We start from the raw sequence: 57286 nt of genomic DNA on the forward strand, positions 1-57286 counted from the left end.
GACGGCCGGACCGGCGCGGACAGCAACGCGGTCCGGGTGGAGCTCCAGGCGGACTGCTACGCCGGGGTCTGGGCGCACCACGCGACGAGTACGCCGGACGAGTCGACCGGGCGGCCGCTGATCACCTCGCTGACACAGGCGGACATCCGGGACGGGCTCGACGCGGCGGCCGCGGTCGGCGACGACCGGATCCAGGAGAAGTTCCAGGGCCGGGTCACACCGGAGTCCTGGACGCACGGCTCGGCCGCGCAGCGCCAGCAGTGGTTCACCACCGGGTTCCGCAGTGGCGACATGGCCGACTGCAACACCTTCCGCTGAGGCCGGCAGCCGTGCCGGGCCGTTGTCAGTGGCGGATGGAAGACTGAGACGCGGATCACAGAACCGGGTCACGGGAGTACGAAAGTCACCGGAGTACGAGAAGGGGTGAGCGTCATGGCAGGCGCACCGGCCGGCGTTCCGACGATCTATCCGACGATTCTGTACGACGACGCGAGGGCCGCGATCAGCACGCTGACGGAGGGCCTCGGCTTCACCGAGGAAGCGGTGTACGAGGGCGAGGGCGGCCAGGTGCTCCACGCCGAGCTGTCCTGCGGCAACGGCAGGGTGATGCTGGGCTCCAAGGGCCGCGAGGGCGTCTTCGCCAAGGCGATGCAGGGCGCGGGCCCCGCCGGTGTCTACGTCGTGGTGGACGAGGTCGACGAGCACCACGCCCGCGCGGTGGAGTACGGGGTGGAGATCCTGATGCCGCCCACCGATCAGGATTACGGCTCGCGCGACTACATGGCGCGGGACGCCGAGGGCAACGTGTGGAGCTTCGGTACGTACGCACCTGGGTCGGCGGACTAGGGCCTCTCGTCCGGATCAGGCCGGGACCGCGCGCCCCGATCCGCCGGACGGGCCCGGCGCGGGCCCGTCCGGCGCGGGGGTGTCAGGCGCCGCCGGTGTGGACCTGGAACGCGGCCCGGCGTACCGCCTTGGCCAGCGCCGGGTCCGGGTGCGCGGCGGCCAGGGCCACCAGCACCTGCACGGTGCGCGGGTGGCCGACGGCGCGTACCTCGTCCAGCAGGGCCGGCACCGTGCCCTGGACGGCCGAGTCGAGGTGGCGGACCAGCAGCCCGGTCTCGCCGTGGTCGGCGACGGCCGCCGCCGTGTCGACCCAGAGCCAGGTGGCCTCCTCCCGGCTGAGCACGTCCTGGGCGTCCTCGGGGTCGGTCCCGTCGTACTCGGCCAGCCAGAGCAGCGCGTAGGGGCGCAGCGAGGTGTCGGCGACGACGGAGCGGACCTCGGGCTCGGCCGGGGCGCCGACGACCCGGAGCGCCTCGAAGGCGAGCCCCCGCAGCAGCGCGTCCTCGCCGCGGGCGACGGCGAGCAGTTCCGCGACGGCGCTGCCGACGGGGCGGGCGGCCAGCCAGGCGCGGTATTCGTCGCGGGCCGGGCCGGGGGTGAGCCGGGCGCAGCCGAGCAGCATGTCGGCGGCGGACTGCTCGATGTTCCCGGCCGGGCTCTGGGCCGCGACGCAGATCTGTTCCAGCTTGACCCAGACCGCCCAGTTGCCGAGCGGGGTGAGGGTGGCGTGTCCGGCGCCGAGGGTGAGTGCCCCGACGGCGGCCAGGCCCTCCAGGGCCCAGTCCAGCAGGAGCGCCACCAGGGCGGCGGGGTGCGCGGCGGGCTCGGTCTCGGCCGGTGCGGGCAGCGGCTGGGGGCCGTAGGGCACCTCGCAGCGCTCCTCGCGCAGTTCCGCGACGCGCTGGCCGAGGAGGTCCAGCAGGGCGGGCACGGTGACCGGGCCGGCCGAGAGCTGGAGCAGGGAGAGGACTTGGGGCACGGCCTCGACGGCCTCGGCGACCGCGGTGGACTCGATGTCCGCGGGCGCCGGGTGGACGAGCGACCAGGCGTCGAAGAGCGCCACCCAGCCGCGGAGCACGGCGGAGTCGTCGCGGTCCCAGGCGCGCAGCCGCCAGCCGGGGCGTGCGGTGTCGCCGTGCAGTTCGACGAGTCCGGCGAGCCGGGCCCGGTCCCAGCCGGAGCTCACCTGGGCCGGGGACAATTCCAGGGCTGTCGCGGCCCGCTGGAGTGCCTGGGCGGCGAGCGGTGGTGCGCCGGGGATCGCGCCGTCGGCCGCCCAGCGGGCGATCCGTACGGCGTCGGCGAGGGCCGTCCTGGCCTGCCGGGCCAGTTCCGACCGGGGAGGGGTGCCCTCCGGTGGGCGGGGGGCCGGCCTGGTGCGCCGGGTGGTCACGGCCTTGCGAGCGGTGGCAAGGGGTCGCGGGCGGACAAGTCGCAGCCTGGAGTCGCGCGGGTTACGGGACGTCACGGGAGCAGTCTTGCTCCTGACGGCCCGAAAGCCCAAACGGAACCCGAATTCCCGGTGGGGACCAGTGGGACGTGGCCCGGGACCAACCGGCCGATCCCTCGCATCAGGTCACATCAGGGGCGTGAGGAAGCGGCGCAGGGTCTCTTCGTAGTGGGCCGGGTCGGCGTTCCACATCGCCGCATGCGGAGCCTGCTCCACGGTGTGCAGGGCGATCAGGTCCGGGCGTCGGGCGGCGAGGTCGCGGGAGGGCTGCCAGGGGGCGAGCCGGTCGTCTGGCCCGTGGAAGATCAGGGTCGGTACGTGCAGCGCCGGGGCGAGGGAGCCGTCCAGCAGCCGGGCGCCGTGCAGCCCTGTCTGCCCCTCGGCGGCGCGGACGGCGAGCGGCAGCAGGGCGGACGGGACGCCGCGGGCGACGGCCAGGGCGCGCAGCGTGGCGGCCCAGTCCAGCACCGGGGAGTCGAGGACGAGGCCGCAGATCCGGTCGCGCAGCGCGGAGTTGACGGTCGCGAGCAGCGCCATGGAGGCGCCGGTGGACCAGCCGTGCAGGACGACCTTCTCGGCTCCGTACCGCACGGCGAAGCGGATCGCGGCGTCCAGGTCGCGCCATTCGGATTCGCCGAGATGAGCGAGGCCGTCGGGGGAACGCGGGGCTCCGGCGTCGCCGCGGTAGGCCGGATCGAGCACGGGCAGCCGCAGGGCATGCAGGAACCTCATGATGTTCATGGGGTGTTCCCTGGTGGTGCCGAGGCCGTGCACGGTGATGACCCAGGTGTCGCGGGGGCCGGGCACGAACCAGGCGGGCAGGGAGCCGAGTTCGCCGGGGATCTCGACGTCCCGGTGGGCCAGGCCGAGGGCCGAGGACGGGTCGCCGCTGTGCAGTTGCGGGGTGACGCGGACCTTGGCGCCGGTCTCCAGGCTGCCGCGGTCGACGCGTTCCAGCCGGCGGACGACAGTGTCGGGGGCGTGGTGGGCGTGCTCGATCACCGGGCCGACCACGGCGTGGACGTCCTTGCCCGTCAGCCCGTACGTGCCGGGCCGCAGTGCGGTGAAGGAGCGGGTCAGGGTGACCTGCCCGGCCGCCGTGGCGTGCACGGTGAGTCTGCGGTCGGCGGGGAGGGGGCGGCCGGACGGCGCCCTGAGGGCGGCGTCGCTGGCGTACCGGCCGGCCGCGACCGCTGCCGCACCGACGCCGAGGATCGTGGTGACGGCTGCTGCCGTAACTGTTGCCGGGCGCACCGTTTCAGTGTCGTGGCGGGTGCGGAACCCTGCCAGCGGGCGGGGGCCGTCCGGCGGACCGGGGGCGGACAGCCCTGTGCCGTCCGGCGGACCGGGGGCGGACAGCCCTGTGCCATCCGGCGGACCGGCCGGGCTGACCGCCCCGTGGCGGACCGGCCGGGTCAGCCCGGCTGCCCGTACCCCTTGAGGGCCTCCCGCACATCGTCGAGCTGCTCCGGGGAGAGGAGGCTCGGGCTGCGTCCGGGGACGGAGCTCGCGGCGAGCCAGAGCCGGCAGAGCCATTCCAGCTGGGCGGTCCGGCCGTACGCCTGGTCCAGGGTGGCTCCGTAGGTGACGGTCCCGTGGTTCTGGAGCAGGCAGCCCGTGCGGTCGCGCAGCGCGGCGAGCATGTTCACGGCCAGTTCCTCGGTGCCGTAGCGCGCGTAGGCGGCGACGCGGACGGGGCCGCCCAGCATGGCGGCGGCGTAGTGGACCGACGGGATCTCGGGGACCAGGGTGGAGACGGCGGTGGCGTGCACCGCGTGGGTGTGCACGACGGCGGCCGCGTCGGTGTTCCGGTAGACGGCGAGGTGGAGCGGGAGTTCGCTGGTCGGGGCGAGTTCGCCGAGTACGCGGTTGCCCTCCGGATCGACGCCGACGACGTCCTTCGGGCCCAGCCGGTCGTACGGCACTCCGCTCGGCGTGACCAGGATGGTCGTGCCGACCCGGGCCGACACGTTTCCCGACGTCCCGACCACGAGGCCCTCGGCCGCCGTCCGCCGGGCGGTGGCGACGACACCGTCCCAGGCGCGTTCGATCGCGTCCCGCTGCTGATCGCTCATGCGCCGATCCTGTCAGCCGCGGAGGCGGACGGGTATGGGGTCGGCCACAGCCGCGCACCGCGGGAGAGCCGGGCCACGCCTGCCCCGAGGACAAGCGGAATGCAGGGGCTCCGCTTTGGAACACCACAACGCCCTGCTCAGTTCACCTTCCGTTCATTCAGGTTGCCTACGGTCCACATGCCAATGACGTCGAACGATTGCCTGGGTAAATGGAACACATCACGCTGCTACTCGCGATTGTGATCGTGACAGCTCTAGTGTTCGATTTCACGAACGGTTTCCATGACACCGCGAACGCGATGGCGACCACCATCTCGACCGGTGCACTCAGACCGAAGACCGCGGTGGCCATGTCCGCCGTTCTCAATCTCGTCGGCGCGTTCCTGTCGGTGGAGGTCGCCAAGACGATCTCCGGCGGGATCATCAACGAGGACGGGCTGCGGACAGAAGTCATCTTCGCGGCACTCGTCGGCGCCATTCTGTGGAATCTGCTGACCTGGCTGGTCGGACTGCCGTCCAGCTCGTCCCACGCCCTGTTCGGCGGCCTGATCGGCGCGGCCGTGATGTCGGCCGGCTGGTCCTCCGTCAACGGCGGCACCGTCGTCACCAAGGTGCTGCTCCCCGCGGTCGCCGCCCCGATCGTCGCCGGTCTGGCCGCGCTGCTGGCCACCCGGCTGACGTACCGGATCGGCGGCAAGGTCCGCGACGAAGCCCAGCAGAAGGCCACCGCCAAGGGCTACCGGGCCGGCCAGATCGCCTCGGCCGGACTGGTCTCGCTCGCCCACGGCACCAACGACGCGCAGAAGACCATGGGCATCATCACCCTGGCCCTGGTCACCGGCGGCGTCCTGCACCCGGGCTCCAACCCGCCGGTCTGGGTCATCGTCGCCGCCGGCACGGCCATAGCGCTCGGCACCTACCTGGGCGGCTGGCGCATCATCCGCACCATGGGCAGCGGCCTCACCGACCTCAAGCCGCCGCAGGGCTTCGCCGCCCAGACCAGTGCCGCCACGGTCATCCTGGCCTCCTCGCACCTCGGCTTCTCCCTCTCCACCACCCAGTCCTGCTCCGGCGCCGTGATGGGCGCGGGCCTCGGCCGGCAGGGCGGTGTGGTCCGCTGGTCCACCGCCACCCGGATGTTCGTCGCCTGGGGTCTGACCCTGCCGGCCGCCGGTCTGGTCGGCGCGGGCGCGGAGCTCCTCACCAAGCAGGGCACGTGGGGTGTCGTGGTCGTCGCGGCGCTGCTGATCGCGGGCTCCGGTGCCATCTGGCTGCTGTCGCGCCGCAAGCCGGTCGGCCACGGCGACGTCGCCCCGTCGGACGGCGACGCCGAGCCCGCGGGCGTCGTCACCCAGGCAATCGCCGCCGTCAGCCCGCCGCCCACCACGGCCGCGGCCCAGACGCCGGACCTGAACCTCATGACCACCATTCCGGCCCCGGCCGGAACCACCCAGGACCCGGCGCGACCCGCCACCGTCTGAGCCGGCCGACAGGCCGGCCGTCCAAGGCCGTCTAAGGATTCCGCATGAACATCGACTGGGCAGCCCTCGGCTCCGTATTCGGCGTCTCCCTCGTTGTCACCGTCGCGCTGGTGGGCCTCTTCACCCTGGGCATCGTCGGCCTCTCCAAGCAGCCCGAACCGGCGGCGCAGGGCGGCTCCGGCGGCTCGCTGCTGCTGGCCCGCGCCGGCGCGTACGTCTGCTTCGGGCTGTGCGCGGCGGCCGTCGCGTACGGGATCTATCTGATCGTCGCCTGAGACCGGCCGGTCCGGCCGACCGTCGCCCGAGACCGGCCGGTCCGAGCGAATCCCGCGCACGCTCCCCGGTCGGGCCGGACACCTCGGGTGTCCGGCCCGATGTGGGTATCAGCACACTGCGCCGCCGCAGGTCAACGGCAGGTTGACGGGCGTTCGCGGGGCGTGGTGGACTGCCGGAGCCAATTACGGCGACAGCAGAGGAAGCCGGTGCGAATCCGGCGCGGTCCCGCCACTGTCACCGGGGAGCGGTCCCCCAACACCGGAAGTCACGGCTCGCGCGAGCGGGCTGGAAGGCCGGGGGAACCGCGGATCCGGGAGCCAGGAGACTCTCGTCGCCGGTCACGTCGAACCAGGGCGCGGACCCTGAGTGAGGACATATCGCCATGCCTGGCTGCCGTGCGTCCGCTGTTTCGGCGCTCTCGACGAGAGCCGCCCGTCCGAAGGTCCGCCGAGGCGCGACGGCCGGCTGAACCGTGCGAGCCGACCGCATCTTCGCGTACGGCGCCACGGCCGGTCTGATCGGCGATCTGCTGCTCGGTGACCCCCGCCGGGGACACCCGGTCGCCGCGTTCGGGCGGGCCGCGGCGGACGTCGAGCGCCGGCTGTGGCGCGACCACCGCGGCTGGGGCGCGCTGCACACCCTCGTCTGCGCCGGAGGCGCCGCGGGTGGTGCCGCGCTGATCACCCGCGCCGTGCGCCGCAGCCCCGCCGCCTCCGTGGCACTGACCGCCGCCGCCACCTGGTCCGTCGTCGGCGGCACGTCCCTGGGGCGTGAGGCGCGGGCCATCGGCGGCGCCCTGGCCGCCGGTGACATCGAACTGGCCCGCGAGCGGCTGCCGCATCTGTGCGGCCGCGACCCGCACTCCCTGGACGGGCCGCAGATCGCCCGCGCCGTGGTGGAGTCCGTGGCGGAGAACACCTCGGACGCCGTGGTCGGCGCGCTGGTGTGGGGCGCGCTGGCGGGGGTTCCCGGGCTGGCCGGGTTCCGGGCCGTCAACACCCTGGACGCCATGGTCGGGCACCGTTCGCCCCGGCATCTGCGCTACGGCTGGGCCTCGGCCCGCCTCGACGACCTCGCCGGCTGGCCGGGGGCCCGGCTCACGGCCCTGCTCGCCGTCGCCGCCGGGGGGCGGCCGCGGGGAGCGGTCCGCGCCTGGCGGGCCGACGCCGCCAAGCACCCGAGCCCCAACGCGGGCCCGGTGGAGGCCTCGTTCGCGGGTGCGCTCGGCGTACGGCTCGGCGGAACCCTCGCGTACGGCGGCCGGGTCGAGCACCGCCCGGTGCTCAACGGGGAGACGGGCCGGGCCGTGGAGAGTGCGGACATCGAGCGCGCGGTGCGGCTGTCGCGCCGGGTGAGCGCGCTGGCGCTGGGCGTCTGCGTGGCGGGGCGGCTCGGCGCGGCCCTCGCCGCACGGCGGCTCACCGGGCGCCGGACCACCGGGACGGACGTGGCGGGGCCTCGCACCGCAGGACGGAGAAACGCATGAGCGGCGGGCTGCTGGTCGCCGGTACCACTTCCGACGCGGGCAAGAGCGTCGTCACGGCAGGCATCTGCCGCTGGCTCGTGCGCCGAGGGGTGAAGGTGGCGCCCTTCAAGGCGCAGAACATGTCGCTCAACTCGTTCGTCACCCGCGAGGGCGCCGAGATCGGGCGCGCCCAGGCCATGCAGGCCCAGGCCGCCCGCGTGGAGCCGACGGCACTGATGAACCCGGTCCTGCTCAAGCCGGGCAGCGACCGCTCCAGCCAGGTCGTCCTGATGGGCAGGCCGGTCGGCGAGATGAGCGCGCGCGGCTACCACGGGGGCAGGCAGGAGGCACTGCTCTCCACGGTCGTGGACTGCCTGGAGCAGCTCCGGTCCACGTACGACGCGGTGATCTGCGAGGGCGCGGGCAGCCCGGCCGAGATCAACCTGCGGCGCACGGACATCGTGAACATGGGCATCGCCCGGGCGGCACGCTTCCCGGTGGTGGTCGTCGGCGACATCGACCGCGGTGGTGTCTTCGCCTCGTTCTTCGGGACGACGGCGCTGCTCGCCGCGGAGGACCAGTCGCTGATCGCCGGGTATCTCGTCAACAAGTTCCGGGGCGACGTGTCGCTGCTGGAACCGGGGCTCGACATGCTGCGGGACCTCACCGGCCGGCCGACGTACGGAGTGCTGCCCTTCGCCCACGGCCTCGGCATCGACGAGGAGGACGGGCTGCGGGTCTCGCTGCGCGGGGCGGTGCGCGAGTCGGTCGTCGCGCCGCCGCACGGCGAGGACGTGCTGCGGGTCGCGGTGTGCGCGGTGCCGCTGATGTCGAACTTCACCGATGTGGACGCGCTGGCCGCCGAGCCCGGTGTCGTCGTCAGGTTCGTGGACCGCGCCGAGGAACTGTCCGACGCCGACCTGGTCGTGGTGCCGGGCACCCGGGGCACCGTGAAGGCGCTGGCCTGGCTGCGCGAGCGCGGCCTCGCCGACGCGCTGGTGCGGCGGGCGGCCGAGGGCCGGCCGGTCCTCGGCATCTGCGGCGGCTTCCAGCTCCTCGGCGAGCACATCGAGGACGAGGTCGAGTCCCGGGCCGGTCATGTCGACGGCCTGGGGCTGCTGCCCGTACGCATCCGCTTCGACCGGGAGAAGACCCTGGCCCGGCCCGTCGGCCGGGCGCTCGGCGCGCCGGTCGAGGGGTACGAGATCCACCACGGCGTGGCGGAGGTGCTCGGTGGAGAACCGTTCCTCGACGGCTGCCGGGCGGGCGCCGTGTGGGGCACCCACTGGCACGGCTCGCTGGAGAGCGACGAATTCCGCCGCCGCTTCCTGACCGAGGTCGCGCGGGGCGCCGGCCGGCGTTTCGTCCCCGCTCCGGACACCTGTTTCGCGGCGCTGCGCGAGGAACAGCTCGACCGCCTCGGCGATCTCGTCGAGGAACACGCGGACACCGACGCGTTGCTGCGGCTCATCGAGTCGGGCGCGCCGCCGGGGCTCCCCTTCATCGCCCCCGGAGCACCCGGAGCACCCGGAGGACACCGGTGAACGGCGCGGGCCGAGGCCGCCTTTTTCATGACCATTCATTCGCAGGAGGGATCGCCCCGTGAGCACACATTTCCCGTTCACCGCCGTCGTCGGGCAGCAGGACCTGCAACTCGCCCTGCTTCTCAACTCCGTGGCGCCGAACATCGGTGGTGTCCTCGTACGGGGTGAGAAGGGCACCGCGAAGAGCACCGCCGTGCGCGCGCTCTCGGCGCTGCTGCCGGAGGTGGACGTCGTCTCCGGATGCCGTTTCTCCTGCGCCCCCGAATCGCCCGACCCGGCGTGTCCGGACGGCCCCCACGAGCCGGGCACCGGCGTGTCGCGGGACGCCCGCATGGTGGAGCTGCCGGTCGGCGCGTCGGAGGACCGGCTGGTCGGGGCGCTCGACATCGAGCGGGCGCTCGCGGAGGGTGTGAAGGCCTTCGAGCCGGGCCTGCTGGCCGACGCGCACCGCGGGATCCTCTACGTCGACGAGGTCAACCTGCTCCACGACCACCTCGTGGACCTGCTGCTGGACGCGGCCGCCATGGGTGCCTCGTACGTGGAGCGCGAGGGCGTCTCCGTACGGCATGCCGCCCGCTTCCTGCTCGTCGGGACGATGAACCCCGAGGAGGGCGAGCTGCGGCCGCAGTTGCTCGACCGGTTCGGGCTGACCGTCGAGGTCGCCGCGTCCCGGGAGACCGATCAGCGGGTCGAGGTGGTGCGGCGGCGGCTCGCGTACGACGACGACCCGGCGGCCTTCGCGGCCAAGTGGGCCGACGAGGAGGACGCGTTGCGGGCGAGGATCGTCGCCGCGCGGGCCCTGCTGCCCGAAGTTCGGCTCGGGGACTCGGCGTTGCGGCAGATCGCGGCCACCTGCGCGGCCTTCGAGGTCGACGGGATGCGCGCGGACATCGTGATGGCGCGGACGGCCACCGCGCTGGCCGCCTGGGCGGGCCGTACGGATGTGCTCGCCGAGGACGTGCGGCAGGCGGCCCTGCTCGCGCTCCCCCACCGGCGCCGGCGCAATCCGTTCGACGCGCCGGGGCTCGACGAGGACAAGCTCGACGACACGCTGGAGCAGAACGGCGGCGGGGACGACGACCCGGACCCGGACGGCCCCGGTGGCGGCGGCCGCCCCCCGCAGGGCGACGGCCCCGACACGCCGCCGGCGCCCGGGGGCGAGGCCGGCGACGCGCCCGCGCCGTCCGTGCCCGAACAGGGCCGGGAACAAGGGCAGGAACAGGGCCAGGGGCAGCCGTCCGGGGGCGGTGAGCGGCAGCCGGTGGGCGCCACCGAGCCGTTCCGCACCAAGATGCTGAGCGTCCCCGGGCTGGGCGAGGGCGCGGCCGGGCGGCGCTCCCGGGCCCGTACCGAGCACGGGCGTACGACCGGCGCGCGGCGTCCGCAGGGCGCCCTGACCAAGCTGCATCTGGCGGCCACCGTGCACGCCGCCGCCCCGCACCAGCGGTCGCGGGGCCGGTCCGGGCGCGGTCTGGTGGTCCGGCGGGACGATCTGCGGCAGGCGACGCGGGAGGGGCGCGAGGGGAATCTGGTGCTCTTCGTGGTGGACGCCTCCGGGTCGATGGCCGCCCGGCAGCGGATGGCCGCGGTCAAGGGCGCGGTCCTCTCGCTGCTGCTGGACGCGTACCAGCGGCGGGACAAGGTCGGGCTGATCACTTTCCGGGGCAGGGACGCCGAGGTGGCGCTGCCGCCGACGTCGTCGGTGGACGCCGCCGCGGCGCGCCTCGAACTGCTGCCGACCGGTGGGCGTACCCCGCTCGCGGCCGGGCTGCTCAAGGCACATGAGGTGCTGCGGGTGGAGCGGTTGCGTGATCCGTCGCGGCGGCCGCTGCTGGTCGTGGTGACCGACGGGCGGGCGACCGGCGGCCCCGATCCGGTGGCGCTGGCCTCCCGGGCGGCGCGGCTGCACGAGGCGCAGGGCATCGCGTCGGTCGTCGTGGACTGCGAGTCGGGGCCGGTACGGCTCGGCCTCGCGGGAAGCCTCGCCCGCGATCTCGGGGGCGGTGCCGTCACGCTGGAGGAGCTGCGGGCCGACTCGATCGCCGGGCTCGTCAAGGACGTTCAGGAAACCAACAGGAGGGCCGCGTAATGCCGCAGGGACAGCCGACCACCGTGCCCGACGACGGGCTCACGACCCGTCAGCGCCGCAACCGTCCGCTGCTGATGGTGCACACCGGCATCGGCAAGGGGAAATCGACGGCGGCCTTCGGGCTCGCGCTGCGCGCCTGGAATCAGGGGTGGCCGATCGGCGTCTTCCAATTCGTCAAGTCGGCGAAGTGGAAGGTCGGCGAGGAGAACGCGCTGAAGGTCCTCGGGGCGAGCGGCGAGGGCGGCTCCGTCGTCTGGAACAAGATGGGCGAGGGCTGGTCGTGGGTGCAGCGCGACGGCCAGATGGACAACGAGGAGGCGGCGCGCGAGGGCTGGGAGCAGGTCAAGCGCGATCTGGCGGCCGAGACGTACCGGCTGTACGTCCTCGACGAGTTCGCGTACCCGATGCACTGGGGGTGGGTCGACACCGACGAGGTGATCGAGGTGCTGCGCGAGCGCCCCGGTGCGCAGCATGTGGTCATCACCGGGCGCAACGCGCCGCAGAAGCTGCTGGACGCCGCCGATCTGGTGACCGAGATGTCGAAGGTCAAGCACCCGATGGACGCCGGTCAGAAGGGCCAGCGGGGCATCGAATGGTGAGGGACTGGCAGTTGGTGAGGGACGGGCAGTGAACACTCCTCGTCTGGTGATCGCCGCGCCCTCGTCGGGCAGCGGCAAGACCACCGTCGCCACGGGGCTGATGGCGGCCTTCGCGGGTCGGGGCCTCGCCGTGTCCCCGCACAAGGTCGGGCCCGACTACATCGACCCCGGCTACCACACGCTGGCCACCGGCCGGCCGGGGCGCAACCTCGACGCGTACATGTGCGGCCCCGACCGGGTCGCCCCGCTGTTCGCGCACGGGGCGGCCGGCTGCGACCTGGCGGTGGTCGAGGGCGTGATGGGGCTGTACGACGGTGCGTCGGGGCAGGGGGAGCTGGCGTCGACCGCGCAGGTGGCGAAGTTGCTGCGGGCGCCCGTGGTGCTGGTCGTGGACGCGTCGTCGCAGTCGCGTTCCGTGGCCGCGCTGGTGCACGGTTTCGCCTCGTGGGATCCGCAGGTGCGGCTCGGCGGGGTGATTCTGAACAAGGTCGGCTCCCAGCGGCACGAGGCGCTGCTGCGGGACGCGCTGGAGGAGTCCGGTCTGCCGGTGCTGGGGGTGCTGCACCGGGCCGACCAGGTGGCCGTGCCGTCGCGCCATCTGGGTCTGGTGCCGGTCGCCGAGCGGCGGGGCGACGCGGTGGGCGCGGTCGCGGCGATGCGGGAGCAGGTGGTGGCGGGGTGTGATCTGGAGGCGCTGATGGCGCTGGCCCGTTCCGCGCCGCCGCTGCCGGGCGAGGTGTGGGACGCGGCGGAGGCGATCGGCGGCTGCGGCGGGCCCGTGCCGCTGTCCGCCCCCGCCGGGGCCCCGGTCGTCGCGGTGGCCTCCGGTGCGGCGTTCACCTTCTCGTACGCCGAGCACACCGAGCTGCTCACCGCGGCCGGGGCCGAGGTCGTGCCGTTCGATCCGTTGCGGGACGAGGCGCTGCCCGAGGGCACCCGGGGGCTGGTCGTCGGCGGGGGGTTCCCGGAGGTGTACGCGGGTGAGCTGTCCGCCAACACGGCGCTGCGCAAGGCCGTCGCCGGGCTGGCGGAGTCCGGGGCCCCGGTGTCCGCCGAGTGTGCCGGGCTGCTGTATCTGGCGCGTTCGCTCGACGGGCTGCCGATGTGCGGGGTCCTCGACGCCGAGGCCCGGATGTCGAAGCGGCTGACGCTCGGCTACCGGGAGGCCGTGGCGGTCTCCGACAGTGTGCTGGCGGCCCCCGGCACCCGGGTGCGCGGCCACGAGTTCCACCGCACCGTGCTGGAGCCGGGCGCCGGCGCCGATCCGGCGTGGGGCATGCACCAGCCGGAGCGGCGGGTCGAGGGGTACGTACAGCGGGGCGTGCACGCGAGCTATCTGCATACACACTGGGCGTCGTCGCCCGGCATGGCCCGCCGGTTCGTCGAGCGGTGCGAGGGATGAGCCGGAGCGGGGACCGGTGCCGGAAGCGGTGAGGCGCCCGGCGGCGGTGCGTTGCTCAGTCCGCGATGCCCACCACGAGCCAGATGAAGCCCACCCCGGCCACGGTGCACAGCAGCGTGGAGCGGGCCGGGTGTTCGTGGTGCGCCTCGGGGAGGATCTCGGCGGCGGCCAGGTAGAGCAGCGCGCCGCCGAAGAAGCCGAGATAGCAGCCGAGGAGTTCCGCCGGAAGGGTGAACAGGAGCGTCGTCGCGGCGCCCACGATCGGCGCCAGCGCGTCCGCGAACAGCATGATCAGGGCCTTGCGGCGGGCGTTCCCGTACAGGCTGGTGATCGTGTACGTGTTGAAGCCGTCGGCGAAGTCGTGCGTGATGACGGCGAGCGCGACGGCGGCTCCCATGCCCGCGCCCACCTGGAAGGCCGCGCCGAGGGCGACGCCGTCCATCAGGCTGTGGCCGACCATCGCCGCCGCCGCGGTGAGCCCGACCTGCGGCACCCGTTCCTCGCCCGCGCCGTGTGCCGCCTGGCGTACCGCGAGCAGCCGCTCCACCAGGTGAGCGACGAGGAAGCCGCCGACGAACAGCAGCAGGGCGGCCGGGACGCCGAAGACGGCTTCGCCCGCGGCGTCGATCGCCTCCGGCAGCAGGTCCAGGCCGACCACACCGAGCATCAGCCCGCCGGCGAAGCCGAGCACCAGGTGGCGGCGGTCGGTGACGCGCTGGGCGACCCAGCCGCCTGCCAGGGTCATCAGGAACGCGCCGAGCGCGACGAACACCGCCATGCGCTCTTGCTAGCCGATCGACCCCGGTGCGCGCATCTCAGCGCGCCCCCCGTTCCCGCACTCCTCGTTCCCGCAGTCCTCATTCCCGCACTCCTCGTGAAAGGCCGCTCCATGTCCGAAGCCGACGCGCCCGCCGCGTCGCTCGCCGTCGGGGTCGGCGCGTCCAGGGGCGCACCGGTCGAGGAGATCCTCGGGCTGGTCCGGGACACCCTGCGCGAGGCCGGGCTCTCGCCGATGGGCATCGCGGAGCTGGTGACCGTGGACGCCAAGGCGGACGAGCCGGGCATCGTCGCGGCCGCCGAGGCGCTCGGCGTACCGCTGCGGACGTACCCGGCCGGGGAGTTGGCCCGGATCGAGGTGCCCAATCCGTCCGGCGCGCCGCTCGCCGCGCTCGGAGCGCCGTCGGTCGCGGAGGCCGCCGCGCTCGCGGCGGGCGGTGAGTTGCTGGTGCCCAAGCGGAAGTCGGCCCCGTCGGGGCGGGCACCGATGGTGACCTGCGCGGTGGCGCGCCGCGGTCCGCCCTGACGGCCGGCCGTGACGTCCGCGACAGCGGACGCACCTCCCCGTCCCGACCGTTGCGTGAAGCCCGGTGCCGGGCGCATAGTCGTTCTGCCGTACTCAGAGGATCGACCGGGACGGCCGCGGCAGCCGGCCTCCCGTACCCACGACGACGGCCATCATCACCATCCCCCCACGGCGGTCATGCACACTCCCACTGAAAGTCCCGACGCGACAGGCGCGGGCGCGCACGATCTGCGGCACCACGGTGACGCGGAAGTACGGGGACGGGACCGGGATCTGACCGATCTCGCCGTCAACGTACGGGCCGGTACTCCCCCGGCCTGGCTGAGGGAGCGGATAGCCGGGTCGCTGGGCTCGCTCGCCGCCTACCCGGACGGCCGGTCCGCCCGGGCAGCGGTCGCGGACCGGCACGGGCTGCCGGTGGAGCGGGTGCTGCTGACGGCGGGTGCGGCGGAGGCGTTCGTGCTGATCGCGCGGGCGCTGCCGGTCCGCCGCCCGGTCGTGGTCCATCCGCAGTTCACCGAGCCGGAGGCGGCGCTGCGCGCGGCCGGGCATGAGGTGGGGCGGGTGCTGCTGCGGGCCGAGGACGGATTCCGGCTGGACCCGTCGGCGGTGCCCGAGGAAGCGGATCTGGTGGTGGTCGGCAATCCGACCAACCCCACGTCGGTGCTGCATCCCGCGGCGCTGGTGGAGCGACTGGCCCGTCCCGGCCGGACGCTGGTGGTCGACGAGGCGTTCATGGACGCGGTGCCGGGCGAGCGCGAGACCCTGTGCGGGCGTACGGACGTCCCGGGGCTCGTCGTGCTGCGGAGCCTCACCAAGACCTGGGGGCTCGCGGGGCTGCGGATCGGCTATGTGCTGGCCGACCCGGTGACCGTCCACGCGCTGGAGGAGACCCAGCCGCTGTGGCCGGTGTCGGCCCCGGCGCTGACCGCGGCCGAGGCGTGCATGGAGCCGCGGGCGCTGGCCGAGGCGGCCGCCGCCGCGGAGCGGATCGCGGTGGACCGGGCCCATCTGGTGGCGGGGCTGCGGGAGTTCACCGAGGTGCGGGTGGCGGAGCCGGCCGAGGCGCCGTTCGTCCTGGTGCGGCTGGAGCGGGCCGCGGAGGTGCGGGAGCGGTTGCGGACGCTGGGGTTCGCGGCGCGGCGAGGAAATACGTTTCCCGGGCTGGGTCCGGAGTGGCTGCGGCTGGCCGTGCGCGACCGCGCCACGACCAACCGCTTCCTCCAGGCGTTCGACCAGGCACTGCAGACGCTGGGCGCGGCCGTGCGGTGACGGCCCGCCGCCGGGCGTGGGCACTGCGGTGACAGCCCGCCGCTGGACGGGGCCGTTCGCTGACGGTCCGCCGCTACTGGGCGGGGCCGTTCGTCGGCGGCCTGTCCCCCGCTGTGCGAGCCCGCGCGGTGACGGCCTGCCGCTGGGCACGCTCCGTCGCGCGCAGCCGCGGGGAGCGGCGCCCCGTCACACGTACGCCGCTCCCCGCTCCCTGCTCCCCTACTTGCCCCCCTGGGCCTCGGAGTGGTCAGCCCTGGGCGCGCCGCCTGGCCACGACCACGGCCCCGGCGCCCGCCGCCAGCAGTACGGCCGCGCCGCCCGCGATGTACGGGGTGGCGGAGCTGCTGCCCGTCTCCGCGAGGTTCGAGTCGACGGCCGGTTCGTTGCCGGTGCCGGTGCCGGTCTGGGGCTTCACTCCGCCGTCGCTGTTGCCACCGCTTCCGCCGTTGCCGCCGTCACCGGACCCGCCGCTGGTCGAACCACCGTCGGTGGAACCGCCATCGGTGGACCCACCGCCGCTCGAACCGCCGTTGCTGGAACCACCATTGCTGGACCCGCCGTTACTGGACCCGCCGTCGCTGGATCCTCCATTGCTCGTGCCGCCATTGCTCGTGCCGCCGTTGTCGCCGCCGCCCGGCCCGGTCGCCTTCGGCGTCTCGCAGGTCGCCTCGGCGAGCGTGATCTCGCCGCGCACATCGGCGACGTTCAGCTTGAGCGGGTTGACGGAGACCTTCAGCTGCAACGCGGTCGCCGCGGCGGTGCGCGAGGTGGTGTGCGTCTTCGAGAGGTCCAGGGTCACCTCGCCGACGGCCGGGACCTTGACCTGCGTGGTGCCGCCCGCGGAGAGGTCGATGCGCTTGCCGAGGACCGATACGTGCCCCAGCACGTTCGACTCGGCGACCGGCTTCCGGCCCACCTCGCAGACCGCCTTGGACGTGACCTTCTCCACCTCGATCAGCGAGAGCACCGGCAGTCCGGGGACATGGACCCGGGCCTTGGCCACATTGCTGTAGCCCTCGGCCCGGTGCTTGTCGGCGGTCGCGTTCGCGGTGGCCACATCGGCGGCGAGCACGCTGACCGGCCGGCCGCCGTCCACACCGTCGAGCCGCACACTGAGCGCGGTCTCCTTGGCGTCGGCGGGTGCGTGCACCTCGTTGAGCGTGGCCCTGAGCGGCACGTCGACCGTCTTGTTCAGGAGCGAGACGTCGAGTGCGGTACGGAGCACGACCGCGCTCGCCTTGCCGCCACCCGTGGTCGTGGTGGTCGCGGTGGCGGCCTGCGCCGGGGCGGCGACCAGCAGCGCGACGGGAGCGGCGGCGACCGCCAGGGCGGCCAGACGGAAGGTGTTGCTGTTCAAAGTGGTGGAACCCCCACAAGAGACATGGAGCCACCGGTGCCGTCCAATGGGGGACATCGAGAGCTCCGGTGGCCTCGACCCCGAAAGCTTTACGCACGAAGAGTGAACTGGCGGACACCTGACGTGAGTTCACCCCAAAGGGGGGTTTCCGTGCCTGTATTCGAATATCTCGGTACGTTCGTTCCTCCGGATCACCCGATCCGCCGAGCGCACACCGCCCCGGAGCCGACTACGCCGGGGTGCGCGCGAAAGTGTTTCAACGACGGGGCAGGGGTTCGGTAACTGCCCGTCAACACGGCGCACCCCGGTCACGGGCCGCCGGACTCAGCCGATCACCCGCCCGTTCAGGACCACCCGCCGGGGCGCCGCGAGCACCCGTACGTCCGCCCGCGGGTCCTCGTCGTACACCACCAGGTCCGCCGGGGCGCCCTCCTCCAGCGCCGGCCGCCCCAGCCACTGCCGCGCGCCCCAGGTCGTCGCGGACAGCGCGTCCAGGGCCGGGATGCCCGCCTTCACCAGCTCGGCGACCTCGTCCGCCACCAGCCCGTGGGCGAGCACCCCGCCCGCGTCGGTGCCGACGAAGACCGGCACCCCGGCGTCGTACGCCGAGCGCACCGTGTCGTAGCGCCGCTCGTGCAGCCGGCGCATATGGGCCGACCAACGGGGGAACTTGGCGTCGCCGCCCGCCGCGAGCGAGGGGAACGTGGCGATGTTGACCAGAGTGGGGACGATCGCGACCCCGCGCTCGGCGAAGAGCGGAATGGTGTCCTCGGTGAGCCCGGTGGCGTGCTCGATGCAGTCGATCCCGGCCTCGACGAGATCGCGCAGCGAGTCCTCGGCGAAGCAGTGCGCGGTGACCCGGGCGCCGAGCCGGTGCGCCTCGGCGATGGCCGCTTCGACCGCCTCGCGCGGCCAGCAGGCGGTCAGATCGCCCACCTCCCGGTCGATCCAGTCGCCGACCAGCTTCACCCAGCCGTCACCGCGGCGCGCCTCCTGCGCGACGTACGCGACCAGCTCGTCCGGCTCGATCTCATGGGCGTAGTTGCGGGTGTACCTGCGGGGCCTGGCGATGTGCCGGCCGGCCCGGATGATCTTCGGCAGGTCCTCGCGGTCGTCGATCCACCGGGTGTCGGCCGGCGACCCCGCGTCCCGCAGCAGCAGCGCACCCACCTCCCGGTCGGCGAGGGCCTGCTTCTCACTGGTCGCCGCGTCCACGGCGCCGTGGTGGTCGAGCCCGACGTGGCAGTGGGCGTCCACCAGCCCCGGCAGCACCCAGCCGGTGACGGTCACCGCCCCGTCCGCGCCGGCCGGCCTCCCGTACGAGATCCGGCCGTCGACCACCCAGAGCTCGTCCCGGACGTCGTCGGGACCGACGAGCACCCGTCCCTTCACGTGCAGCACCTGCGATGCCTTGTGATCACTCATGGGCAGCACTGTACGAGGCGGCGTACTGGGCCCCGGTGCCCCTGACGGCCCTGGGTACGCTTCGACGGAAGCACCGCCCGTACGCGACATCGCGCACCGACCCGATCCGACCCGAAGAGAGCACCACCGTGACGCACCCCTTCCTCGACCTCGCCCCGCTCACCGCCGCGCACTTCGCGGCCATCGAGAAGCGGGTGGCCGGCCTCCTCGCCACCGAGCAGGACGTCGTCATCATGCAGGGCGAGGCGCTGCTCCCCCTCGAAGGCTGCATCCGGGGCGGCGCCCGGCCCGGCTCGACCGCGCTGAACGTCGTCACCGGTCCGTACGGGCAGACCTTCGGCAACTGGCTGCGGGACTGCGGTGCCAATGTCGTCGATCTCGCGGTTCCGTTCCACACCGCGGTCACCGCCGACCAGGTCGCGCGGGCGCTGGCCGAGCACCCGGAGATCGACTTCGTCTCCCTGGTCCACGCGGAGGCGGCGACCGGCAACACCAATCCGGTCGCCGAGATCGGCGAGGTGGTCCGTTCGCACGGGGCGCTGTTCATGCTGGACGCCGTCGCCTCGGTGGGTGCCGAGCCGCTGCTGCCGGACGTGTGGGGCGTCGACCTCTGTGTGATCGGCGCGCAGAAGGCGATGGGCGGCCCGGCCGGGGTGTCCGCGGTGTCGGTGAGTGCGCGTGCCTGGGAGCGGATCGCCGCCAACCCCGAGGCTCCGCGCCGCTCCTACCTCTCGCTGCTGGACTGGAAGGAGCGCTGGATCGACGGCGGCCGCAAGGCCCTGCTGCACGCGCCGGCCCAGCTGGAGATGCTGGCGCTGGAGGCCTGTGTGGAGCGGATCGAGACCGAGGGACCGGACGTGCTGATGGCCCGTCACGCCGCGGCCGCCGCGGCGACGCGCGCGGGCGCGGTGGCGCTCGGCGGCGGCCTCTCGCCGTACGTCCACGAGGCCTCGGAGGCGGCGCCGGTCGCGACGACGCTGCGCGCCCCGGAGGGGGTCGACGCCGCCGAGCTGGTCGCGCGGGCGCTCGCGGCCGACCCCTCGCTGCCGCTGATCGCGGGCGGGGGTGCGCTGTCCAAGGAGATGATCCGGGTCAATCACTACGGTGTGGATGCGACGCGGGGCGCGGTGCGGTCCTCGCTCGCGGCTCTGGGGGCGGCGCTGGCCGATACGGGCCGGCAGGTCGACTTCGAAGCTGCCCGCAAGGCCGTTTCGGAAACCTGGCCGAGCGAATAAATCCGGGCCGGGCGCCAATATTTTCCGAATGCGGGGAGCTGCTTTATTCAGAGCAGCTCCCCGCATTCTTCTGCCCGGTTTCCCGAACCCTAAACACCCGAGTTTCCAGAGTCTCCGATCAGACCCGAACCACACAATTCCGTTGCGTCGCCCGAGAGTTACAAGCATGTGACCGACTCCACATCGCGACCGTTATGCCGGATAAATGGCCACCAAAACATAAGAAATCGCGTCCTGGTCGCGCCGGGGCACGCGCCCGCGTGATAACACAGAATGCCATCCCGCCCAACCCTTCTCCTCGATGCGATTTGGAAATTTGCTGGGTAAATTCAATTTGCATGACCGCCGCACCAGCAGATTTTGCAAGTGCCCAAAACGAATTCATCACCATCGACACCCCACGAGTGGAGGACGGGGCCGCGATCTGGCGCATCGCCCGCGACTCCGAGGTCCTGGACCTCAACTCCTCGTACAGCTACCTGCTGTGGTGCCGTGACTTCGCGGCGACCTCCGTGGTCGCCCGGGGCGAGACCGGTGAGCCCGTCGCCTTCGTGACGGGTTACCTCCGGCCGGACCGTCCCGGGACGCTCGTCGTCTGGCAGGTGGCCGTCGACCACGCCCGCCGCGGGGCGGGGCTGGCCGGAAAGCTGCTGGACGCACTGACCTCCCGGGTGGCCGCCGAACAGGGCCTGGCCTCGGTCGAGACGACCATCACCCCGGACAACACCGCGTCGGACCGGCTGTTCACCTCCTACGCGCAGCGCCACGACGTGGCCCTGGACCGCGAGGTGCTCTTCGACGGCGGACTGTTCCCCGAGGGCGACCACCTGCCCGAAGTCCTGTACCGCATCGGCCCGTTCCACGCCTGATTCCTGTTACCGCACCGGCCCGTTCCACGCCTGAGCCCACCCGGCCACCGCCACACCCGCACGTCCCGGCCCGGACCGACGGGGCGCCGCCACACCCGTACGTCCCGGCCCGGACCGACGGGGCGCCGCCACGCCCGAGCACGCCCGCACCGCCGACCGCCACCCCCCTCTCAAGCAGGAGATCCCCTGTGACCATCACCCCGCCCGCGCTGAGTGTCTTCGAGACCCTGGAGTCGGAGGTACGGAGCTACTGCCGCGCCTGGCCCGCCGTGTTCGACCGTGCGCAGGGCTCCCGGCTGACCGACGAGGACGGCCACAGCTACCTCGACTTCTTCGCCGGCGCGGGATCGCTCAACTACGGCCACAACAACCCGGTGCTGAAACGGGCGCTGATCGACTACATCGAGCGCGACGGCATCACCCACGGCCTGGACATGGCCACCACCGCCAAACGCACCTTCCTGGAGTCCTTCCAGAACAACGTGCTGCGCCCGCGCGACCTGCCGTACAAGGTGATGTTTCCCGGCCCGACCGGCACCAACGCGGTCGAGGCGGCGCTGAAGCTGGCCCGCAAGGTGAAGGGGCGCGAGTCCATCGTGTCGTTCACCAACGCCTTCCACGGCATGTCGCTCGGCTCGCTCGCCGTCACCGGCAACGCCTTCAAGCGGGCCGGTGCCGGCATCCCGCTCGTGCACGGCACCCCGATGCCGTTCGACAACTACCTCGACGGCCAGGTGCCCGACTTCCTCTGGTTCGAACGGCTCCTGGAGGACCAGGGCTCCGGACTCAACAAGCCCGCCGCCGTGATCGTCGAGACGGTGCAGGGCGAGGGCGGCATCAACGTGGCGCGCCCCGAGTGGCTGCGGGCACTCGCCGATCTGTGCCGCCGTCGCGACATGCTCCTGATCGTCGACGACATCCAGATGGGCTGCGGACGCACCGGGTCGTTCTTCTCGTTCGAGGAGGCCGGCATCGTCCCCGACATCGTGACCCTGTCGAAGTCCATCAGCGGCTACGGACTGCCCATGTCCCTCTGCCTGTTCAACCCGGAGCTGGACATCTGGGGGCCGGGCGAGCACAACGGCACCTTCCGCGGCAACAACCCGGCGTTCGTCACGGCCGCCGCCGCGCTGGACGCCTACTGGGCGGACGGCCAGATGGAGAAGCAGACCCTGGCCCGGGGCGAGCAGATCGAGCAGGCGCTGCTCTCGATCTGCGACGAGCACACCGCTCTCGGCGCGCGGTACCGGGGCCGGGGCCTGGTCTGGGGCCTGGAGTTCACGGACGAGGCGCGCGCCACCGCGATCTGTGCCCGCGCCTTCGAACTGGGACTGTTGGTGGAGACCTCCGGCCCGCGCAGCGAGGTCGTGAAGCTGCTGCCGCCGCTGATCGCCACCCCCGACGAGCTGGACGAGGGCCTGCGCACGCTGGCCCGCGCGGTCCGCGACACCGTCTGACCACCCGGCCCGCCATCGACGCGGGCCCCGACGAGAAACCGCACAGCGGGAGTCACCGCGGTGGAGCACACCACGGCGGCGGACACCGTAGAGAGAAAGGCACCGACCCACCGTGATCGTCCGATCGTTCAGTGACATCGAGAACACCGACCGGCATGTGAAGGCCGCTTCCGGCACCTGGGAGAGCAAGCGCATCGTGCTCGCCCGGGAGAAGGTGGGCTTCTCGCTCCACGAGACCACGATGTACGCGGGCACCGAGACGTCGATGTGGTACGCGAACCACATCGAGGCCGTCCTGTGCGTCGAGGGCGAGGCCGAGCTCACGGACGACGAGACCGGCGAGAAGCACTGGATCACCCCGGGCACGATGTACCTGCTGGACGGCCACGAGCGGCACACCATGCGCCCGAAGACCGACTTCCGCTGCGTCTGTGTCTTCAACCCGCCGGTCACCGGGCGGGAGGAACACGACGAGAGCGGCGTCTACCCGCTGCTGACCGAGGAGGGCTGAACCATGACCACCGATGTACGCACCGACCTGTACCCCACGCGCGGCACAGCCGAGATGACCACCCCCCGCCAGGACCCGGTGATCTGGTCCCCGCCCGGCGCCCCCGGCCCGGTGGCCGTGCGGGATCTCCAGGGCTTCGAGCGCGACGGCTTCCTCACCGACGACCAGCTCATCACCCCCGACGAGGTCGCCGTCCACCTCGCCGAACTGGACCGGCTGATCGCCGATCCGGCGGTACGGGCCGACGAGCGCTCGATCATAGAGCCGAAGTCGCAGAAGGTGCGGTCGGTCTTCGAGGTCCACCGGATCAGCGAGGTCTTCGCCCGGCTGGTCGCCGACGAACGGGTGGTGGGCCGGGCCCGGCAGATCCTCGGTTCGGAGGTGTACGTCCACCAGTCCCGGATCAACGTCAAGCCGGGCTTCGGCGCCTCGGGGTTCTACTGGCACTCGGACTTCGAGACCTGGCACGCCGAAGACGGACTGCCGAACATGCGGGCGGTGTCCGTGTCGATCGCGCTGACCGAGAACCACGACACCAACGGCGGGCTGATGATCATGCCCGGTTCGCACAAGTCGTTCCTCGGGTGCGCGGGCGAGACACCCCGGGACAACTACAAGAAGTCGCTGAAGATGCAGGACGCCGGAACCCCGTCCGACGAGGCCCTGACGAAGATGGCCGACCGGCACGGCATCAAGCTCTTCACGGGCAAGGCGGGTTCGGCGACCTGGTTCGACTGCAACTGCATGCACGGCTCGGGCGACAACATCACCCCGTACCCGCGCAGCAATGTCTTCATCGTCTTCAACAGCGTGGACAACGCCGCCGAGGAGCCGTTCGCGGCGCCGGCGCGGCGCCCGGAGTTCATCGGGGCGAGGGACTTCACCCCGGTGCGCTGAGGTGACCCGCCGGCGGGGCGGAACGGCATTCGTCGCTCCCCCCGCCGGCCCCGAAATCGCTGGACCGGCACGGCGGTCGACGGCGAAGGTAAGACCCATGACCTCACTCGTACGGCACATCACCGTCGACTGCACCGACCCCTACGGGCTCGCCCGCTTCTGGTCCGGGGCGCTCGACGTCCCGATCTCCGACCAGGACGCCCCCGGGGATCCCGAGGTGCTCCTCGAATCCCCCGGTGCCGCGCTGCTCTTCATCCGGGTACCGGAGCCCAAGGGCGGCAAGAACCGTGTCCACCTGGACATCCAGCCGCAGGACCGGACCCGGGACGAGGAGGTCGAGCGGCTGCTCGGTCTGGGCGCCACCCTCGTCGCCGACCACCGCAAACCGAACGGGCGGGGCTGGGCGACGCTCGGCGACCCCGAGGGCAACGAGTTCTGCGTCGAGTGCGGTGCGGCGGAGCGGGCGGCCCTGACCGGGGCCCGGCTGCCGGTCACGGCGGACGACGTGACCACCGCGGTACGTCTTGCGATCGCCGCGCTCCGGGAGTGCCCGCAGGACGACTGGCACGCCCCGGCGGGGACGCTGGAGTGGACCTGCTGGGAGACCGCCGAGCATCTGAGCGACGACCTCTTCTCCTATGCGGCCCAGCTGGGCCTGCGGCAGCCGCCACTGGACGCGTACGTCCCGTACCGCTGGAGCGCCGACCGCGAGGGCGGTCCGAAGAACGCGGTCTTCGCGGACCGGTCGGCCGGAACCGCGGGGCTCTTGCGGACGTTGGAGGCGTGCGGCGCGCTGCTCGCCTCGATGGTGCGCACGGCCCCGCCCGGACTCCGCGCGTACCACTCCTACGGGGTGTCCGACCCGGAGGGCTTCGCCGCGATGGGGGTCGTGGAGACCCTGCTGCACGCGCACGACATCACCGCGGGCCTGGGGGGCGGCTGGACCCCGCCCGCCGGCATCTGCAACCGGGCGCTGGCCCGGCTGTTCCCGGACGCCCCGAAGGATGCCGACCGGTGGGCCGTACTGCTCTGGGCGACCGGCCGCGCCGAGCTGCCCGGCCACCCGCGCGTCACCTCGTGGAAGTGGCGCAGCGCCCCGCTGGACGGGTCCGGCCAGGGATAGCCCGGGGCGGCGGCCCGGCCCGGGCTATCCCTGGCCCACCAGAGCCTCCAGGGGAACGTGCGGGGGCTCTTCGACGAATCGGCCTAGACCTGGGCGTCGTCCAGGGCCGGGTAGTCGATGTAGCCCTTCGCGTCCCCGCCGAAGAAGGTCGACGGGTCCGGGGTGTTGAACGGGCCGCCGGCCTTCAGCCGGGCCGGCAGGTCCGGGTTGGCGATGAACAGGGCACCGTACGAGATGATGTCGGCGATCCCGTCGTCGACGAGCGAGTGGTCGTCCGGGCCGGTCGGGCCGTCCGTCAGCGCGTTGAGGACGAAGGCACCGGAGAACTGCTTGCGCAGCGCGAGGGTCAGTTCGCGGATCTTCCCCGCTTCCAGGACGTGCAGATAGGCGAGGCCGAGCGGCTCGATCTCCCGTACCAGCGCGGTGTAGACGGCCTCCGGCGCGGGCTCGTCGATGTCGTTGTACGGGTTCTTGGGCGAGACCCGCAGTCCGGTCCGCTCCGCGCCGATCTCGGCGGCGACGGCCTTGACCACCTCGACGGCGAACCGGATGCGCGCCTCGTCCGAGCCGCCCCACTCGTCGTCGCGCAGGTTGGTGTTGGGGGCGAGGAACTGGTGGATGAGGTAGCCGTTGGCGCCGTGCAGTTCGACTCCGTCGAAGCCGGCGTCGACCGCGTTGCGGGCGGCCGCGGCGAAGTCGGTTATGGTCTGCCGGACCTCGTCGCCGGTCAGTGCGCGCGGGGTGGTGAAGTCCACCGTGCCCGTGCCGGTGAAGAGCTGTCCGGCGGGCTTGACCGCCGACGCGCTGACCGGGGTCAGCCCGTCCGGCAGCAGGTCGGGGTGGCCGATCCGGCCCGCGTGCATCAGCTGGGCGAAGATCCGCCCGCCCGCCGCGTGCACCGCGTCGGTGACCTTGCGCCAGGAGGCGACCTGCTCCGCGCTGTGCAGCCCGGGGGTGGCGGGGTAGCCCTGGCCCACCACCGACGGCTGGACGCCTTCGGTGATGATGAGGCCCGCCGAGGCGCGCTGGGCGTAGTACTCGGCGACGAGATCCGTGGCGGTGCCGCCCTCACCGGCCCGGCTGCGGGTCATCGGAGCCATCGCGATGCGGTTGGCGAGCCGGGTACCGGAAAGGTCGATCGGGTCGAATGCGGTGGTCATGGGGACTCCCGGACTATTTATGTGGTCGGCCAATTATCTGCGCCGACGCCACTGTAGACCATTACTTGGCCGACCAATGTAAAGTGGGCGGAAAGTCGCCGGAGCCCGGCATCGGAGCCGGGGCCGGGGCGTCGCCGCGAGGAGCCACCCCATGAAGGCCGAACCCGCCGGACCCGCAGACCCCGCCTGTCCGGGCCTGCCGAGCGCGGCCCTCGGCGGCCCCGTCAGCCATGCGCTGGCCCGGGTCGCCCGGCTGCACCGGATCGCCGCGGGCAAGCTGCTCAGGGGGCTCGGGCTCTACCCGGGCCAGGAGTTCCTGATGATGTGCCTGTGGGATGCCGGTCCGGTGCGTCAGGCCGAGCTGATCAAGGCCGTCGACCTCGACCCCTCCACCGTCACCAAGATGCTCCAGCGCCTCGAACAGACCGGGCACGTGCGCCGCCGCCCCGACCCGGACGACCGGCGGGCCGTCCTGGTCGAGGCGACCGACGACAGCTGTGCGCTGCACTCCGACGTCCAGCGGGCCTGGACGGACCTGGAGGACCACACCCTCGCCGGTCTCGGACCCGCCGAACGCGCGGAGCTGACCCGGCTGCTCGCCAAGGTCGAGGCGAACCTCTGCCGGGAGGCCGGAGCAGGGTCAGGGGCAGGGGACTGCCCCGGCCCCTGCTGATCCCGTCCGGCGGGCGCGGTCAGCGGGCGAGCACGTCCAGGGCCCGGTCCACATCGGCCTCCGTGTTGTACAGGTGGAAGGCGGCGCGCAGACTTCCCGCCCGGTTCGAGACCACCACCCCGGCCCGTGCGAGCTCCGGCTCCCGCTCGCCCAGTCCGGGCACGGCCACGATCGCCGACTCCCCCGGCACCGCCTCGTGCCCGAGCCCGGCCAGCCCGGCCCGCATGCGGGCGGCGAGCCCGGTGGCATGGGTGTGGACGGCGTCCACACCGACCTCGTTCAGCAGCGCGAGGGACTGCTCGGCACCGTGGTACGAGAGGAAGGCGGGCGGTTCGTCGTAACGGCGCGCGGTCCCGGAGAGCTGCCCGACCGGACCGTACGTGCTGTTCCAGGGGTCGGCGGCGGCGTACATCCCGGCGAAGAGCGGCGGCAGGGTGCGCTGCGCCTCCTCGGTGACGGTGAGGAACGACGCACCGCGCGGGCAGAGCAGGAACTTGAAGCCGCCGGTGACGGTGTAGTCGTACTCCCCGGCGTCCAGCGGCAGCCAGCCGGCCGACTGGCTGGTGTCGAGCAGCGTCCGGGCACCGTGGGCGCCGGCCGCCGCCCGCACCGCCTTCAGGTCGGCGATCCGCCCGTTGGACGACTGCACCGAGGACAGAGCGACGAGCGCGGTGTCCGGCCCCACCGCGTCGGCCAGCCGGTCCAGCGGGGCGTACCGCGTCCTGAGGTCGCCGCGGACCGCGAAGGGGCTGACGACGGAGCTGAACTCGCCCTCGGGCGCCAGTACTTCGGCCCCCGGCGGCAGCGCCGCGGCGACCAGTCCGACATGCACGGAGACCGAGCTGCCGACGGCGACCCGGTCGGCGTCGACCCGGGAGAGCCGGGCGAAGCCGGACCGGGCCGCCTCCACCGCCTCGAAGTCGCCGGAATCGGCCCGGCTGCCCGAGCCGATCGCCTCGGCGAGCGCCCGCACGGCCGCCACGGTCCGCCGGGGCAGCAGCCCGCAGGTGGAGGTGTTGAGGTAGGTCGTCTCCGGCGCGAACTCGGCGTCCACCGCACTGCTGAGCGAAGTAGTCTCCATGCGCCCAGCCTGGGACCCCCTCACCTCCCGGTCAATCACAAAAGGTTGACGGGAACGCCCAGGCAACGCTCGTGCGCGGAGCCGGGACAGCACCTCAGGCGCGACGCTTGGCGCCGGGACAGCACCACTCAGGCGCGACGCAGCGCCGGAACAGCACCGCTCGTGCCCGGCGCTGACGGACCTCGGGCGTGTCACCGGGGGACGGACCTCAGGCGTTGCGGCCGGCCTGCGGGACCTCGCAGGCGCCGTCGGCGTCGCACGCCGCCGCGTCGCCGCCGATCGCGGTGAGCGGGCGGTCCTTCCACGCCTGCTCCAGCGCCTGGGCGAAGACCTCGGCGGGCTGGCCGCCGGAGATGCCGTATCGCCGGTCGAGCACGAAGAACGGCACCGCGTTGGCGCCCAGCTCGGACGCCTCCCGCTCGTCGGCCCGCACCTCGGCCGCGTACGCCTCCGGGTCGGCGAGAACGGCACGCGCCTCGTCGGCGTCGAGCCCGGCCTCGACGGCCAGCTCGACCAGTACGCCGCTGTCGTAGACGGACCGCTCCTCGGCGAAGTTCGCCCGGTAGGCCAGGCTCAGCAGCTCGTCCTGGCGGCCTCGGGCCTTGGCCAGGTGAAGCAGCCGGTGAATGTCGAAGGTGTTGCCGTGGTCACGGCCCTCGGTGAGATAGCCGAGCCCCTCGGCCTGCGCGTTGGCCGCGACATTCGCCTCCATGGCCTGCGCCTCCTCGCGGGTGCGCCCGTACTTCTGCGCCAGCATGTCGATGACCTGGGCGGTGTCCCCCTTGGCGTGCCCGGGGTCGAGCTCGAAGGACCGGTGCACGACCTCGACCTGGTCGCGGTGGGCGAATCCCGCCAGGCCCTTCTCGAAGCGGGCCTTCCCGATGTAGCACCAGGGGCAGGCTATGTCGCTCCAGATCTCGACGCGCATGTCTCTTCTTCTCTCCGTGTCCTCGTACGTACCGCTCGGGTGCGGAGCCACCCTCCGCTCCCGTCCACAACACGGGAGCGGACTTCCGCATTCCCCGCCCGGCGGACGTCCCTCCGAGCAGCGTGGATCATCACGCCCGGCCGGTCCGTACACGGCCCGGATTCGAACGATGTCACCCTCGCCATCAGGACTGCGGCAGGTGTGGTGGCGCCACCACTGGTGGGTGGCCATCGCAGCCGCGTAGGATCCGGTCGGCCTTGAAAGGGACCTGTCAGCCTTGCCCGGGCGCGGAGGCCGCGAGGAAGCTCTCGATACCTTCAATTCGCTTCAGCCACCGCAGACTTCGGGCAGGAACGGTCACACATCCAACAGGGGGACCCAGTTGTGAAGTCAGCACTCCCGACCATCATTGTCGTGTTCTTCCTCGTCGCGCTGGCGGCATGGATCATCTCCGCAGCGGTGGGCGGCCGGAAGAACAACAGCGATGGCGGCGAAGGCGGCAACTGACTCGTCGGACTCCTGCCGCAGGCCGGCAGAGGATCATGCCTTCGAAAGCACCATCGACCGCATTCGCCCGTAGTCCCGGGCGACAGGCCGGCGCCGCCCTCCCGGTGCCCGGGCGTCAGGCGTGGCCGAGGATCAATGACGCTGTCATGAGCCGCGCCACGCCGTGCAGGCCCAGCAGCCGGCCGCGCGCGGAGGCGAACGGCAGTTGCTTCCTCGGCCGGGCCACCGCCAGGACGCCGAGCAGGAGTGCGGCGAAGAAACAGCCGGGGATCGAGCCGTCGGGCACGTCTGCACAATTCACGCCGTAGGCCAGACAGCCGGAAGCCCGGGTTGTGGTCAGTGCGAGGAGGCCGGAGCCGACGACCACCGGCACCAGCATGGCAAGGGCGAACCAGGAGGCCCTGCGGATGCCGCGGTCCATGTGCTCAGCGTGTGCCGGCTGCCCGGCCCGCGCCCCTGCCCGCTGTCACTCCCCGTCGTCGAGCTCGACGATCGGCCGGTCGGCGACCACCGCGGCCAGGATCATCGGCGCGTCGCCGTCGCACTGGTTGAGGGAGACCGCGACCCACCGGCCGTCCACCGGCCCCCACACCCTCAGATCCCCGAGACAGTCCGCGTCGCACAGCGCCCGGTACAACGGCGGCAGGGGCTCACCCGCGCGGTCGCGGAAGATCGGCACCCGCATGCCCGCCGTCCGGTGCGCGCCCCACCGGCGGTCCAACTCACCCACGAGATCGGCGAGATGACCCGAGGCGGCCTCCTCGGCCTCCTCCCACTCGCGCTCGTACACGCCCACGAGGTCGTCGCTCTCCCAGAGCGGCACGATCCGGAAACCCTCGCCCCCGGTCGCGGACCACTCCCCGGTGTCCGGCTCCCCCTCGCCGACGGTGGGCCCCGCGGCCGGCACGGGACCGGCGAGCAGCGCCTCGATGTCGGACACCGCGCGGCCGGTCCCGAACACCTCCCCCATCCGGGCGGTCATCAGCTTCCGTCCCGCAGGTCCGCGAGCCCCGTCGTGCGGAACTCGATCCGGTCGAAGGACGCCTCGCAGCCCTCGCCCGTCGGCGACTGGACCAGGAAGCCGACCGATGCCCCGGCCGCACGCTCCGGGTCGCCGAGGGCGAAGACGCGGACGAAGGTCCACTTCTCGCCGTCGGCGGAGGCGTGGAAGGCGAACGCGTCGCCCGTGCGGCTGAGGCGCAGCCAGCAGGTGTCGGCGTCCACGGTGAAGGAGTTGACGTCGTCGGAACGGCCCCGGGTGACGACCGTGCAGACGGTGGGGTGGTCCGGGGAGAGCTCCAGGCAGAGCTTGGCCCACTCCCGCTCCCCGACGTGCAGGTAGAGCACCCCGGCGTCGAAGGCGGCCGCGAAGCCGACCCGGACCCGGGCGATCAGCTGGAAGTCGCCCCGGGGCGCGGCACCGAGCAGGCGGGGGGCGTCGCTCGCGGGGTCGGGACAGGTGCCGCCCGGCGGTACGAACCGGTCCTGGCGGGCGCCCGCCCTGCCGGCCAGTACGCCGTCCTCGTACGTCCAGTCGCCCTCGGGGCCGAACGGGACGAGGCCGAAGGGGAGTTCGGGCAGGTGCGGGGTCATGCGCGGCGTCCGTCCACCCGGCGGGGAAGGCCCTGGGGGTTGTCCTCGCGGAGCTCCGGCGGGAGCAGGGCGTCGGGGGTGGTCTGGTAGGTGACCGGGCGCAGCCAGCGTTCGACCGCGGTGGCGCCGACCGAGGTGGAGGTGGAGGTGGTGGCCGGGTAGGGGCCGCCGTGGTGCTGGGCGGGGGCGACGGCGACGCCGGTCGGCCAGCCGTTGACGAGGACCCGGCCGGCCAGCGGGGTGAGGGCCGCGAGGAGTCCGGGGGCGTCGGCGTCGGCGCCGTCCGCGGCGGTCTGGAGGGTGGCGGTGAGGTTGCCGGGGAGCCGGGAGAGCACGGCGGTGACCTCGTCGTGGGAGGTGTAGCGGGCGACCACGGTGACCGGGCCGAAGCACTCCTCCAGGAGCTCGTCGTGCGGACCCTCGGCGGTGAGCAGCTGCGCCGGCACGGTGAGGAAGCCGGCCGAGACGGTGTGGTCGCCGCCCGCGCCGGGGGTGACCGGGGCCTGGACGCCGGGGAGTTCGGCCCGGGTCCGTACGCCCGCGAGGAAGGCGTCGCGCATCCGGTGGTCGAGCAGGACCGCGGCCTCGGTGTCGCTGACCGCGGCGGTCAGGGACTCCAGCAGCCGGTCGCCGGTCTCGCCGGACGGGGCCAGGACGAAGCCGGGCTTGGTGCAGAACTGGCCCGCGCCCATGGTCATCGAGCCCCCGAGCCCGGCGCCGATCTCCTCGGCGCGCTCGGCGGCGGCGGCCCCGGTGACGACGACGGGGTTGAGGGAGCCCAGCTCGCCGTGGAACGGGATGGGGCGGGGGCGGGCCGCCGCCGCGTCGAACAGGGCGCGGCCGCCGCGTACCGAGCCGGTGAACCCGGCGGCGGCGACCAGCGGGTGCCGGATCAGCTCGATGCCGGCGTCGAAGCCGTGCACCAGGGTCAGTACGTCCTCGGGCAGGCCGGCCTTGGCCGCCGCCCTGCGCAGTACGGAGGCGCAGAGTTCGGAGGTGGCGGGGTGGTCGGGGTGCGCCTTGACGACGACGGGGCAGCCGGCCGCCAGCGCGCTCGCGGTGTCGCCGCCGGGGACGGAGAAGGCGAGCGGGAAGTTGCTGGCCGCGTAGACGGCGACGACGCCGAGCGGGATCTTGTAGCGGCGCAGGTCGGGCCAGGGCGGGGTGCGGCCGGCGTCCGCGTGGTCGATGTGGATGTCGAGGTAGGCGCCCTCGTCGACGACCTCCGCGAAGGCCCGCAACTGGGCGGCGGTGCGGGCGAGTTCACCGGTCAGCCGGGCCGGTCCGAGTGCGGTCTCGGCGTCGGCGGCCTCGATGACGTGTTCCCCGGCCTCGGTGAGCAGGTCGGCCGCGATACGCAGGAAGGCGGCGCGCACGGTGCGGTCGGCGAGCGATTCACGTACCGCGTGGGCGGCCCGGACCGCGCGGTCGACCTCCTCCGCTGTAGCCTCCACCGCAACCTGCTCGCGCGGGTTCCCGGTGCGGGGGTCGACGCTCCAGACTGGTGCTGCTGCCACCGTGATTCCTTCCGCTCCACTGCCGCACATCAGAGTTTGTTCGGTATTCTGAACAGAGTTCCTGATCGTGAATATGAAGCGACTCTATTTCCGGGCGTTCGATGTTGGCAAGAAGCCGCCGGGCTGTGGAAGTCGCCCGGTTCGAGCAGTCGTCGGGCGCGAGTCGGACGCAAGAAGTCTCAGGGTTTCACAAGTGGGCTGGAAAGGGCGTGGGGCGATGTCGGTTGCCGAATCCGGTGGGGGGCAGGTCAAGTCCGCCGTACGGACGGTGGAACTGCTCGAATACTTCGCGGGGCGGCCGGGCATGCACTCGCTCGCCGCGGTGCAGGAGGCCGTCGGCTATCCCAAGTCCAGCCTCTACATGCTGCTGCGCACGCTGGTGGAGCTGGGCTGGGTGGAGACCGACGCGACGGGCACCCGGTACGGGATCGGCGTACGGGCCCTGCTGGTGGGCACCTCGTACATCGACGGCGACGAGGTCGTCGCGGCGGCCCGCCCCACCCTGGACCGGCTCTCCGACGACACCACGGAGACCATTCACCTGGCCCGTCTCGACGGGACGAACGTGGTGTACCTCGCCACCCGGCAGTCCCAGCACTATCTGCGCCCCTTCACCCGGGTCGGCCGCCGGCTGCCCGCGCACTCCACCTCGCTCGGCAAGGCACTGCTGGCCACCCACAGCGACGAGCAGGTCCGCAAGCTGCTCCCCGAGACGCTGCCCGCGCTGACCGAACACACCATCACCGACCGCGAGAAGCTCATCGAGGAACTGCACATCATCCGCGAGCAGGGGTACGCGGTGGACCGCGAGGAGAACACCCTGGGACTGCGCTGCTTCGGCGTCGCCGTCCCGTACCGCACCCCCGCCCGCGACGCCATCAGCTGCTCGGTGCCGGTCGCCCGGCTCACGCCCGCGCACGAGCAGATGGTGAAGGACGCGCTGTTCGACGCCCGGGACCGGCTGACGCTCGCCACCCGGAGGCTCTGAACCGTGCGGATCGCCCTTCGCGAGGTCCGGGCGGACGACCTGCCCCTGTTCTTCGCCTTCATGTCCGACCCGGAATCGGTCAGGACGGCCGCCTTCACCAGCGAGGATCCCACCGACCGGCATGCCTTCGACGCCCACTGGCGGCGCATCATGGCCGACGGCTCCGTCGTGCTACGCACGGTGCTCGCGGACGGGGCGGTGGTCGGCAGCACCGGGGTGTACGGCCCCCCGGGCGACCGCCAGGTCACGTACTGGATCGACCGGGCGCAGTGGGGCCGGGGGTTCGCGACCGCCGCGCTGTCGGCGCTGCTCGACGCCATACCCGAACGCCCTCTGCACGCACGGGCGGCGGCCGACAACACCGGTTCGCGCCGGGTGCTGGAGAAGTGCGGATTCACCGTCACCGGCAAGGACCACGGGTACGCCCACGCCCGCGGCGAGGAGACCGACGAGCTGCTGTTCACGCTGCCGGGATGACCGGACGGCGGTCCGTCTCCGCCGTGCGGCGGAGACGGATCGTCATGGAGCACGACGTGCCGGAGCGGCCCGCACGGAAGCGTGGGTGTCATGACACGGACACCACTCGCCCCGTCCGCCGCCGCGCGGCGGCCGGGCACCCGCATCGCACTGCGCACCCTCACGATCGTCTCCACCCTGCCGTACATCGCGCTCAAGGCCGCCTGGGTCTCGGGCAGTCACGTCGGCATCCCGGACGACAGTCCGCTGCTCGACGACCGCACCACGATGATCGTCACCAACGCCATCACGATCCTGCTGGACAGCGCCGTCGTGCTCCTCGCCCTGCTGCTCACCCAGGCATGGGGACGGCGGGTGCCGGCCCGGCTGCTCGTTCTGCCCATGTGGGTGGCGTCCGGGCTGCTGCTGCCGATCATGACCGGGTACCCCCTGCAACTGGCGGTCGGCCTGGCCGACGGAGCGGACACCGGTGCCGGGAGCAACGAGCCCTCCTTCCTGGACGGGTGGGTCTTCGGCGTCGTCTACGGCGGCTTCATCCTCCAGGGCCTCGCTCTCGGTACCCTCTTCGCGCTGTATGCCCAAGACCGCTGGGGCCGGCTGTGGAAGGGCAAGCTGAGGGACCTCCGGCCGGGCCCGACCGGGCCCGCCCTGCGGACCACCGCGGTCCTCGCCTCGCTGCTCGCGATCGCACCGGCCGTCACGCATCTGCTGTGGGCCACCGGTTCGGCCGCCGGGCTCAGTGAGGGCAGGGCCGCGGACCGGAACAACGTCTTTTACGTCATGGAGTCGCTCAACGCCTTCTTCGCCGTCGCAGCCGCCGCCGGTGTGCTGCTGCTCGCCTTCCGCCGCCGCTCCGCACTCCCCCTGGCCGTGCCGCTCGCCCTGGCCTGGGGCGGCTCCGGGGCCTCGGCCTGCTGGGGAGGCTGGCTGAGCCTCGCCGCGCTGACCGGGGCCGGGAACATCTCCGAACAGCCCACCCCGGCCATGATGTTGATCTACGGTGTCCAGATGCTGCTCGGAGCGCTGGTGGTCACTCTCGGCGGGTACTTCTTCGCGGAACGCGCGGCCGTCCGGCTGCCCGGCTCCACCGGGACGGCACCGGACGCACGGCCCGCCGGCGCCCGCGCGTGACGCTGCTGTTCGGGCGGCGGGCCCGGCGGCGCTGGCTGCACCTGATCATCGGTGGCGCGCTGCTGATGCCGTACTTCCTGGCGGCGCTGGTGGTCGTCGGCCGGCTCCGCCCGGACCCCGGCCCCTTCTCGTCCCTCTCCCACCAGCTCACCGCGTTCGCCTGCGCCCTGCCCATGGCCGCGGTCACCGCGCTCTTCGCACCGGCCCGGCCGCTCTCGGTGGCCGCGGCCCGTGCGCTGTGCGGCGTCCCCGGCGACCGGCCGCTCGCCGATGGGCCCGCCGGAACCCGGCAGGCGCGGGTGCGCACCGTCGGCTGGTACACCCTGCATCTCGCGCTCGGCGGCATCGTCAGCGGTCTGACGCTGGCCGTGCCCCCGCTAGCCGGGACGATCATGGCGCTGCCGTTCTCCCGGTCGATGCGCGAATCCCGGACCTTCGGTCTGCCCGAAGCGATGGACCGGCCATGGATTCTCGCCCTGCTCCCCTTCGCCGGACTCGCGATCCTGGTGGCCGTGGCCGGCTGCGCGGCGTCGGCCGGGGCGCTGCTGGCCGGCCGGGCGCCGGTGCTGCTGGGGCCGACGCCGCAGGACCGGCTGGCCGCGGCCGAGCGCCGGGCGGCCGATCTGGCGGTGCGCAACCGGCTCGCCCGGGAGCTGCACGACTCGGTCGGCCATGCGCTGAGCGCCGTCACCCTCCAGGCGGGCGCGGCCCGCAGAGTCCTGGACAGCGACCCGGAGTTCGTCCGCGAGGCGTTGACCGCGATCGAGGCGACCACCCGGCGCACGGTCGGTGAACTCGACTCCGTACTCGGCCTGTTGCGCAGCGGCGAGGAGCACAGGACGTCCACGGCGACCGGCCCGGCGCTCGACGCGCTGGACGGGCTGCTGGAGCATTGCGGGGTTCCCGTCTCCTGTGCCGTGCGGGGCGACACCGGCACGGTCCCGGCCGCCGTGTCGCGAGAGGCGTACCGGATCGTGCAGGAGGGGCTGAGCAACGCGCTGCGGCACGGCGGGCGCGGGGTGCCGGTGGAGCTGCGGATCACGGTGCGGGCGGCGGAACTGGCGGTCACCATGGACAGTCCACTGCCGGAGCGGGCCGCGGCGGTACGGCCCGGGGGCGGTCGTGGGCTGCGCGGCATCGCCGAGCGGGTCGTGCTGCTGGGCGGCCGCGCGGAGTCCGGACCGCACGACGGCGGGTGGCGGCTGACCGCCCGCCTCCCCCTGCGTACGAACGGACGGGAGAGCCGGTGAACGCGACGGTCCGGGTGGTCCTCGCCGACGACGAGCGCATGGTGCGCACCGCGCTGCGCGTCATCCTGGACGCGGAAGCCGGTCTGGAGGTCGTCGGCGAGGCGGCGACCGGCGCGGAGGCGGTGTCCGTGGTGCGGGAGCTGCGCCCCGATGTGGTGCTGATGGACGTGCGGATGCCGGAGATCGACGGTATCCGGGCCACCGAGCAGATCCTCGGCACACTCGACCTTCCCCCGAGGATCGTCGTCGTCACCACCTTCGAGAACGACTCCTACGTGTACGACGCGCTGGTCGCCGGGGCGGCCGGCTTCCTGCTGAAGCGGGTGGCGGCCGAGGACCTCGTGCAGGCGGTACGGCTGGTCGCCCGCAGCGACACACTGCTGTTCCCGTCGGCGGTACGGGCCCTCGCGGCCGAGTACCGCAGACGTGCGGCCGAGCCCGCGCGCTGGGCGTCCCGGCTGACCGACCGGGAGGCGGAGGTGCTGCGGCTGATGGCGGCGGGGCTGACCAACGCGGAGATCGCCGGGCGGCTGGGCGTGGGGCCCGCGACCGCCAAGACGCATGTGGCGGCGGTGCTCGCGAAGACCGGAGCGCAGAATCGCACCCAGGCCGTGATCGCGGCGTACGAGTCCGGTTTCATCGCCCCGGGGCACACCGGTCCGGCATGAGAAACCGGTGAGAATCACCGCATTCGGGAACGGTGCGCGGCGCCCCGCTCGTCGTCCGGGCGGGATGAACAGAACGATCAGGCGAGCCTCGGTCTTCTGCCTGCTGCTGGTTCTCGCCCTGCTGGGGCGGGCAACCTGGGTGCAGGCGTACCAGGCACGGGCGCTCGCAGACGACGAACACAACCGGCGGAACACCATCGCGCAGTACGCGCAGCCGCTCGGCGACATCATCGTGGCCGGCAACCCGGTCACCGGATCGAAGGGGACGGGTGACAGTGACCTCGCGTACAAGCGCACCTACACACAGGGCGAGCTCTACTCGGCCGTCACCGGCTACAGCTCGCAGGCGTACGGCGCCACCCAGCTCGAAGGGATCTACAGCCATGTGCTGGACGGCACCGACGACCGGCTGAAGAGCCCGCTGAGCGCGGTGACCCGCAAGCAGGCGGCGCCGGGCAACGTCCTGACGACGATCGACCCGGACGTGCAGAAGGCCGCGTACGAGGCGCTCGGCGACGACAAGGGGGCGGCGGTCGCGATCGACCCGAAGACCGGCCGGATCCTGGGCATGGTCTCCACCCCCTCGTACGACCCGTCGAAGATCAGCGGGACCACGGACGGCGAGGACTGGCAGCAGTTGCTCGACGACGGGGACAAGCCGATGGTCAACCGCGCGCTGCGGCAGCCGCTGGCGCCCGGCTCGACGTTCAAGCTGGTGGTGGCGGCCGCGGCGCTGGAGGACGGGCTGTACGGCTCGGTCGACGAGCGCACGGACAGCCCGAATCCGTACCCGCTGCCCGACACCAGCAGGTTCCTGGAGAACGAGAACCCCTCGGCGCCCTGCGAGAACGCCACGCTGCGCACCGCGCTCCAGTACTCCTGCAACAACGTCTTCGGGAAGATCGCCGTCGACCTCGGCCAGGACAAGGTCAGGGCGATGGCCGAGAAGTTCGGCTTCAACACCGACAAGCTCGATGTGCCGGTGCGGGCGAGCCGGAGCGTCTACCCGACCGGCATGGACCGGCCGCAGACGGCGCTGTCGGGCATCGGCCAGTTCGAGGTGACCGCGACGCCGCTGCAGATCGCGATGGTGTCGGCGGCCCTCGCCAATGACGGCGAACTGGCCGCGCCGCACATGGTGTCCTCGGTGACCGACGCCAAGGGCAACTCGCTCCAGGACTTCGCGGACGGGGACACCGAGCGGATCGTCTCGCAGTCCACCGCGGAGCAGCTGCGCAGCGCCATGGTGACCGTCGTCGAACAGGGCACCGGCACCAACGCCCGGATCCCCGGGGCCGAGGTCGGCGGGAAGACGGGCACCGCGCAGAACGGCGTGGGCAACAGCAAGACCCCGTACGCCTGGTTCACCTCGTACGCGAAGGACGCGTCCAGCGGCAAGGAGGTCGCGGTCGCCGTGGTCGTCGAGGACTCGGGCGCGGCACGCTCCGAGGTCAGCGGCAACGGCCTGGCGGCGCCGATCGCCCAGAAGATGATGAAGGCGGCGCTGGCGGACTGACGTCCGTCCGCCGGACCGTACGGCATCCGCCCCGGGCCCGGCGGGGGAAGGTCTCCCCGCCGGGTGCGCGGATGAGGCATCTTCCCGATGCCGCCGGGCCTCCTCGGTCGGCAGCCTTGTCCCATGACGAAGGCGCTGGTCGGGAGGGTGTGGTGGGTGTCGTGGGTGCGGTGAGCGGGTCGGCGACGGTGCGGGTGCTGCGGGACCGTACGGCGGGGCTGTTCCTGACGGCGGTCGTCGTCTCGGGTTTCGGGACCTCCGCGATGTGGCTCGCGGCCGGGGTCTGGGTCAAGTCCCTGACCGGGTCGGACAGTCTGGCGGCGCTCGCCGTGTTCGCCATGTGGCTGCCGGTGCTGGTCGGCCCGGCGCTCGGGACGATCGCCGACCGGATCCCGGGCAGACGGCTGCTCGTCGGGGCGAATCTCGTGATGGCGGGGGCGCTGGCCTCGCTGACGATGGTCGATTCGGCGGGCCGGATCTGGCTCCTGTTCGCCGTGCTCGTCCTGTACGGGGCGAGTTTCGTGCTGATGGAGGCGGCCGAGTCGACGCTGGTCGCCGGGGCCGTGGACAAGCGGCTGCTGGGTGATTTCAACGGGCTGCGGATGATGGCCGGCGAGGGCATGAAGCTGCTGGCGCCGCTGGCCGGTGCCGGGCTGTACGCGCGCTTCGGGGGCGGGGCGGTGGCGTTGCTGGACGCGGCGTCGTTCGTGCTGGCGGCCGGGGTCTACGCGCTGCTGCCGGCCCCGCGGCCGCACCCGGCCGGTGCGGCCCGGACCGGTCGGCGGGGCGAACTCACCGCGGGGGTACGGCAGGTGTGGGGTTCGCCGGTGCTGCGGCCGCTGGTGCTCGCGGGTTCGGTGACGATGCTGTGCGCGGGGCTCAACGGGGCCGCGATCTACGCCGTGGTGGACGACGGGCTGGGGCACTCCCCCACCTACGCGGGTGTGCTGTACGCGGTGCAGGGCGCCGGGTCCGTCGCGGTCGGGCTGCTGGCCGGTCCGCTGCTGCGGCGGCTGCCGGAGCGGGTGTTCACGGCGGCCGGGATCGCGCTGTTCGCGGTGGCGGTGGGGTCGCGGGCGCTGCCGTACGACGCGGTGGCGCTGGCGGCGAGCGCGGCCGTCGGGATCGGGCTGCCGTGTGTGCTGATCGCCGCGATGACGGCGGTGCAGCGGGAGACCCCGGCAGCCGTGCTGGGCCGTACCGCCGCGACCGCCAACACGCTGATGATGGTGCCGAACGCGGTGGCGCTGGCGCTCGGCGCGGGCCTGATCGCGCTGGTGGACATCAGGGTGCTGCTGCCGCTGGTCGGCGCGGCCGCGCTGCTGACCGCGGTCGTGCTGGTGAAGGGCCGGCGGGGAAGGCTGACGGACTCCCCCACCGGCCCGGCTTCTTCACCGGCCGAGGCGTGAGAGCGCTTCGGTGACGGCCCGCAGGTCGGGGGCCGAGGCCAGCCCCGCGTGGTACAGCCGCAGTTGGTCCGCGCCGAGCGACACGGCGTGCGCGGCGTCCCGCTCCAGCGTGGCGGGGCTGCCGCCCATCCCCGTGACCACGCCGAAGTTGGCCGCGAGCACCCCGCCGCGCCCGGCGAACGGGCCGAGCACGGCCTCGCGCGCCGCGTCGCCGCCGGTGCAGGGCAGCACCACGCCGTCCGCCACGGAGAGGATGTGCCCCGGGTCGACGCCGACGTTCGCGCCGGTGCGGTGTGGCTCGGGGTCGGCGTGCAGCAGCACCTGGAACCCCGGCCGGGCCGCCGCCCGCACGGCGGCGACCGCGGACTCCTGGAGCGTACGGGCGACCGTGCCGCGCCACCGGAGGGTGGCTTCGGCGAGGTCGGCGCCGAGGAGCTTCTCGATGCCCGCCCGGCCGGTCTCCGGGGAGCCGGCACCGGCCCAGGCCGGTTCCAGCGCGCCGCGTACCGCCGCGGCCAGCGCGTCGGCGTCCAGTCCCTGTCCGGCATAGCCGGTCCGGCAGGCGGGGCAGAAGCAGAGCGACATCAGGTACTGCGCCGCGTCCCCCAGCCCGACGCCCGCGATCTTGTCGTGGGCGTGCAGATGGGCGAAGCCGTACCAGCCGCAGGACTCCAGCTCGGTGCCGCGCGCACCCGTACGGACCGCCGCCTCCGCCGCCAGGGCGACCAGGTACTCGCGGACCTCGGTCCCGGCGATGCACGGTGCCCAGGGGTAGCGGTCGCCGTACGCGTTGACCACGGAGGTGTCCGGGTGTTCGGCGCCCAGCCGGGAGTTGTGTGCCAGGACCACCCAGGTGTGGACCTCCAGACCGGCTCCGGCGAGGGCCTCGGCGGCCTCGGCGAACGCATCGTCCGAGGCCACCCAGGACTGCTCGTGGGGTCGCAACTCGCGCCCCGCCCACCGGGCGGCGTCCGGCGGGTAGAGCACCGCGGCGTGCTCGGCGGTGACGATGCGGTGCCCGGGGTGGCGGGGGGTCAGCGCCCGGGTGGAGTGGTAGGCGGCGGCGAGCGTCACCTGCTGGACGCCCAGGTCCGCGACGCGGGCGGCCGCGTCCGGGTCGCCGACGACGTCCCAGGGGTAGAGGAAGGCCGAGGTCTTCACCCGCGCCGCTCCTGCCCGTACTTCTCCAGCAGGGCACGGCCGCGGGCGACGATCGCGGTGAGCTCCTCGATGTGGGCGGCGGGCGGCTCGGTGAGGGGGGTGCGGACCTCGCCGACGTCCAGGCCGCCGAGCCGGACCCCGGCCTTGACGAGCGAGACGGCGTAGCCGCGGCCCTTGGCGCGCAGCTCGACGAGCGGCCGGTAGAAGTGGTCGAGGAGCGCGCCCGTCAGTTCGTCGTCGCCGGAGTCCAGCGCCCGGTAGAAGGCCAGCGCGATGTCGGGCGCGAAGGCGAAGACGGCGGAGGAGTAGAGGTTGACGCCGATGCCCCGGTAGGCCGGGCCGGTCAGCTCGGCGGTGGGCAGTCCGTTGAAGTACAGGAAGTCCGCGCCGGGCAGCCCGGTGCGGACGGCGCTGACGATGCGCTGCATCAGGTCGAGGTCGCCGTAGCCGTCCTTGAGGCCGATGATGCCGGGCGCGGCGGCGAGTGCGACGACGGTGGCGGGGGTGAAGACGGCGTTGTCGCGCTGGTAGACGATCGTCTCCAGCGAGGTGGCCGCGGCGAGCGCGGTGTAGTGGCCGAGCAGCCCCTCCTGGTCGGCGACGACGAGGTACGGGGGCATGGCGAGGAGTCCGTCCGCGCCCGCCTCCTCGGCGAGCTTCGCGTACTGGATCGCGAGCGCCGTGCCGTATCCGGCCCCCGCGACCACGGGTACCTCACCGGCGGTCTCCTCGACGGCCGCGGCGACGACACGGCGGAACTCCTGGGGTGTGAGCGCGTGGAACTCACCGGTGCCGCAGCAGGCGAAGACCGCCGCCGCACCGGCGTCGATGCCGGTGCGCACATGGGCGCGGAAGGCATCGAGGTCGACGTCGCCGTCCGGTCCGTACGCGGTGACGGGGAAGAAGAGCGGCCCGGCGACACGGCCGAGTCGGGCGGCAAGAGGGGCTGAGGTCACTGGCGCTCCCTGAGCGGTTCAGGCGTGCACAATTCTGATCGGCGTCCATATTCATGAACGCTGACACGCTAAGGCAGCCGCGCGGCGCAGGTCAAGGAGAGGAACGGCCGAGGTGACCGACGCCGGACGCGGAGTGCGCGACTCCGTGCGAGCGGTGCCCGACCCCCGTCCGCGCACTTGACTCCGCGCGCCAGGACTTCTTAGCTAGTCCACGCATATGAATGCCGTCCATGGATTTGACGTCCGCAGGCAGGTGTCGCAGGCATCGCAGGAGCCGTGCCGCGCGCCCGGACCGCGCGTGCGCACCCACGTACCCGAGGAGATCCGCGTATGCCCGCTCCCCGCACCGTCCTGCTCACCGGCGCCGCCGGCGGCCTCGGCACCCTGATGCGCGGACTCCTGCCCGCGTACGGCTACCGGCTCCGCCTCCTGGACGTCGTCCCCGTCGAGGGCGAGCCGGACGCGATCGCCGCCGACCTCGGCGACCGGGAGGCGCTGCGCGAGGCCGTGCGGGGCGTCGACGCGATCGTCCATCTCGCGGGCATCTCCCTGGAAGCCGGCTTCGACAAGATCCTCAGGGCGAACATCGAGGGCACGTACAACCTCTACGAGGCCGCCCGCGAGGAGGGCGTGCGGCGCATCGTGTTCGCCTCCTCCAACCACGTCCTCGGCCACACCCCCCGCCCGCTCCCCGGCGACCCGCTGATCCCCGTCGGCGCCCCGCGCCGCCCCGACACCTTCTACGGCCTGTCCAAGTCGTTCGGCGAGGACCTCGCCCAGCTGTACTGGGACCGGCACGGCATGGAGACCGTCTCGGTGCGCATCGGCTCCTGCTTCCCCGAGCCGACCTCGGTACGGATGCTCTCGGTCTGGATGAGCCCCGCGGACGGCGCCCGGCTCTTCCACGCCGCGCTCACCGCCGAGGACGTGCGGCACACCGTCGTGCACGGCTCTTCCGGCAACACCCGGCTGTGGTGGGACCTGACGACGGCCCGCTCACTGGGGTACGAGCCGCAGGACGACTCCGAGCCGTACGCGGCCCGGCTCATCGCCGAGCAGGGCGAACTGGACCCGGACAACCCCGACCACGCCCGCCTCGGCGGTCACTTCTGCACCAACCCGCCGATCTGGCCGCGCTGACCACGGTCCGGCACCACCGAAAACCGCGCGACAGGGCACCGCACGACGGGCAGGATGCGGAGCCATGCCGAGACCTTCCGGATTCCTGTACGACAGCACGGCGGCGCGAGCGTCACCATCACCCACCACGGCCGCCCCACGGGCACCCTGCGCGGCGGCCGGGCGGAGAAGTTCCTGGCCGAGGTGGAGTCGGGGACGCGCAACCGGTGATGGCCCGCTGGACGGGGGCGTACAAGCACGGCACCGAGCGCACCGCCCGCAGCCATCCGCGCAACCGCTGACGGAGCCCGGCGAAACCGGCCGGCAGAGCCGGAAAAGTAAGGGAACGGCAAAGCGGGGTCGTTCGTTACCCCGAGCATGACCGCTATGACCCCCGGCTCGAACATCCCTCTCTCCGCCGCCCGCGTGGCAGTGGACGTCTCCGCACCCGTGCGGCTCGACGTTTCGGGCCTGCTGCTCACCGCAGACGGCAAGGTGCGCTCCGACGACGACTTCATCTTCTACAACCAGCCCAACGGCCCCGGTGTGACCTACCGCTCCGGCGGCGGCACCGCACCGGACGCGATCGTGGTGGACACCACCGCGGTCCCGCCGGGCATCGAGAAGATCGTCGTCACCGCGAGCCCGGACGCGGCGGGCCAGACCTTCCAGGGCATCGAGCCCACCGCGACCGTGCGCAACGCCGACGACGGCAGCGCGCTCGCCACGTTCACCCCGCCCCGGCTGGGCGCCGAGACGGCGCTCGTGGTCATCGAGGTCTATCTCCGCAACGGCGCCTGGAAGGCCCGCGCGGTCGGCCAGGGCTATGCCAACGGGCTGGCCGGCATCGCCACGGACTTCGGGGTCTCGGTCGAGGAGGAGCCCGCCGCCCCGGCACCCGCGCCGGTGGCGCCCCCGATGCCCGCCGCCGCCCCGGTCGACCCCCGGATCGCCGCGCCCCCGGCGCCCGCCGCCCCGCCGGCCCCGCCCGCGCCCGCGTCGGCGCCCGGCAAGATCAACCTGGACAAGGGGCGGGTCAGCCTCCAGAAGAACCAGACGGTCTCCCTGGTCAAGGGCGGCCGGCCGCTGCTCTCCCAGGTCAAGATGGGGCTCGGCTGGGAGCCCGCGTTCCGGGGCAAGGACATCGATCTCGATGCCTCCGTGATCGCCTACGGCCCCAACCGCAACCACCTGGACAGCTGCTACTTCGGCAAGCTCTCCATCCTGAACGGCGCGATCAAGCACTCCGGCGACAACCTCACGGGCGAGGGCGCGGGTGACGACGAGGTGATCGTCGTGGACCTGGGCCGGATCCCGGCGGAGGCGACCGGTCTGGTCTTCACGGTCAACTCGTTCACCGGCCAGAAGTTCACCGAGGTCGCCAAGGCCTACTGCCGGCTGCTCGACGCGGCCACCGGGGAGGAGCTGGTCCGCTTCGACCTGACCGGCGCCGAGCCGCAGACCGGCGTGATGATGGCCAAGCTGATCAAGCAGTTCACCGGCGAGTGGGAGATGACGGCCATGGGCGACTTCGTGAAGTCGCGCACCGTCCGCGGCATGGTGAAGCCCGCCGCCCAGTCGCTGTAGCGCGGCAGCGGGCTCCGGATACGCATTCAGGGGCACCTGTCGGCTGCAGGTGCCCCTGAATCCGGAGAGCGTGACGGGGGAAACGCCGCGTGCGTGCTCGCCGCCGCTCTCAGAGCTTGGTCAGCTTGGAGTACGGGCTCAGGATCCTCCCCTGTCGCCCCGAGAAGTCGATGAGCACGGCGTCGTTGTCGCCCTCGACGGCGAGGACGCGGCCGAGTCCGAACTGATCATGCGACACCCTGTCGCCCACATCGAACAATTCGACCGGTGGGGCCGCCTGGGCCGGGCGGTTGAAGGGACTGGAAGGCAGGTGGCGCCGGGATCCGGCTGACTGTTTCATTACCTTGAGTATGCGCCCTGGGAACGCCCGACGCCATGCCCGTTCACCGCAGGGGACGCACTGATACCGGATTCGTGATCAGCGGATCCAGGGCCAGTCCGCGTCACGGCCCGCTTCCAGCAGCGGCACCAGACGGAACGCCGCGTCCGAAAGACCCCCGAAGGTGTGGCGCATCCCGTCCCCCGAGGGGGCGTGTCCCACCCGGTACCCGGCCAGGTTCCAGGTGTAGACGGGCACGGTGGCGGGCACCGCCGCGACGGCGTCCGCGGCGTACGAGAACGACGCCTGCTCGTCGGTGACGATCAGCACCCGGTCGTGTCCCCGGTAGTGCCGGCGCACCGCCTCCTCGGTGTTGGTGCCGCCGAGGTCGCCGAAGCGCTCCAGGACCTTCAGCACGGACTCGCTCCGGCGAAATGTCACCGGTGAACTGTTCGTACCGAACTGCACCAGATCGGCATCGGCCGCCCGGAGTGCCAGCGCCGTGCCGAAGATCGCGGCGGCGTCGGCCCGGTTGAGCTGCGAGCGGTCCGAGAGCGGCGACCACATCGAGCCCGAGCGGTCGACCAGGACCAGCGTCCGCCCCGGCAGTGCGGGCACATTGTCCAGCGAGTGGCCGAGCGCCTTCTCCAGCGGGTGGGCCCAGCGCAGCGAGGGCGCGTGCTGGTGGGCGGCAAGGTAGCGGAACGGAAACTGCTGGGACGCGGCGACCGCGGCCGGGTCGCAGATCCGCTCCGCCACCCGCGCGGCGACCTCGTCCGAGACGCCCGCCTCGTCGAAGTTGCGCAGATTGCGGATGAGCGCCATCACACCCATCGACGGAATCACCGCTTCCCAGGCAGTGGCGTCCATCGGCCCCTGCAGCCAGCCCGCCAGCGCCTCCCAGGTCATGCCCCCGGCAGCCAGCCGGTCCGCCCCGTCGGCGCTCTCGACCACGGCCCGCCGCTGCCCGGCGGGCAGCTCCATCAGCGCGCGGTGTGCGTTCAGGATCCGGTCCGAGTCAGGCACCACGGCCGCCTCGGGGTGGTGGCGGCGGTCGAGGGCGTACCGGAACAGTTCGCCCTGCCACGGCTTCTGCGGGTCGGGCGAGGCGTGCACCAGGTTCAGGATGTCGCCGAAGCGGTAGCCCTTGGACGCGGTGTCGTACTTCAGCAGCGACCTGCCGTTGTAGAGCCGGCGCACGGCATCGGCGATGCCGCGCTTGACCGGCTTGGGCACGGCCCGGCCGTGGCGCGAGGTCCAGTACCCGAGGAGCTCCCCGGGCTCGTCGGCGCGCAGCAGGACGGAGTCGACGACCCGGCGGTTGGACGGTCCGTCCTCGGCGCCCGCGTCCAGCCGGGCCTTCACGTACTCGGCGGCGCCGACGATCGAGGCGGTACGCATCCGGCCGTCGCGGCGCAGCCAGTGGAGCAGGCCGGCGGTCCACTCGGGGTCGTCGACGGCAAGCACCCGCACCAGTTCGGCGAAGCGCTCGTCGCGCTGATCGCCGTCCTCGTGAAAGGTCTGCTGCGATACGAAATTGGCGACCGCGAGCAGAAAGAGCTCGGAGCGGGTGTCGCGCAGGAATCCCCGGCCGCCCCGATGGGTCGGCGCGGTGTGTCCGGTCGTCCTCACGGGCGAGGTGGCACGGGGCCTGGTGGTGCGGGTGTTGAAGCGTGCCATGTGAATTCCCCCGAATTCAGTGGGAGAAGGCACGGCGGAAAAGGGGTGCCCGAGATCAGGAGTCGGCGACGGGCTCACTGATGCTCTACCCGATTGAGCTACCGGCCGTGGCCGGACGGGATTCGAACCCGCAACCCTCAGTCCGAAGGAAGTAACCGTCGCCTGCGCACCGGGCACCCCCCGGCGTCCGTGCCTCCCGAGATCAGAGTCGGCGGCGGCGGTTTCGTGAGAGGAAGTAGCCGCAGCCTGCGCACCGGGAGGTGCGATGCAGTCGTGCTGATGAAGTTGTGGTGCCCAGAGATCAAGGTCGGCGGAACCGACGAAGGTGCTCTGCCGACTGAGCTACACCGGAACGGATCCGGTGGCGGGACTCGAACCCGCGACATCCCCATTAACAGTGGAAGTAGGTCCTGCCTGCGCACCTGGGCACGGACAGGACTCTAGAGGGATGCCCGTCCGGCGCGCGAGGGAATTACGCGCGCCGGACGGAGAGGACGCCATTGCCGGATGTCCGGCGACGGGCCGTCAGTGGCGGTTCGGCTGGCGCTTCCACGGGCCGGTGATCGCGAGCATGATGCCCGGCGTCTGGATGTTGGCGTACAGCGTCCTGCCGTCGGGCGAGAACGTGACCCCGGTGAACTCGCTGTACTCCGGCTTCTCCTCGCTGCCGATGTTCAGCTCGTTGCGCGCGATGGGGTAGGTGCGGCCGCTCTCGGTCGCGCCGAAGAGGTGCTGGATGCCGTCGCCGTCCTCGGCGATGACCAGGCCGCCGTACGGCGAGACGGTGATGTTGTCCGGGCCGTCGAAGGCGCCGTCCTGGGTGGGGCCTCCCCTGCTCGAACGAAGTTGAGAGCTTGGGGAAGGGTCGGCGTTCACACCGAGCAGCACCTTCAGCGTCAGTGTGCGGCGCTTGGGGTCGTAGAACCAGACCTGGCCGTCGTGCTGGACGGGGCTCTCGGAGCGGGCGAACGAGGAGACGATGTAGGCGCCGCCGTCACCCCACCACATGCCTTCGAGCTTGCGGGCGCGGGTGATCTCGCCCTCGGCGAACTGCTTGCGCACCGAGACGGACTTGGCGTCACGGTCGGGGACGTCGACCCAGTCCACGCCGTACACCGTGCCGATCTTCGTGGCGCGGGACAGGTCGTCGACGAACTTGCCGTTGCTGTCGAAGCACTTGGTGGCCTGGAGGACACCGGCGTCGTCGGCGAGCGTGCGCAGCTTGCCGCGGCCGTGCCGGAAGCCGTGCGGCGGAACCCAGCGGTAGAGCAGCCCGTTGGGGCCCGAGGCGTCCTCGGTCAGGTAGGCGTGGCCCTGCTTCGGGTCGATGACGACGGCCTCGTGGGCGTACCGGCCGAACGCCTTGACCGGGCGCGGGGCGCGGTTGGCGCGCTTGTCGTACGGGTCGACCTCGAAGACGTAGCCGTGGTCCTTGAGCAGGCCGTTCTTGCCGGCCTTGTCCTCGGTCTCCTCGCAGGTGAGCCAGGTGCCCCACGGGGTGGCGCCACCGGCGCAGTTGGTGGACGTGCCGGCGATGCCGACCCACTCTGCGGTACGGCCGTCGCGGCGGGTCTCCACGACGGTGCAGCCGCCGGCCGCGACCGGGTCGTAGACGAGGCCGTCGGTGAGCGGCACCGGGTGCTCCCAGTCGGCCCGGACGCCGCTGAGCTCGTGGTTGTTGACGAGCAGGGTGACGCCGCGCGGGCCCTCGAAGGCGGCCGTGCCGTCGTGGTTGGAGGGGGTGGACTCGCCGCTCTCCAGCTTGGTGACCCCGCAGCGGGTGATGACCCGGTACGAGAAGCCGGCCGGGAGCGCGAGCAGGCCCTCGGGGTCGGCCGTCAACGGCCCGTAGCCGGGCTCACGGCCGTGACCGTGACCGTGGTCGTGTTCGTGGCCGTCGTGGCCGTCGTGGCCGTGCTTCGAGTCCCCGGCGGCCAGGGCGCCCGGCGCGGTGGCGAGGGCCGCGACGGTACCGGTCAGCGCGATGCCGGCACCGGTGAGGGCGGACTGTCTGGTGAATTCCCTGCGCGTGAAGGGCATCACGTACTCCTGGGGCAGCTGGGCGGGGTGTTGGCGTGCCCACATTCGCGCCTCCGCGCCAACACCAGTTGAACAGCGGGCGACGTCGGGAGGCATCCTTCCTGTGCAGTTGGCCCGAAAGGAGTGTCCCGAAGTCGCCGTTCGGCACGGGACGGCCCGCCCGCGCCGTCCGCCCCGTACCCGGCCGGGCGGTCAGGCTCCCTGGCGCGAACGGGCCTTGAACGCCGCCTTGCGGGCCTCCTTGGCCTTCTTCTTGTCGCTGTGCAGCCGCCCCATCGCTTCGAGGACGTCGGCGGTCGCCGGGTGCGCCACCCGCCACGCCTCGTCGAAGAAGCCGCTGTGCTGGCCGGCCAGGCCCTCGACCAGGTCCTGGAGTTCGTCCAGATCGCCGTCGGTCTCCAGCTGGGCCGCGATCGTGTCGATGGCCAGCCAGAAGATCATCGACTCCGGCGGTGCGGGGACACCGGCGGCGCCCAGCTCCGCGAGCCAGACCCGGGCGAGGCCGCCCAGCTCGGGGTCGTCCAGCACCGCGCGCACCGCGGGCTCCGCCTCCGCGCCGACCAGGGCGAGCGCCTGCTGGCAGTGGAGCCTGCGCAGCGGTGCCTGCCGGTCCGTGCCCCGGGACGCGGCCAGGAGTTCGGCCGCCGCACCGTCCGCACCGCCGCGCCGGGCGAGCCACAGCTCGACCTCGCTGCGGGCCGCCGCTTCGGGGTAGTACGCGATCCCGCCGAGCAGTCCGTCGGCGCCCTTGTCCGCGAAGTCACCGATCGCCGGGGCGTCCACCCCGGCCTCCAGCATCCGGCTCCGCAGCCCGTAGAGGCCGAGGGCGGTCAGCTTCACCATGCCGTACCGGGTGACGTCCTCGTCGTCGGCGGGCGGGGTGGTGTCCTCCCCCTCCTCGACCAGCAACGCCTCGTCCACCGGGCGGTACTCGACGATCCCGATGGGTTCGAGGACCCGGAACTGGTCGTCCAGCCGCATCATCGCCTCGGACACCTGCTCAAGGATGTCGTCGGTGGGTTCGCCCATGTCGTCGGGGACGATCACCGACGCGGCGAGGGCGGGCAGCGGCACGGGGGCCGGGTCCGTGCCGCCCCGGCCGTCGCCGACGGTGAGCAGGTACAGGTTGCCGAGCACCTCGTCGAGGAATTCCGCCTCGACCTCCGGGTCCCAGTCCAGGGACTCGAAGTCGATCGAGCCGTCCTCGCCGACGAGATCGGCGAGGTCGTCGAAGACGGGGGCGGTGGCGTCGGCGTGGGCGGCCTCCAGGCCGTCGAGCCAGATCGACAGGACGTCCTTCGGCGAACCGCCGTTGACCAGCGCCAGGTTCGCACCGGCGCGGGCGGTCCCCTCCGCGTCCGGTCCGGCGTCCTGGCCGGGGTCCTCGACGTCGACGAGCCCCGTGTCGACCGCGAGCCGCCACGCCTCACTGGCCTCCGCGGCCCCGTCCTCGTCCGCCGCCAGGCCGATGTGCTCGGCCGCCGCGGGCAGTTGGGCGTCGACGAGCTCGCCGCCGGCGCCGACCCGGGTCTCCGGGCCCGCCCAGCGGGCGAGCCGGACGGCGCGGGCGAGCAGCGGCGCGGCGAGCGCGTCCCGTGCCAGCTCGGCCTCGGTGCGCAGCCGTACGGGCGGCAGGGTGGGGGGCTCTGCGGACATCAGGCGGTTCTCCTCGGGACGTACCGGGCGTACGCATCGGACGTACCGGACGTGCGTGCCGGGTGTACCGGACGTACGGGCCGGGCATGCTGGGCGTACGGTTCGGGCGGCCCAAGCGTAGACGCATTTCGCCCCATGCCGCCCGGTTCATGAAACGGACAGCGGCAGTCCACCCGGCAGACCTTGACAACCCCCTTGCGCACACAAGAGATTGACGCGCGTAGATCTCCGTTCCGACCCTCATACCCCCGGAGCCCGTGATGCCTGCCGCATCGTCCAGAACCACCGCCGTCTCCGCCGTGGTCACCGCCGCCCTCGCCGCCGGTCTGCTCACCGGCGCCGCGACCACCTCCGCTTCCGCCTCCACCACCGCCCTGCCCGTGGACGGCCAGGTCCGGATCCACGACATCCAGGGCTCCACCCGGATATCCCCGCTCGTCGGCAAGCAGGTCGGCGACGTGGCGGGCATCGTCACGGGTGTGCGGACGTACGGCTCGAAGGGCTTCTGGTTCCAGGACCCGAACCCCGACGCCGACCCCGCCACCAGCGAGGGCGTCTTCGTCTACACCGGCTCCGCGCCCACCGTCGCGGTCGGTGACGCGGTCACCGTCTCCGGCACGGTCACCGAATACGTCCCGGGCGGCCTCGACTCCGGCAACCAGTCGCTGACCCAGATCAGCAAGCCCACCGTCGCCGTGGTCTCCTCCGGCAACGCGCTGCCCGCGCCGGTTCGGGTCTCGCAGCGCTCGGTGCCCTCCCGGTACTCCCCCGAGGGCGACCCCGCCGCGGGCGGCTCCATCAACGCGCTGCCCCTCGCGCCGTCCCGCTACGCCCTCGACTACTACGAGTCGATCGAAGGGATGAACATCAGCGTCGGCACCTCGCGGGTGGTCGGCGCCACCGACGCGCACGCCGAGCTGTGGGTGACGGTGAAGCCGCGCGAGAACGACGCCCGCCGCGGCGGCACCGTCTACGGCTCGTACCGCTCCCAGAACACCGGACGGCTCCAGATCCAGTCCCTGGTGCCGCTCGCCCAGCAGCCGTTCCCGAAGGCGGACGTGGGCGATGTGCTCTCCGGTACGACCGAGGGCCCGCTCGACTTCAACCAGTACGGCGGGTATACGCTGACCGCCCGCACCATGGGCACGGTCACCGACAGGGGCCTGCGGCGGGAGACCACCCGCAAGCAGCGCGGCGGCGAGCTGGCCGTGGCGACGTACAACGTCGAGAACCTCGACCCGAGCGACCCGCAGGAGAAGTTCGACGCGCTCGCCGCGGCGGTCGTCGACAACCTCGCCTCGCCCGACATCGTGGCGTTGGAGGAGATCCAGGACAACAACGGCGCGAAGAGCGACGGCACGGTCGCCGCCGACGTGACGGTGAAGAAGTTCACCGACGCGATCGTGGCGGCGGGCGGCCCGGCGTACGACTGGCGCTCCATCGACCCGGAGGACAAGAAGGACGGCGGCGAGCCCGGCGGCAACATCCGCCAGGTCTTCCTCTTCAACCCGGAGCGGGTGTCGTTCACCGACCGGGCCGGCGGCGACGCGACGACGGCGACCGATGTCGCCCGGGAGCGGGGCCGCGCCGCGCTGACCCTCTCGCCCGGCCGGATCGACCCGGCGAACCCGGCGTGGGAGAACAGCCGCAAGCCGCTCGCCGGGGAGTTCAGCTTCCGCGGCCGTACGGTCTTCGTCGTCGCCAACCACTTCGCGTCCAAGGGCGGCGACGAGTCGATCTTCTCGGAGCACCAGCCGCCGTCGCGTTCCTCGGAGGTCCAGCGGCACGCGCAGGGCCAGGCGGTCAACACCTTCGTCAAGAAGCTGCTGAGCGTCCAGAAGAACGCGGACGTCCTGGTCGTCGGTGACATCAACGACTTCGAGTTCTCCGGCACGGCCGAGGCCCTGACCGCCGGGCGCGTGCTGTACCCGGCGATCAAGTCCCTGCCGCGCTCGGAGCGTTACAGCTACGTCTACCAGGGCAACAGCCAGGTTCTCGACCAGATCCTGACCAGCCCGTCGATCGACGACTTCCACTACGACAGCGTGCACATCAACGCCGAGTTCGCCGATCAGAACAGCGACCACGACCCGCAGGTGCTCCGCTTCCGCCCGTAGCGGTGTCCGGCGGCACCTTCAGTGGTGCCGCGCGCCCGCGCTCGGCCGGATGCTGAGCGCGGGCGTGTACCGGTGCACTCCGCCGCCGGTCACCCCCGGGTAGGACCGCACCCGTTCCCACTGCGGTGTGGCCGACCCGATGCCGGCACCGGGCGCGGCCAGTGCGGCGACATGGGCCCCGGCGCTCTCCCATTCGGCGTAGTTCAGCACCCGCGTCCCGTCGGTGCTCACATGGAAGTGCGCGGAGATGCCGCCGGGTGGAAGCGCCGGGTCGGTGCCCAGCGCCTCGAACACGGTGTCCACCCAGTCCCGTTGCCGCGCCTTGTCCGCACCGTCGAACTCGACGTCGACGATCACGACGCAGCCGGGCTCCCGTCCGTCGCCCTCCGGCCGGAACGCGGAACGGTAGAGCTCCAGGGTGTGCAGCCCGAGCCGCCTGATGCCCGGCACGGCGGCGTCGATGTCCGCGTTGCGCTCGTCCCTGCCGTTCCGGAAGAAGTCCTGGTACGCCTGCTCACCACTCCACTGGCTGTAGTGGAACAGGGTCTTCCCGTCCTCACCGGCATGGACGGTGTACGAAAGAAGTCCCGGATGCGGCCAGTCCCGGCTGTCCCACGCCTCTCGAACGGCCTCGACCGTCCGCCGCATGCGCTCCGGGGTGGAGACCTCCCAGGTGCTCGCCTTGACGAGTCCGACGTCGTTACGGGCAAGATCGGGGCGGGATTCGAATCGCGCACTCATGACGGGTCCTCCCTGGCGGGCGCACCGGGGTGGCGCGCCGTTGCCGACCAGCCTGATACGTCAAGTCCGCTTGAGGTCAACAGCACGCCCGTCGGGGACCGCCGGACCCGCCGTCAGCACAACGAACGGAGTACCGCATGGCACCGCATCTCAGGACCATCGGCCGCGAGGAGCATCTGGCGTTCGTCGCGAGCCGTCCGGCCGTGAGCCATATGCAGGTCCCGTCGTGGGGCGATGTGAAGCCCGACTGGCGTGCGGAGAGCATCGGCTGGTTCGACCGGGACGACGCCGGCCGGGAGCGGATCGTCGGGGCCGGGCTGGTGCTGTACCGGCCGATCCCCCGGGTGAAGCGCTGTCTGGCCTATCTGCCGGAGGGCCCGGTCATCGACTGGCACGACGGCGGTCTGCGTGAGTGGCTGGATCCGATGGTGGCGCATCTGAAGGCTCAGGGCGCGTTCACGGTACGGATGGGTCCGCCGGTCGTCGCCCGGCGCTGGGACGCGGGCACGGTGAAGGACGCCATCGCCGATCCGGCCGCCGGACGGCTGCGCGACGTGGAGCCGGACTCGCGGGAGCCGGGGGCCGACGAGGTCGTGGAACTGCTGCGCGGGCTGGGCTGGCGGCGCGGCGAGGCGGAGAGCGAGGACGGTTTCAGCGCGGGGCAGCCCCGCTACGTCTTCCAGGTGCCGTTCGCCGGGCTGTCGCTGGAGGAGGTCCGGGGCAATCTGAACCAGCAGTGGCGGCGCAACATCAAGAAGGCGGAGAAGGCGGGCGTCAAGGTCGTCGAGGGCGACTACGAGGACCTTCCGGCCTTCTACGAGCTGTACCGCGAGACGGCCGAACGCGACCGCTTCATCCCCCGCCCGCTCGGCTACTTCCAGCGGATGTGGACCGCGCTGCGGGCCGAGGACCCCGGCCGGATGCGGCTGTACCTCGCCCAGCACGAGGGCGAGACGCTCTCCGCGGCGACGATGCTGACCGTCGGGAACCACGTCTGGTACTCCTACGGCGCCTCGACCGGCCGCAGGCGCGAGGTCCAGCCCAGCAACGCCGTCCAGTGGCGGATGATGAGCGACGCGCACGAGCGGGGCGCCGCCGTCTACGACCTGCGCGGCATCACGGACACCCTGGACGAGGGCAACCATCTGATCGGCCTGCTGCGCTTCAAGGTCGGCATGGGCGGCCGGGCCGCCGAGTACATCGGCGAGTGGGACTACCCGGTCAACAAGGTGCTCCACAAGGCCTTCGGCCTCTACATGGCGCGCCGCTGACCGCACCGGTCCGGTGGGCCGCGGGCCGGCGCCGGGGTCCGGCCGCCCCGGTGCCGCTACGCGGGGGCGGCCCGCCACGCGGTCATGCTGAGCTCGTCGAGCAGCCGTACGTCGCTGCCCTTGAGCGGGAAGGTGCGCCCCTCCAGACCGGGCGCGGCCGCGATCTCCAGGGCGTCGCCCTCGATGAGGTCGCCGCCGGTCGGGGTGGAGACCCAGGCCAGGAGCGAACGCACGGTCTCCCCGGGCTTCAGCATGACCTCCTTCGGCCCGCGGTCGGTGCCCATGTAGGAGGAGCCCGGGTTCACCGGGACGGGCAGCGGGTCGCCGGCCTCGTCCAGGGCCCGGACGGACGGGTAACCGGTGACCCGGTAGGGCTTGCTGCCGCAGTTGGTGAGACTGAGTCCGACGGCCCGGTGGCCCAGTGCCGCCTCCACCTCGCCCATGTCGACGACGACGCCGGAGGACGGGCAGCCGGCCGGGACGGTGGGTGTGGGGGCGGGCCCCTGCGCGCCCGGCCGGTCGGCGACCCCGGCGGAGACGCTGGGGAACGGCGTCGGCAGCTTGTCGGCGTGCACCCGGTACGGGTCGCTGGGCGTCGGCTCCGGCTCGCCCTCGCCCGCCGGCACCAGGAACCCGGCGCATCCGGAGAGCGTCAGGACCAGCACCCCGGCCAGCACCCCGGCCGCCGGCGGCCGCCGTCTCCCGGTCCCCGTCCCCGCCAGTCCTCGCACGCTCACGCACCCACCCCGGTCTCGGCCTGTCGCATAGGCGTTCGATCATGCCAGACCCCGTGGGACCGGGCCCACGACTGTTCAGTACTCCTTGCCGCTCGCCCCAAGCAGATCTAAGTGGACCTTCACGGTCCGGTCGGCCGACACTTCGAGGATGACCTCACCAGTGACGCCCTTCGGCCGCACGCTCTGCGCCATGATCACGCCGTTCACCGAATCCGGTGAGCTGGATCCGGACGCCGCCGGGAGGCATGCCGCCGCCCTGGTCTCCGACGGCTGCGACGGCCTGGTGCTCAGCGGCACCACCGGCGAGTCCCCGACCACCACCGACGCCGAGAAGTCCGAGCTGCTGCGGGCGGTCCGGGCGGCGGTCGGCGACGGTGTGCCGATCGTCGCCGGGGTCGGCAGCGCGGACACCCGGCACACGATCGACCTCGCCCGGCAGGCCGAACAGGCGGGCGCGGACGGCCTGTTGGTGGTGACGCCGTACTACAGCCGACCTCCGCAGCCCGCCGTCGAGGCGCACTTCGTGCGCGTGGCCGACGCGACCGGCCTCCCGGTGATGCTGTACGACATCCCGGGCCGCACCGGCACCCGCATCGAGCCGGAGACCCTGCTGCGGCTCGCGGAGCACCCGCGCATCGTGGCCGTGAAGGACTGCGCGTACGACCTGCCGGCCTCCACCGAGGTGATCGGCGCGACCTCGCTGGCGTACTACTCGGGCTGCGAGGAGCTGAATCTGCCGTTGTACGCGGTGGGCGCGGCGGGCTTCGTCAGCACAGTCGCCAATGTGGCGCCCCGTGCGCTGCGGGCGGTCCTGGACGCGTTCGACGCCGGGGACACCGCGGAGGCCGCCCGGCTCAACCGGCTCCTCGTCCCGCTCACCCGGCTGATGATGGCGTCCGGGCTGCCCGGCACCGTCACGGCGAAGGCCCTGCTCGGTGCCGGCCCGGTCCGTGAACCGCTGCAGCCCGCCGGACGCGGGGCGACCGACGGGCTGCGGCGGGCGTACGAGGAACTCCTCGCCGCCACAAGCTAGTTGTGGCTGTGCAGGACGTCGTTGAGGCCGTCCCAGACCGCGTTGTTCGGGCGGGCCTCGACGGCGCCGGAGACCGAGTTGCGGCGGAAAAGGATGTTCGAGGCGCCGGAGAGCTCACGGGCCTTGACGATCTGGCCGTCGGGCAGCGTGATCCGGGTGCCGGCCGTGACGTAGAGCCCGGCCTCGACGACGCACTCGTCGCCGAGCGCGATCCCGACGCCGGCCTCGGCGCCGATGAGGCAGCGCTCGCCGATCACGATGCGCTCCTTGCCGCCGCCGGAGAGGGTGCCCATGGTGGAGGCGCCGCCGCCGATGTCGGAGCCGTCACCGACGACGACGCCCGCGGAGATGCGGCCCTCGACCATCGAGGTGCCGAGGGTGCCCGCGTTGAAGTTGACGAAGCCCTCGTGCATGACGGTCGTGCCGGCCGCGAGGTGCGCACCGAGCCTGACCCGGTCGGCGTCGGCGATCCGGACGCCCTTCGGCGCGACGTAGTCCGTCATCCGGGGGAACTTGTCGACCGAGGTGACCTGGAGGTGCAGGCCCTCGGCGCGTGCGTTCAGCCGCACCTTCTCCACGTCGTCGACGGCGACCGGGCCGAGCGAGGTCCAGGCGACGTTGGCGAGGAGGCCGAAGAGCCCGTCCAGGTTCTGGCCGTGCGGCCGGACGAGGCGGTGCGAGAGGAGGTGCAGGCGCAAGTACGCGTCGTGCGCGTCCAGCGGCTTGTCGTCGAGCGAGGCGATGACCGTACGTACGGCGACGGTCTCGACACCGCGGCGGGCGTCCACGCCGATGGCCTTGGCGGCGCCCTCGCCGAGGAGGTTGACGGCCTGGTCGGGGGTGAGCCGTTCGGTTCCGGCCGGGCCCGGCTCGGCGGTGAGCTCGGGGGCGGGGAACCAGGTGTCGAGAACGGAACCGTCGCCGGCGATGGTGGCGAGGCCGGCGGCGACGGCGCCGGTGGTGCGAGCAGGAGTCGTGTCGGTCATGACACGAAACCTAACCGGCCGGGCACCGCCGGGGCCAACCGGTCTCGCCGGATGGTCGCGGCCCGGCCCGGAACCGGGACCGCCAGGTCAGCCGGGCTGCGTCTGCCGTCCGGGCACCGGTACGACGCCCTCCTCGCGCACCGGCCCCGGCACCGGCCCGACGGCCTCCCCGTGCACCGGCCCCGGCACCGCCCCGGGCCCCGGCAGCCGCCGCGCCACGAGCACCGCCGCCCCCGCACCGCAGGCCAGCACCGCGCAGGCGGGCCAGAGCAGTCCGGGCGCGTGGGCGTAGAGCGCACCGCCGAGCGG

The 57286-nt window shown here is 72.8% G+C and carries 51 protein-coding genes, 1 tRNA gene, 2 pseudogenes and 1 riboswitch (2 of these 55 only partly in view); of the genes and pseudogenes, 30 read left to right on the plus strand and 24 right to left on the minus strand.

What is annotated here, in order from left to right:
- Together ABZ622_RS04755 and ABZ622_RS04760 are read left to right on the plus strand one after the other, a co-directional pair.
- Positions 1-318 carry the final stretch of a neutral zinc metallopeptidase gene (locus ABZ622_RS04755; protein ID WP_360540392.1) on the plus strand. 573 nt of this gene lie to the left of the window's left edge, so only the last 318 of its 891 coding nucleotides appear in the window; its start codon lies off the left edge, out of view; its stop codon occupies positions 316-318.
- A 114-nt stretch (positions 319-432) separates the two neighbouring features.
- Positions 433-846 carry a VOC family protein gene (locus ABZ622_RS04760; RefSeq protein WP_360540394.1) on the plus strand — a complete coding sequence of 138 codons (414 nt, stop codon included), beginning with the start codon at positions 433-435 and terminating at the stop codon, positions 844-846.
- Between the two features lie 82 nt (positions 847-928).
- On the opposite strand, the gene ABZ622_RS04765 is transcribed toward ABZ622_RS04760, so the two are convergent.
- The 3 genes from ABZ622_RS04765 to ABZ622_RS04775 form a co-directional block, all read right to left on the minus strand.
- Positions 929-2239, minus strand: coding sequence for a hypothetical protein (locus tag ABZ622_RS04765; protein WP_360541006.1), 1311 nt, complete (start codon positions 2237-2239; stop codon positions 929-931).
- Positions 2240-2422: 183 nt separating this feature from the next.
- On the minus strand, positions 2423-3550 hold the full coding sequence (locus ABZ622_RS04770; RefSeq protein ID WP_360540396.1) for a hypothetical protein: 1128 nt from the start codon (positions 3548-3550) through the stop codon (positions 2423-2425).
- A 161-nt stretch (positions 3551-3711) separates the two neighbouring features.
- The gene (locus tag ABZ622_RS04775) at positions 3712-4371 is read right to left on the minus strand and encodes a class II aldolase/adducin family protein (protein WP_360540398.1); all 660 of its coding nucleotides are present in this window, start codon (positions 4369-4371) and stop codon (positions 3712-3714) included.
- Between the two features lie 209 nt (positions 4372-4580).
- Here ABZ622_RS04775 and ABZ622_RS04780 point away from each other — a divergent pair, with 209 nt between their 5' ends.
- From ABZ622_RS04780 to ABZ622_RS04810, 7 genes are all read left to right on the plus strand, one after another.
- Entirely contained in the window at positions 4581-5852 is a 1272-nt protein-coding gene (locus ABZ622_RS04780) for an inorganic phosphate transporter (protein WP_360540400.1), read from the plus strand.
- A 44-nt stretch (positions 5853-5896) separates the two neighbouring features.
- Positions 5897-6127: a hypothetical protein gene (locus ABZ622_RS04785; RefSeq protein WP_124718378.1), complete on the plus strand. Its 231-nt coding sequence runs from the start codon at positions 5897-5899 to the stop codon at positions 6125-6127.
- A gap of 196 nt (positions 6128-6323) precedes the next feature.
- Positions 6324-6456, plus strand: a riboswitch (cobalamin riboswitch).
- A 144-nt stretch (positions 6457-6600) separates the two neighbouring features.
- Positions 6601-7614 (plus strand): cobalamin biosynthesis protein, encoded by a 1014-nt coding sequence (locus ABZ622_RS04790; RefSeq protein WP_360540402.1) that lies wholly within the window; start codon positions 6601-6603, stop codon positions 7612-7614.
- Positions 7611-9137 carry a cobyric acid synthase gene (locus tag ABZ622_RS04795; protein WP_360540404.1) on the plus strand — a complete coding sequence of 509 codons (1527 nt, stop codon included), beginning with the start codon at positions 7611-7613 and terminating at the stop codon, positions 9135-9137. Before ABZ622_RS04790 ends, ABZ622_RS04795 begins: the two co-directional genes overlap by 4 nt.
- 58 nt (positions 9138-9195) lie before the next feature.
- Entirely contained in the window at positions 9196-11226 is a 2031-nt protein-coding gene (locus ABZ622_RS04800) for a putative cobaltochelatase (protein ID WP_360540406.1), read from the plus strand.
- On the plus strand, positions 11226-11825 hold the full coding sequence (cobO, locus tag ABZ622_RS04805; protein ID WP_360540408.1) for a cob(I)yrinic acid a,c-diamide adenosyltransferase: 600 nt from the start codon (positions 11226-11228) through the stop codon (positions 11823-11825). Before ABZ622_RS04800 ends, cobO begins: the two co-directional genes overlap by 1 nt.
- Positions 11826-11853: 28 nt before the next feature.
- Complete coding sequence (locus tag ABZ622_RS04810; protein WP_360540410.1) at positions 11854-13227, plus strand: cobyrinate a,c-diamide synthase; 1374 nt, start codon at positions 11854-11856, stop codon at positions 13225-13227.
- Between the two features lie 55 nt (positions 13228-13282).
- Here the strand turns inward: ABZ622_RS04810 and ABZ622_RS04815 are convergent, their stop codons facing one another.
- Positions 13283-14005, minus strand: coding sequence for a ZIP family metal transporter (locus ABZ622_RS04815; protein ID WP_360540412.1), 723 nt, complete (start codon positions 14003-14005; stop codon positions 13283-13285).
- Positions 14006-14116: 111 nt separating this feature from the next.
- Here ABZ622_RS04815 and cobC point away from each other — a divergent pair.
- Positions 14117-15802 (plus strand): annotated as a pseudogene (gene cobC, locus ABZ622_RS04820) (Rv2231c family pyridoxal phosphate-dependent protein CobC).
- 247 nt (positions 15803-16049) lie between these two features.
- Here the strand turns inward: cobC and ABZ622_RS04825 are convergent.
- A complete protein-coding gene (locus tag ABZ622_RS04825) occupies positions 16050-17159 on the minus strand; it encodes an SCO1860 family LAETG-anchored protein (RefSeq protein WP_360540414.1) in 1110 nt (369 codons plus the stop codon).
- Between the two features lie 324 nt (positions 17160-17483).
- A complete protein-coding gene (locus ABZ622_RS04830; protein WP_360540416.1) occupies positions 17484-18584 on the minus strand; it encodes an amidohydrolase family protein in 1101 nt (366 codons plus the stop codon).
- Positions 18585-18712: 128 nt separating this feature from the next.
- On the opposite strand from ABZ622_RS04830, the gene ABZ622_RS04835 reads away from it, so the two are divergent.
- The 6 genes from ABZ622_RS04835 to ABZ622_RS04860 all read left to right on the plus strand — a co-directional run bounded on the left by ABZ622_RS04835 (position 18713) and on the right by ABZ622_RS04860 (position 24676).
- Positions 18713-19819 carry an aminotransferase class V-fold PLP-dependent enzyme gene (locus tag ABZ622_RS04835; protein ID WP_360540418.1) on the plus strand — a complete coding sequence of 369 codons (1107 nt, stop codon included), beginning with the start codon at positions 18713-18715 and terminating at the stop codon, positions 19817-19819.
- Positions 19820-20157: 338 nt separating this feature from the next.
- A complete protein-coding gene (gene ectA, locus ABZ622_RS04840) occupies positions 20158-20688 on the plus strand; it encodes a diaminobutyrate acetyltransferase (protein WP_360540420.1) in 531 nt (176 codons plus the stop codon).
- Between the two features lie 188 nt (positions 20689-20876).
- A complete protein-coding gene (gene ectB / locus ABZ622_RS04845) occupies positions 20877-22145 on the plus strand; it encodes a diaminobutyrate--2-oxoglutarate transaminase (RefSeq protein WP_360540422.1) in 1269 nt (422 codons plus the stop codon).
- A 112-nt stretch (positions 22146-22257) separates the two neighbouring features.
- Positions 22258-22656, plus strand: coding sequence for an ectoine synthase (locus tag ABZ622_RS04850; protein ID WP_360540424.1), 399 nt, complete (start codon positions 22258-22260; stop codon positions 22654-22656).
- A gap of 3 nt (positions 22657-22659) precedes the next feature.
- Positions 22660-23553 (plus strand): ectoine hydroxylase, encoded by an 894-nt coding sequence (gene thpD, locus ABZ622_RS04855; RefSeq protein WP_360540426.1) that lies wholly within the window; start codon positions 22660-22662, stop codon positions 23551-23553.
- A 97-nt stretch (positions 23554-23650) separates the two neighbouring features.
- Entirely contained in the window at positions 23651-24676 is a 1026-nt protein-coding gene (locus ABZ622_RS04860) for a VOC family protein (RefSeq protein WP_360540428.1), read from the plus strand.
- 83 nt (positions 24677-24759) lie between these two features.
- On the opposite strand, the gene ABZ622_RS04865 is transcribed toward ABZ622_RS04860, so the two are convergent.
- Positions 24760-25836 carry an alkene reductase gene (locus tag ABZ622_RS04865; protein ID WP_360540430.1) on the minus strand — a complete coding sequence of 359 codons (1077 nt, stop codon included), beginning with the start codon at positions 25834-25836 and terminating at the stop codon, positions 24760-24762.
- A gap of 151 nt (positions 25837-25987) precedes the next feature.
- On the opposite strand from ABZ622_RS04865, the gene ABZ622_RS04870 reads away from it, so the two are divergent.
- Positions 25988-26509: a MarR family winged helix-turn-helix transcriptional regulator gene (locus ABZ622_RS04870; protein WP_360540432.1), complete on the plus strand. Its 522-nt coding sequence runs from the start codon at positions 25988-25990 to the stop codon at positions 26507-26509.
- A gap of 19 nt (positions 26510-26528) precedes the next feature.
- On the opposite strand, the gene ABZ622_RS04875 is transcribed toward ABZ622_RS04870, so the two are convergent.
- The 6 genes from ABZ622_RS04875 to ABZ622_RS04900 form a co-directional block, all read right to left on the minus strand.
- Positions 26529-27590, minus strand: a complete 1062-nt coding sequence (locus tag ABZ622_RS04875; RefSeq protein WP_360540434.1) for an aminotransferase class V-fold PLP-dependent enzyme — start codon at positions 27588-27590, stop codon at positions 26529-26531.
- A 208-nt stretch (positions 27591-27798) separates the two neighbouring features.
- Positions 27799-28518: a DsbA family oxidoreductase gene (locus ABZ622_RS04880; RefSeq protein WP_360540436.1), complete on the minus strand. Its 720-nt coding sequence runs from the start codon at positions 28516-28518 to the stop codon at positions 27799-27801.
- 622 nt (positions 28519-29140) lie between these two features.
- Entirely contained in the window at positions 29141-29446 is a 306-nt protein-coding gene (locus ABZ622_RS04885) for a hypothetical protein (protein ID WP_360540438.1), read from the minus strand.
- A gap of 45 nt (positions 29447-29491) precedes the next feature.
- Entirely contained in the window at positions 29492-30007 is a 516-nt protein-coding gene (locus ABZ622_RS04890) for a hypothetical protein (protein WP_360540440.1), read from the minus strand.
- On the minus strand, positions 30007-30618 hold the full coding sequence (locus ABZ622_RS04895) for a DUF1349 domain-containing protein (protein WP_360540442.1): 612 nt from the start codon (positions 30616-30618) through the stop codon (positions 30007-30009). The genes ABZ622_RS04890 and ABZ622_RS04895 overlap by 1 nt, the downstream gene beginning before the upstream one ends.
- Complete coding sequence (locus tag ABZ622_RS04900) at positions 30615-32135, minus strand: aldehyde dehydrogenase (NADP(+)) (RefSeq protein ID WP_360540444.1); 1521 nt, start codon at positions 32133-32135, stop codon at positions 30615-30617. The genes ABZ622_RS04895 and ABZ622_RS04900 overlap by 4 nt, the downstream gene beginning before the upstream one ends.
- Before the next feature lie 217 nt (positions 32136-32352).
- Here ABZ622_RS04900 and ABZ622_RS04905 point away from each other — a divergent pair, with 217 nt between their 5' ends.
- From ABZ622_RS04905 to ABZ622_RS04935, 7 genes are all read left to right on the plus strand, one after another.
- Positions 32353-33123 (plus strand): IclR family transcriptional regulator, encoded by a 771-nt coding sequence (locus tag ABZ622_RS04905; RefSeq protein WP_360540446.1) that lies wholly within the window; start codon positions 32353-32355, stop codon positions 33121-33123.
- A 3-nt stretch (positions 33124-33126) separates the two neighbouring features.
- Positions 33127-33600, plus strand: coding sequence for a GNAT family N-acetyltransferase (locus ABZ622_RS04910; protein ID WP_360540448.1), 474 nt, complete (start codon positions 33127-33129; stop codon positions 33598-33600).
- A 90-nt stretch (positions 33601-33690) separates the two neighbouring features.
- Positions 33691-34731, plus strand: coding sequence for a hypothetical protein (locus tag ABZ622_RS04915; RefSeq protein WP_360540450.1), 1041 nt, complete (start codon positions 33691-33693; stop codon positions 34729-34731).
- Complete coding sequence (locus ABZ622_RS04920; protein WP_360540452.1) at positions 34728-35981, plus strand: histidine kinase; 1254 nt, start codon at positions 34728-34730, stop codon at positions 35979-35981. Before ABZ622_RS04915 ends, ABZ622_RS04920 begins: the two co-directional genes overlap by 4 nt.
- Positions 35978-36649 carry a response regulator transcription factor gene (locus tag ABZ622_RS04925; RefSeq protein WP_360540454.1) on the plus strand — a complete coding sequence of 224 codons (672 nt, stop codon included), beginning with the start codon at positions 35978-35980 and terminating at the stop codon, positions 36647-36649. Before ABZ622_RS04920 ends, ABZ622_RS04925 begins: the two co-directional genes overlap by 4 nt.
- 64 nt (positions 36650-36713) lie before the next feature.
- Complete coding sequence (locus ABZ622_RS04930) at positions 36714-38165, plus strand: penicillin-binding transpeptidase domain-containing protein (RefSeq protein WP_360540456.1); 1452 nt, start codon at positions 36714-36716, stop codon at positions 38163-38165.
- A gap of 170 nt (positions 38166-38335) precedes the next feature.
- Positions 38336-39574 carry an MFS transporter gene (locus ABZ622_RS04935; RefSeq protein WP_360541008.1) on the plus strand — a complete coding sequence of 413 codons (1239 nt, stop codon included), beginning with the start codon at positions 38336-38338 and terminating at the stop codon, positions 39572-39574.
- Here ABZ622_RS04935 and ABZ622_RS04940 read toward each other — a convergent pair.
- The gene (locus tag ABZ622_RS04940) at positions 39557-40735 is read right to left on the minus strand and encodes a hypothetical protein (RefSeq protein ID WP_360540458.1); all 1179 of its coding nucleotides are present in this window, start codon (positions 40733-40735) and stop codon (positions 39557-39559) included. The two genes, ABZ622_RS04935 and ABZ622_RS04940, sit on opposite strands and share 18 nt — an antisense overlap.
- Positions 40732-41691, minus strand: a complete 960-nt coding sequence (locus tag ABZ622_RS04945) for a 5-dehydro-4-deoxyglucarate dehydratase (protein ID WP_360540460.1) — start codon at positions 41689-41691, stop codon at positions 40732-40734. The genes ABZ622_RS04940 and ABZ622_RS04945 overlap by 4 nt, the downstream gene beginning before the upstream one ends.
- 330 nt (positions 41692-42021) lie before the next feature.
- On the opposite strand from ABZ622_RS04945, the gene ABZ622_RS04950 reads away from it, so the two are divergent.
- The 3 genes and pseudogenes from ABZ622_RS04950 (at position 42022) to ABZ622_RS04960 (ending at position 44397) form a co-directional block, all read left to right on the plus strand.
- On the plus strand, positions 42022-42831 hold the full coding sequence (locus ABZ622_RS04950; protein ID WP_360540462.1) for an NAD(P)-dependent oxidoreductase: 810 nt from the start codon (positions 42022-42024) through the stop codon (positions 42829-42831).
- A 64-nt stretch (positions 42832-42895) separates the two neighbouring features.
- A pseudogene (locus ABZ622_RS04955) lies at positions 42896-43112 on the plus strand (hypothetical protein).
- A gap of 76 nt (positions 43113-43188) precedes the next feature.
- Positions 43189-44397, plus strand: coding sequence for a TerD family protein (locus tag ABZ622_RS04960; protein ID WP_360540464.1), 1209 nt, complete (start codon positions 43189-43191; stop codon positions 44395-44397).
- Between the two features lie 109 nt (positions 44398-44506).
- On the opposite strand, the gene ABZ622_RS04965 is transcribed toward ABZ622_RS04960, so the two are convergent.
- From ABZ622_RS04965 to ABZ622_RS04985, 5 genes are all read right to left on the minus strand, one after another.
- Entirely contained in the window at positions 44507-44737 is a 231-nt protein-coding gene (locus ABZ622_RS04965) for a hypothetical protein (protein ID WP_037711258.1), read from the minus strand.
- 78 nt (positions 44738-44815) lie between these two features.
- Positions 44816-46396 carry a TROVE domain-containing protein gene (locus ABZ622_RS04970; RefSeq protein WP_360540466.1) on the minus strand — a complete coding sequence of 527 codons (1581 nt, stop codon included), beginning with the start codon at positions 46394-46396 and terminating at the stop codon, positions 44816-44818.
- Positions 46397-46752: 356 nt separating this feature from the next.
- Positions 46753-46822 (minus strand) — tRNA-Asn (locus ABZ622_RS04975).
- A 99-nt stretch (positions 46823-46921) separates the two neighbouring features.
- The gene (locus tag ABZ622_RS04980) at positions 46922-48436 is read right to left on the minus strand and encodes an alkaline phosphatase PhoX (protein ID WP_360540468.1); all 1515 of its coding nucleotides are present in this window, start codon (positions 48434-48436) and stop codon (positions 46922-46924) included.
- 192 nt (positions 48437-48628) lie between these two features.
- Positions 48629-50092 carry a hypothetical protein gene (locus ABZ622_RS04985; protein WP_360540470.1) on the minus strand — a complete coding sequence of 488 codons (1464 nt, stop codon included), beginning with the start codon at positions 50090-50092 and terminating at the stop codon, positions 48629-48631.
- A 260-nt stretch (positions 50093-50352) separates the two neighbouring features.
- Here ABZ622_RS04985 and ABZ622_RS04990 point away from each other — a divergent pair, with 260 nt between their 5' ends.
- Positions 50353-52209, plus strand: a complete 1857-nt coding sequence (locus tag ABZ622_RS04990; protein ID WP_360540472.1) for an endonuclease/exonuclease/phosphatase family protein — start codon at positions 50353-50355, stop codon at positions 52207-52209.
- An 18-nt stretch (positions 52210-52227) separates the two neighbouring features.
- Here the strand turns inward: ABZ622_RS04990 and ABZ622_RS04995 are convergent, their stop codons facing one another.
- Entirely contained in the window at positions 52228-52950 is a 723-nt protein-coding gene (locus tag ABZ622_RS04995) for an antibiotic biosynthesis monooxygenase (RefSeq protein WP_360540474.1), read from the minus strand.
- A gap of 137 nt (positions 52951-53087) precedes the next feature.
- Between ABZ622_RS04995 and ABZ622_RS05000 the strand changes: the two genes are divergently transcribed.
- Positions 53088-54221 carry a peptidoglycan bridge formation glycyltransferase FemA/FemB family protein gene (locus tag ABZ622_RS05000; protein ID WP_360540476.1) on the plus strand — a complete coding sequence of 378 codons (1134 nt, stop codon included), beginning with the start codon at positions 53088-53090 and terminating at the stop codon, positions 54219-54221.
- A 56-nt stretch (positions 54222-54277) separates the two neighbouring features.
- On the opposite strand, the gene ABZ622_RS05005 is transcribed toward ABZ622_RS05000, so the two are convergent.
- Entirely contained in the window at positions 54278-54898 is a 621-nt protein-coding gene (locus ABZ622_RS05005; protein ID WP_360541009.1) for a DUF4232 domain-containing protein, read from the minus strand.
- A 208-nt stretch (positions 54899-55106) separates the two neighbouring features.
- Between ABZ622_RS05005 and dapA the strand changes: the two genes are divergently transcribed.
- Positions 55107-55991, plus strand: a complete 885-nt coding sequence (gene dapA, locus ABZ622_RS05010; RefSeq protein WP_360540478.1) for a 4-hydroxy-tetrahydrodipicolinate synthase — start codon at positions 55107-55109, stop codon at positions 55989-55991.
- Here dapA and dapD read toward each other — a convergent pair.
- Together dapD and ABZ622_RS05020 are read right to left on the minus strand one after the other, a co-directional pair.
- Positions 55988-56977, minus strand: coding sequence for a 2,3,4,5-tetrahydropyridine-2,6-dicarboxylate N-succinyltransferase (gene dapD, locus ABZ622_RS05015; protein WP_360540480.1), 990 nt, complete (start codon positions 56975-56977; stop codon positions 55988-55990). The genes dapA and dapD overlap by 4 nt on opposite strands.
- Before the next feature lie 87 nt (positions 56978-57064).
- On the minus strand, positions 57065-57286 hold the 3' portion of the coding sequence (locus tag ABZ622_RS05020) for an MFS transporter (RefSeq protein WP_360540482.1). The gene runs 1065 nt beyond the window's last position; the window shows 222 of its 1287 coding nt (coding positions 1066-1287); its start codon lies off the right edge, out of view; it ends in the stop codon at positions 57065-57067.

The organism is Streptomyces sp. NPDC007164, from assembly GCF_040634135.1.
GTDB classification, from domain to species: domain Bacteria; phylum Actinomycetota; class Actinomycetes; order Streptomycetales; family Streptomycetaceae; genus Streptomyces; species Streptomyces sanglieri.

Bases quoted from the DNA above. Each gene is read 5' to 3' on its own strand.
- ABZ622_RS04760 (WP_360540394.1), top strand. From the start codon at position 433: ATGGCAGGCGCACCGGCCGGCGTTCCGACGATCTATCCGACGATTCTG.
- ABZ622_RS04775 (WP_360540398.1), bottom strand. From the start codon at position 4,371: ATGAGCGATCAGCAGCGGGACGCGATCGAACGCGCCTGGGACGGTGTC.
- ABZ622_RS04780 (WP_360540400.1), top strand. From the start codon at position 4,581: ATGGAACACATCACGCTGCTACTCGCGATTGTGATCGTGACAGCTCTA.
- ABZ622_RS04785 (WP_124718378.1), top strand. From the start codon at position 5,897: ATGAACATCGACTGGGCAGCCCTCGGCTCCGTATTCGGCGTCTCCCTC.
- ABZ622_RS04795 (WP_360540404.1), top strand. From the start codon at position 7,611: ATGAGCGGCGGGCTGCTGGTCGCCGGTACCACTTCCGACGCGGGCAAG.
- cobO (WP_360540408.1), top strand. From the start codon at position 11,226: ATGCCGCAGGGACAGCCGACCACCGTGCCCGACGACGGGCTCACGACC.
- ABZ622_RS04815 (WP_360540412.1), bottom strand. From the start codon at position 14,005: ATGGCGGTGTTCGTCGCGCTCGGCGCGTTCCTGATGACCCTGGCAGGC.
- ABZ622_RS04830 (WP_360540416.1), bottom strand. From the start codon at position 18,584: ATGAGTGATCACAAGGCATCGCAGGTGCTGCACGTGAAGGGACGGGTG.
- ectA (WP_360540420.1), top strand. From the start codon at position 20,158: ATGACCGCCGCACCAGCAGATTTTGCAAGTGCCCAAAACGAATTCATC.
- thpD (WP_360540426.1), top strand. From the start codon at position 22,660: ATGACCACCGATGTACGCACCGACCTGTACCCCACGCGCGGCACAGCC.
- ABZ622_RS04860 (WP_360540428.1), top strand. From the start codon at position 23,651: ATGACCTCACTCGTACGGCACATCACCGTCGACTGCACCGACCCCTAC.
- ABZ622_RS04865 (WP_360540430.1), bottom strand. From the start codon at position 25,836: ATGACCACCGCATTCGACCCGATCGACCTTTCCGGTACCCGGCTCGCC.
- ABZ622_RS04870 (WP_360540432.1), top strand. From the start codon at position 25,988: ATGAAGGCCGAACCCGCCGGACCCGCAGACCCCGCCTGTCCGGGCCTG.
- ABZ622_RS04875 (WP_360540434.1), bottom strand. From the start codon at position 27,590: ATGGAGACTACTTCGCTCAGCAGTGCGGTGGACGCCGAGTTCGCGCCG.
- ABZ622_RS04880 (WP_360540436.1), bottom strand. From the start codon at position 28,518: ATGCGCGTCGAGATCTGGAGCGACATAGCCTGCCCCTGGTGCTACATC.
- ABZ622_RS04885 (WP_360540438.1), bottom strand. From the start codon at position 29,446: ATGGACCGCGGCATCCGCAGGGCCTCCTGGTTCGCCCTTGCCATGCTG.
- ABZ622_RS04890 (WP_360540440.1), bottom strand. From the start codon at position 30,007: ATGACCGCCCGGATGGGGGAGGTGTTCGGGACCGGCCGCGCGGTGTCC.
- ABZ622_RS04895 (WP_360540442.1), bottom strand. From the start codon at position 30,618: ATGACCCCGCACCTGCCCGAACTCCCCTTCGGCCTCGTCCCGTTCGGC.
- ABZ622_RS04905 (WP_360540446.1), top strand. From the start codon at position 32,353: ATGTCGGTTGCCGAATCCGGTGGGGGGCAGGTCAAGTCCGCCGTACGG.
- ABZ622_RS04915 (WP_360540450.1), top strand. From the start codon at position 33,691: ATGACACGGACACCACTCGCCCCGTCCGCCGCCGCGCGGCGGCCGGGC.
- ABZ622_RS04930 (WP_360540456.1), top strand. From the start codon at position 36,714: ATGAACAGAACGATCAGGCGAGCCTCGGTCTTCTGCCTGCTGCTGGTT.
- ABZ622_RS04950 (WP_360540462.1), top strand. From the start codon at position 42,022: ATGCCCGCTCCCCGCACCGTCCTGCTCACCGGCGCCGCCGGCGGCCTC.
- ABZ622_RS04960 (WP_360540464.1), top strand. From the start codon at position 43,189: ATGACCGCTATGACCCCCGGCTCGAACATCCCTCTCTCCGCCGCCCGC.
- ABZ622_RS04965 (WP_037711258.1), bottom strand. From the start codon at position 44,737: ATGAAACAGTCAGCCGGATCCCGGCGCCACCTGCCTTCCAGTCCCTTC.
- ABZ622_RS04970 (WP_360540466.1), bottom strand. From the start codon at position 46,396: ATGGCACGCTTCAACACCCGCACCACCAGGCCCCGTGCCACCTCGCCC.
- ABZ622_RS04980 (WP_360540468.1), bottom strand. From the start codon at position 48,436: ATGCCCTTCACGCGCAGGGAATTCACCAGACAGTCCGCCCTCACCGGT.
- ABZ622_RS04985 (WP_360540470.1), bottom strand. From the start codon at position 50,092: ATGTCCGCAGAGCCCCCCACCCTGCCGCCCGTACGGCTGCGCACCGAG.
- ABZ622_RS04990 (WP_360540472.1), top strand. From the start codon at position 50,353: ATGCCTGCCGCATCGTCCAGAACCACCGCCGTCTCCGCCGTGGTCACC.
- ABZ622_RS04995 (WP_360540474.1), bottom strand. From the start codon at position 52,950: ATGAGTGCGCGATTCGAATCCCGCCCCGATCTTGCCCGTAACGACGTC.
- ABZ622_RS05000 (WP_360540476.1), top strand. From the start codon at position 53,088: ATGGCACCGCATCTCAGGACCATCGGCCGCGAGGAGCATCTGGCGTTC.
- dapA (WP_360540478.1), top strand. From the start codon at position 55,107: ATGACCTCACCAGTGACGCCCTTCGGCCGCACGCTCTGCGCCATGATC.
- dapD (WP_360540480.1), bottom strand. From the start codon at position 56,977: ATGACCGACACGACTCCTGCTCGCACCACCGGCGCCGTCGCCGCCGGC.